Raw genomic sequence first — 45907 nt, 5'->3', positions numbered from 1 at the left:
TTAAAATAAAATAGCAACAAATTTGCTAAATCCTTACTGAAAGGGCGCTTGAGAGGATTTTGAAAAAAGGAGGTAATGAATTAGTAATGGTACTTACTGCGTTGTTTTACAATACACTTCCTTGTAACTCGTTATCAAAGATATAAAAATTTCAATACACTTACAACCGGCTCTATTCAAAAAAGGAACGCAGACCACTGTTTCTTTGTATTTCTATGGTATAATTCGGGTTAGAAAATGTCTTGTTTGTTGATTGGGCTTTAAATCGCGAGCTATTTATTGTTGGAAGCAATCGTAGTTATTATAATTACTGCTAATCTAACCGTACATATTTAAGGGCGTCTAATAGCACCAAGCATCCTAATATTGCCATTTCAATGTCGCAAAGCAGAACATTGAAAATTTTCCACCATGGCTTTTACCGCTTGGATTACCCCGATAAGCAGACTCTCTAATGCTGACGGACCGGGCTATCCGCTATATCGTTTGCGCCCAAAAGAACGCTCAAAAGGATGCCGCTTCTATTTGAGAAGGTAAATTCTGTTATGGGAGACTTAGTAAGCTTCATTGGTATAAGCAGATGATATTACGCCAATCTTTCCTCCCGGATAGCCTCTGTCTTATGTTGATGATTACGAATAGCTACCGAAAATTAACCTCCAAAAATAGGTAAGAAAATAAAAATTGCCACTGAATGGGGACATTGCTAAAATAAATTTCTACATCTTTAGAAAAAATAGCAAAAACTTACTATTTCTGATTTTACTAAACATTCCATTCAATATTTAACTTTGAAAGCATCCACGCTTCAGGCGTGGCTTAGCCCACTAACGCTATGCACACACATCTGATTACGCTGCTTAATAAAAGAATACAGGATGCTATGATCCGGTTTTCAAGACTGCCAGGAGAAAATTTCTACCTGCACGACAGCTTATGTAATCAATTATTATACAACTGCAAATTGTTTATTGAATACTACATCAGCTTGTTCAAAACTTTTAACTTCCTTCCCTCAGAGCCTAACCAATATATAAAAAGGCAGTTACTTATAAAAGATTATCTCAATGATCTGCCACAACTGACTAACAGTACCATTGATAAAAAAATACAGGAAATAATTCAAAGTTCCATACAGCACCTGGAAATTCCGTCGGTACTTATAAGCGACAATACCATAGTACCTGAATACCTGAATAAAATGCTTGAAGCAGTACTGCCGGAATGAAAAAATCCCACTTCGTAGTTTGGTTCTGAAGTTCAACAAGCCCTATCAACATTTTCAAAAGGATTGCCGGCAATATTTTGGATCAACCTTCTATAATTTCTATATAAAAATCAAAATGCTTGATGTGCTGGATGACTTATTGTTTACCGATTTGAACTTGAAAGAAATTGCCTACAATAACCGATTTTCAGATTACAAAAACATGCACAGGATCTTTAAAATGTATGATATTAATCTAAAGGCTATTCCAAGGTTTCTAAGACACCTTTAGCTGGCAGTTACTTTTAGCGATGTTTTCGCTACTATTTGCGATAAAAAAGATACTATTTAGGATGTTTTTGTTACTATTTGCCATCTTTTTTACAGCCAATAGCTAGAGCTTTACGATCAGATCAAACAAGCCCTGCGATGAAAAAAGCCTCCTTAATACCAACACTGATCAGTTACTTTTTTGTACTGCTGTTTTTTTACGCTTCCATCAGTAAATTAATGGAATTTGAAAACTTCCAGGTGCAGCTGGCACAATCTCCGCTATTGAGCGCCTATGCGGGATTTATTTCCTATACGGTCATTATTGTAGAATTGATAGTAGCCATTATGCTGTGTATATCCACGGCCCGCTTATCCGGCTTATACGCTTCATTAGGATTAATGGTAGGATTTACGATTTATATTTACCTTATCCTTAATTACAGTGATTTTGTTCCCTGTTCCTGCGGTGGGATTCTCGAAAAACTGGGATGGACGCAGCACCTGGTTTTTAATATAGCCTGCATTCTGCTGGCCCTTTGGGGAACCTTCCTGCTTGAAAAACAAAAACATGGTTACCGGATAAAACCTGTGCTGTATACTTCTTCTATTTCTATAATAAGCTGTTTGATCGTTATCGGACTATTTATCAGTTCAGAGCACACGATTAAAAAAGAGAACAATTTTACACGCCGTTTCCTTCAGCACCCGGTAATAGAAGATAAAAGGATCAATCTTGGTGTAAACTCTTTTTATTTTGCCGGAGCTTATAAAGACAAGATATATCTGGGTAATTATACCACCCCTTTATATATAACAGAAATCGACACTGCTTTGAACAGCAGGAAGATGATTCAAATTACCCTCGATAATAAAGATCATCCTTTCAAATCACTGCTCGCAAAAGTAAACTATCCCTTTGTCTACCTGTATGATGGTACTGTGCCCATTATTTACCAGGGAGACCTGCACACGCAACAGGCAAAGACGATCAGTTATAAGCAAGCGTACTTTTCTCAATTGGTGATGTTAGATGATCATCGCTACGGCTTTCGTGCCACCAGCAGCAAAACCAACTCGCAGGTGTTGGGCATTATTGATCCCCGGAGTAAGGTTAGTGTACAATTATTCGAGAACCGGTTAAGTAAGCAAAAAGATGGTGTATTTGATATGGACGGTAAGCTGCTTTTTGATGAAGTAATGCAAAAGCTTATTTACATCTATTATTATCGCAACCAGGTATTAGTAATGGATGATTCCCTACAACTAATAAGAAGTCTTCACACCATTGATACAACGACCCAGGCGCAGGTAAGCGTAAAAACAACATCTGACGGAACAACAAAAATGTTGGCACCTCCAAAAAGGGTAAACAAAAATATGGTTGCTTTCCGTAATTTATTATTTAATGAATCGGGCTTAATGGGTAAATATGAATCCCGTTCCAACTGGCAACGAGGCTCCATTATCGACATATACAAAACTGACCAGCAGGAGTACATTGGTAGCTTCTACATTAATAACAGGCAAAAAAACAGTTTATCACAAATACTCACAACAGATCAATATCTATACATTATTTCCGGAAATGAACTGGTTCGTTACCGTTTTGCGCAGACGGTTTTAAAACAGTTCAAAAACAGGGGAAGCCGAAAACCTTAAGAGTAGGCGTAAATTTTAAATAGTAAATTATGAAAAAAGTAATGATTCCCGCTGCACTATTTGTAGTAGCTGTAGTGTCAGCTTTCACCACTCAATCGGTTAAAACAGCAGCCGATCCAGAGCCGTACAGAATAGATATCCCTGGAGTTGATTGTTCCCCGGTGACGGAGACTTGTACAGAGACCCCAACTGCGACCTTCTGTCAACACAGTCTTTCCCCGGAGTAGATCTATTTGCAATGAATGAAGCCGGTACGGCTTGTGATGTTGTTTTATACAAACCCTAAAAAGTAAGGACGGCTTAACTGCCGTCCTTTTTTAATTTCTTTTCAATCCAGGGTTTGGTATGTCCTTTCAGGTAATGATCAAACCAATCTAAAATCCGCTGGGCTAAATCCAAACGATTTTCCTTTTTCACAAGTGCATGCCCCTCTTTAGGATAAAGCAACATGACGGCAGGCTTATTCAAAATTCTCAATGCGAGATATAAAGACATGCTCTGTTGCATGTTTACATTGGTGTCTTCTTTTCCGGCCCATATCAATAACGGCGTATTAATCTTATCGGCAGCAAGCAAAGGCGATTGCGATAAATATAGTTGTGGATTTCCAAAATACGGCATGGTCATTTTGGATTGCTGGTCTTCAAACCGCCAAAATGTAGGTATGTCAAAATACCAAATCGAAAAATACCAACTTGTCAGGTCTGACATGCCTGTACCGCTGATAGCAGCTTTAAAAAGGTTGGAATGAGACACGATATAATTAGTTTCATAACCACCAAAAGAAGCACCTATTAGTCCTATATTCCCTTCATCTATAACTTCCTTTTCCAAGACTTTTTTCACAGCATTTTCTACACATTTCAGAGCGGAAGCTCCGGGGCTGTTAGGCTCTGTTTCAATGTCAGGCAGAAATACAAAATAATTATGACGGGTAAGGAAACTTATATTAAAACCGCCTTGTGTTCTATCTGAAGGTAGCTCAAATACTTTAGCCTTTTCAGATTGCTTCTGGTAAATACGCACGATCATCGGATACCGCTTACCGGCGGTATAATCCACCGGGTAATATAAAAACCCGGTTAGGGTCTCTTTACCGGTAGCCGATAAATACTGTAGCCTTTCTCTTTTGCTCCATGTATAATGATGGTAATCGGGATTTGAAGTAATCAGGGTTTCTGAGCTGCCTTTTAGATCCAGGCTGACCAATTTCGGGGGCTCATTATAATTTTCTTCTCTAAAATAAATATTGTTACCCCTCATTAAAGGGTATTCATTAATGGCATTGGATGTACTGTAAAGCTTCTTTAATCTTGCACTACTCAAATGATAAATAATAATATGATCATCCGGTGTAGTTTCCTTAATAACGATGCTCTTAGGATTTATAATTTTCTCAAAATCAAGAATCGAATAGAATGATTTTAAATTTTCTTTCTTAAGCAGTTTATTTAGCTTTTTTGAAGATAAATCGACCTGCCAAACAGATTGCTTGTCTGTGATATAAGCCTTATTACCCGTACCCCATAACCACTTTTTAAAAGGTTCGTTAACAAAAAAATTATCCTCTGCAAATAATGCTGGCAAATGTTGGGTAAGATTAAATTGTTGTTGGTTTTTTAAATCTATTAGCCACCAGTTATTATCCTGAAAAAAGCGATTTGCGATTTATCCGGGGATATCGACCAACTGTCATCAATGAAATTTTTCAAAAGTGATGTTTCAATGCCTGTGTGTAAGTTTAGAAGGCTAATATCAATTTTGTGATTACGAAATCGATAATCTCGATGTTTCTCTTTATTAATTAACAGGAATTTGCCGTTATCAAGAAACTTATAATCCAGGAATCCAATTTTATACTTATTAATAATATTTCCTGAACTATACTTTAAGAGAATTAATTCTTTTTCTGAAAGACGAGCATCCCTCGATTTCTTAATAGGATATATATGATTATCACCTGTTCCCCAGACTTCAACATCTGTTGCAGCCAGCTTTTCATTCTTGTTTACAGAAGCGACTTCAAAGACTATTTCATCCCCAAAAGATTGAGCAATTTTAATTTTATCAGCGGTCAAACCAGGTAGTGATATAGGAACGGCAGGCTGCTGTTTTTTTATAGCTAACTGAACTCTTTTTAAATAGTACTGTGAGTTTTCAGTGTACAATACATCAATGTAATTATTATCTGTCCACCACAGATCAACAAAATGTTTTTCCGGTAAATCCAGCTTGTAATTCAATGAGTTTTTAAAATCAAAGAACTCAATACCTTCAGCAAAGAATAATGTTAACCGAAGTTTTTCATGATCCCATTTATACCTAGCTAGGCTTTTTGTAATTGATTTGGTTTTCCCACTTTTAAAATCCCATAAACTAAAACGGGAGTTTCCCGGTTCTTTACCAGCCTGCTCCAATAACATTCCTTTACCGGGTATTACATAAAAATTACCAAATCCATCAAGACTGGTCCTTTCAAGGGTTGGTAGATCGTAAATAGTTATTTTCCTTGCATCTGACATGGAAACAAAATAATCATTTCCATAAAACTCAAATTTGACATTATCCACTTCAAAGGAATTGCCATTCAACCTGCTTTTTAAAATCATCTGAGACTTTCCTTCTCCAAAATATTTAGAATACACAAACCAGCTTTTATTACTATTCGTAGTTACAAAATTCACGTCGTACCATCCGTCATATTTAAACGCGCTATCATTTTTAAGGGCAGCGTTTTGGCCATATCCGCAGATAAATAGCAAAAAGCTAAAGAGGCGCAAAAATTTAATATCCTTCATTTTGGGGTAATAGATTAGGGTTTAAGATGATTTCTTTTTCAGGTATCGGTAGTAACTCATGATAGGGTTTCCAGTTAGGTTTTTGGCTCATTAACTTGCTTAATGCTCCGGTTCTTTTCAAGTCAAAGAATCGGTTGCCAAATTCTGTAAATAACTCATGTACCCGTTCGGCTTTGATCTTCACCCGAAGATCAGCTACCGATGATCCTGAAAGGGCTGTTAAACCAGCGCGAACGCGCACTTTGTTTAAATCTGCTTCGGCAAGGTTGGGTTCATTCAGGTTAGTATAGGCTTCCGCCCTTATCAGGTACTGCTCTGAGAGCCTTAGTACGATACTATTTTCTACCGTTTGCGGTGCCGGATTGAGCACTTTGTATTTATAGGGCTGGTACCAGACACCCGCGCCACTGGTAACTGTTTTGATCCAACTGGTTTTGCGGTTATCACCACTCTCAAAACTGTTTACCATTAAAGGGGAAAAGCTTACAAATGCGGGAGGTGTTGTGTTGATGACAAAGGCGGTAGCTTCCAGTGAATTACCGGTTGCTGTATTGGGAGAAAACTGCCATAGCGAAGACGTGCTGGATTTGTTAAACTCATTAGCCGGATTATTTTCCAGTTGAGCACCGCTACTTAAAATAACATCGCTGGAATATTGCTGCGCTTTAAACCAGTCTTTGTTAGTAAGATAAAATCTTGCCATGAACGCTTTAAGGCTGTAAATATTGATCCTTGTCTTAGGATTGGAGATGCCAGAATTTACAAAGGCATCATGCGCACTTAGAAAATCCGCTTCAATCTTTGAAATGATCACCGGAATTTTATCTTTTGAAGGTCTTTGGTTTTGGCTGTAATCAGTTCCCGTAATATAGGGCACTTCTCCAAAAAGATTATAGAGGTAGTAGTAAATAATTCCTCTTAGGGTTAATGCTTCCGCCCTAACATTAGCTTTAAAGCTTGCTTCAAGAGCGGTAGATTTTTCAACCCCTTCAAGAAAAGAATTGATCTTATAGATCGTAGCATACGCAGTATTCCAAAGATCAAGAACGTTCTGATTCTGCGGGTTGACGGTATTTAAATAAAACTCCCGGTGAGAGGGCAGGTTATTGGCGTAAAAATTTAGCTCATCTGTATAAAGTCCCAATAGAATACTTAGTCCTGAATTACTCCCTGTTAAAAATCCGGTATCCCGTGTGCTTACATAAATATTCATGAGTGCGGCTTCACAGGTTTTCTTATCCTGAAAAACAGCATCTGCTGTTAATTGCGAATTTGGATCGCCAACATCCAAAAACTGATCACAGCTAACGAAAGCAAATACAAGAAAGCTGTAGATAATAAATTTAAACTTGTATATAGATATTTTAATTGTTTCCATGTCTTTAAAAATTTAATTGAAAGCCTAGAGTATAAGATTTTAACGGTGGCAGAAAGCTTGAAACTTTTGTTTCGGGATCGGCCCCGAAATAGTTTGTCCATGTCCATAAATTCTGCCCTGTAGTAAAAACCTTAAGATTCATTTTATCCGATAATTTAAGAGCGTATGAAAGCGTAATTTGTTTCAACCTTAAAAAAGAACCATCACTTACTGCCTGATCACTTTGTGTATAATTATTGAAGGCTGTTACCGCCGCACTATTATAGCCCGCTGAATACAATTGATATTGTCCACTGGAAGAGCCAGGCGAGTAGTGATCTAAAAATTCCACAGGTTGATTGCCCATTATTCCCGGTAAAAAACTCTGGCTTAAACTATTGGCACTACTTTGTTTCACAAACTGAAAAAGAAAATCTAAACTGAAATTTTTGTATTGAAGAGAATTATTAATCCCCCAAAATACTCAACCGATAAATCTTTTATAACAGCACGATCTTTAACATTAAGCGTTCCGTTTCCGTCAACATCCCTAAAAGTATACACTCCGGATGTTGGGTTGATACCTGTATATTCAAAAAGCTTTACAATAGAAGTCGATTGTCCAACTACATAAGTATTAGAATAGGTTGAGCCTTCCAAGCCAGGGAATGACAGCAGTGTATTTTTGGGAAACGTGACATTAAAATCTGCTCTCCATTTAAAGTTTGATTTATTGATTAAAGTTCCGCCAATTTGTAGTTCCAATCCTTTATTTTCTACCTCAGCAGGCAGGTTGGCAAGAATGGAAGGGAAACCTGTAGTACCAGGAAGTGGTACCCCCACCAGCTGATCTGCCGAACGGTTCCGGAACCATGCCACTGAAAAATCCAATCTCTGACGAAAGAAGCTGGCTTCCAGTGCCAGTTCCAGTTTCTTGTTAGATTCCCAACTGAAATCAGGATTGTAAAGCCTTGCGGGTGTTAGTCCTGATGTTTGGTTATACTGCGCGGAAGTGGTGATATAGTTATTCAGGTACTGGTAATCCCCGATAAGATCGCTACCGGTAATCCCATAACTGCCCCTGAGTTTTCCAAAGCTTAGCCATGATTGACTTTTCAGAAAGTTTTCTTTTGAAAATATCCATCCGGCTCCCACAGCACCAAAGTTGCCATAACGTTTATTTAAACCAAATCGGCTGGAGCCATCCCTTCTTAATGTAACGTTCAATAAATATTTTGAAAGATATTGGTAATTGAATCTGCCGTAAAAAGATTGGTAAGCATAATTGATAACAGGCTGACTTGTTATGGACTTAACATTAGCAGCGGACAGATCATCTAATAGCGCATTGCTGGGAAAATTAGATGCCTGTGTATAAATACTATTGGATGTCCGTTTTTGAAAAGTTGTTCCCAGCAAAAAAATCAGGCTATGATTATTTAGTTTTTTAGTCCATTCCAAACGGGGTTCTATAATATAATTTAATAGATTTTGATCGAAGCGATTAACAGAAGAGCGTTCACTACCATAATTAAAACTTGGGTTGAATGTGGTTGATGGGTTAATTCTATTTTCAATCGAGTTTTGAGTTGAAACGCCAGCGTTTAAAACAACTTTCAGGTCTTCTGTCAATGCATAATCAAGCATCATGCTGTGATTCATCATTACAGTTTTACTTTTATAAAAACTATTAAGCTGAGCAAGCGGGTTGGTAAAAGTGTTATTTTCCCAATTCAGGTTCCCGTCTTCCTTATAAAGTGAAGGCGCATTGGGAGATAGTGTTTTTGCCTTAGAAAACAAATCCTGAGCTGGCAGAAAGTTATCTGCCAGATTAAATATCCCAGTGTAAGCAAGGCGAAATTTCTTATCTTCCGATTGATGATTTAAATTAACCAGACCCGATAATTTCTTTAACCTAAAATCCCCGGGAAATACGGTCGATTCTTCATAATAGCCTAAGCTTACTAAAAATTGTGTCTGTTCACCACCGCCATTGAAACTAAATTGATGATTTACCGTTGTTGCAGTTTTACCGGTTAATACCTTTTGCCAGTCGGTATAACGGTTTTGATCCCAGGTTCCATTGACATCATAGGCATCCGCAGGATACTTACTGATCCCGTCATTAGCAAATGCCTCACGCCTCATAGCAAGGTACTGCTCTGTATTCATCAGCTTTAATTTTGACATGGTTGATCCCAGTGAAAAGCTGGATGTATACTGATAAGTGGTCTTACCCTTTTTACCTTTTTTGGTCGTAATCAGTACAACGCCATTGGAGCCACGCGAACCATATATTGCGGTAGCATCTGCATCTTTTAAAATTTCTATGCTCTCAATATCATTTGGATTAATGCTGTTCAGTGGGTTTAGACTTCTTCCAAGGAAGTATACTGACCCTGAATATAAAGATAGTTCATTTCACTGCCAAGTGATACACCGTCAATAACGTACAAAGGAACACTCCCGTTCACATCACTGTTGATGATAGTTCTTAAACTATTCTTACCTCTGATCTGGATATCATAGCCGCCACCTGGCACCCCAGTATTTTGTATGATACTTACACCTGACATTCTGCCCTGGATAGTAGATAGTACATTACTTACAGGCTGGTTCTCTATATCTTTGGCAATAACCTTTACAATGCTCCCGGTGCGTTCTTTATCCTTTACTTTATAGTACCCGGCATTTAAGTATGATCTCATCTATTTTTTGCATCGATAGGTTTGCCAATGGTATCATTCTGAATAGCCATATCCCCGTTAACCGTGCTTATAGCATTAATGGAAGCTGTGTTTTTAGAATCTGGTTTTTCCCTGATGATAACCACGTTCTGGTCAATGATCACTTCAAAGGGTAATCCTTTCAGTATTTTATTGAGACATGCGGGAACGGTCTCATTGATACATTTTGCATCCCGTATCCTATAATTTTTCAGAGGCTCTTTAGAGTAGGCAAATTGTAGTTTATAGGTCTTAAAAAATTCTCTAATGCCTGATCAGCAGGCATTCTGTCAACACTATAGTTGACCCTGATATCACTGGCTCGCTGTTGCGCAGTCACAGTTGCTACGCCGAAAAAAGAGATGCAACGGCATAGCAAAAAACATTTTTCATATTTTTGCATTATTAAAATTAGTAACTCGTCAATATTGTTATTAGTTTTTACCGGACCGGCACGGCACATGCCGGTCTTTGTTTTAGCTGTCATCTGTCTGGTATCATTGCCGGTGTAAGCTCACACCAGATCTTATCTTTCCAATTGATATAGTGTATCATTTTTATCTTTTATTGTTAGGTTTAATTGTAGCGCTATTGCTTGCAGTAGCTTTATGGCAGAAGCATTATAATGAGTGACGGATATTTTCTGCTCTTCATATTCCTTCGGATAGCTTACAGAAACTCCGTAAGACTGTTCTATTACTTTAACAGCATTTTTTACAGGGCATTCATTAAACGTAATCGTTACAGGATCTGCTGGTGTATTAGTTGGAGCTAAAGCTCCGTTTGCAGGCTTCTGAGGCGTTTTAAACACAGTTGCGGCTTCAGTTATCCCGAAGTTGGTAAAGGTCTGTTTTGGTCGTAAAACAAATGTCTGCTCTGGCTGGGTAGTTTTGCTGACCGATACTTTACCTTCGTACAAATCCACACTGAACGTTTTGCCGCTTTGCAAGACTTTAAAAACAGTTCCCAGCACCTTTGTCTCGTAGTCCTTACCATGTACTATAAAGGGATGCTCCTTTGATTTTGAAACTTTAAATACGGCGTCTCCTTCCAAATAAACATCACGGGTCGAGGAAGGAAAGGATTTTTTTACGGTCAGCCTGGCTCCTTTTAAAAGCTGTACCAGCGAGCCGTCTTTTAGCTTCAAATCCATAACACCGGATGCTGCATAGTAGATATCAGGCTTTATAAATGTGTTGTAACTGATAATGCCGGAAAAGCTCAAAAGGATCAGCGTAAGCGTTACTGCACCCATGCGTAGCTTTTGTTTTTTTCGCTCCCGGGCAATTATCCCTTTTTTGATATTTTCCCATACTCTTAACTCTTCTTCAGGGGTAAGAGGTGCTAAGCGCTTGCGGTTTCTATCCATAATAATTATAGTCTCTCTATTATAGAATAGAACGAAACGCCAAAAAAGGACAATGAATGTTTAAAAAATTAACGCTATTTAAGAAAGATTAACTCTTTTTAAGAATTGATATCAGGCTTTTTCAAAAATAGAATAGCCTTTGAAATATGGTATTTTACAGTACGGTGAGAAAGATTTAAAGCAACAGCAATTTGCTGCTGTGTTATCCCTTCCACCTTGTTCATTATAAATATTTGCTTTTCCAATGGAGCTAGTAGTTCAAGACTGATTTCCATCTGGGCAGCATAGTGCTCTTTCTGCTCTTCATATTCCAGTTCTTCAGTGGAAGTGTCTTCGATCTCAGGTTGAAGCCTTTCGTAAAACGGTTGTTTTTTAGTGGTCTTGTAAAAAGAAGCAATTTTCTGTTTACAGGTTTTAATAATTATCGCCTCACTATTTGCAGGGTTTAGTGATGTTCTGTAGTTCCAAACATGGATGAAAACTTCCTGCATCACATCCAATACGTCTTCCTTGTTTTCTATATGCGTTCCTAGAAATCTAAAGACATTGGGCTTGTAACGATGGTAAAGTTCTTCAAAGGAGCTTTGTTCTAAATCAATATGTTTTTTGAAGAAAAGCACGGTTTAGCATTAGTAAAACAAATTTATACAAATAATTTATAATACCACTAATCAAGCCTTTAGATTCTTAACAAGTCGTCTGTTTAATTATCGATTATTGTTGGATGATGGGTTTGTTTTAGCAACTTTTTAATTTCATTTGGCAAACACGGTTGATTTTAAATTTGGTTCAAAATATAACTCCCTTAAAAGTTACTTTTTTCAAATTGCTGCTTCTCTGGTTGGTCATCAATACCTCTGTAGCATTACATTTGTTATCGATAAAAAAATTAAGCTCTAAATCAGAACTCATTTTTTATACTATCGTGGTGTAAGATTTGATGTACTATCCGGACCATTTTATTTGCTAAGATGATCACTTTAATCATAAACATCATTAAAATGTTAGTAAGTGAAAATCTGCTCATGACTTATGGAGCTGAATATGAAAACTACCTAATAAATGAAGTAGTTTTTGAAGAAGGAAGTACGCCTAAGTATTACTTTCAGATAGTTAATGGAATTGTCGAGTTGAATAATTACCATGAAGACGGAAAAGAATTCATTCAGAATTATTTGACGGATGGTCAAAGCGTTGGAGAATCCCAATTATTTAATGAAAGACCTTATCCTATGAATGCCATAGCTAAAACAGATTGTGTAATATTAAAGTTATCTCGCCAATCTTTTTTGACATGCTTCAACAAAACGCTGAAGTTTCACAAAATATGGTTAAGTTTCTTTCAGACAGGTTGTATTTTAAATATATGATGCTTTTTCATATTTCTTCGTCTTCAACACAATCCAGACTGGAAGCTCTCTTTAGGTATCTCAAAGAATATGACCGTAGCCATAATTTAGATTCCTTTGAGATTCCCTTTACAAGGCAGCAATTGGCTAATCTTACCGGGCTACGTGTGGAAACAGTAATACGAACAGTTAAGAAAATGGAAAGGAAAAGATAGTGAAGATTAGAAAGGGAAAATATTTTACTGATCGTACCAGGGTGATTAGCAACGATTTTATAAAACCGTTACTATTGAATCTATATCCAGTGGTAAGGTTTATCCTTTCTGTTTAGGTAACAATACATTTCTTCTTTCTTTAATTCTGGAAAGTACTTCAATGCTTCGTCAATAGCGTAGTTAGGCAAAAAGTAAATCTCATCACGTAAGGCCTTAATCACTTTTTCGCGGCCATAGAAACGAACTATTTCATCAATTTCATTCTGACCACCACGTTCAACAATACGTCCGATGACTGCTTTATAGGCTTTCTGCCAATCCAGCATATCTACCTTCGTATCCCAAAAAAATTTAGGATGAAGATTGGGTATACTATTACCACGTGTTTTCATGTTTTATAGCTCATTTAGAATTATTTATTAATTCTACAAATTTTCCGCAGTGCATTGGAATCTATATCCAGTGATACGGTTTATCTTTCCTGTTTAGGTAACAATACATTTCTTCTTTCTTTAATTCAGGAAAGAATTTCAATGCATCTTCAATAGCGTAGTTGGGTAGAAAGTAAATTTCATCACGTATGGCCGTAATAACTTTTTCGCGGCCATAGAAACGAACTATTTCGTCAATTTCATTCTGACCGCCACGTTCAACAATACGAGCGATTACCATTTTGTATGCTCCCCAATCAATTTCATCAAACCTAAATTCCCAAAAGAATTTGGGATGTAAATTGGGTACACGTTTAACAGGCTTTTTCATGTCTTTATACAAAAATTGATTATTACTAATATACGAAATTTACGCCGTACTACCTACGAAAACCTCTCTTTTTCTTGCTGTTAATTGGTAAGATCTTTTTTTCGGATAAGAATTTTTGTAAAGGATTTTGAGTTGCCTTTTCCAATCTGTTTTTAATTTGTTTCCAATCCTGTTGTTTTTCTTTTAGCATGTCAACTCCATCAAAAGAACTAATCTTATCATAAGTATTCATACCTATGGCTGCCCAATATGGGTCTTTCTCATATTTTCTCTGATATGCATCTAAGTAAAATTTTAAGGGTTCCTGCTCCAATAAGAAATACATATCGATAAAATCTTTATAACGTTCTCCACTCTGATGTAACGCATGAAGTTTCATTGCTCCAATATCTTCATTAGAGATCATACGAATACCTTCTTTTTCTTCTACAGGATATAATAAAGGATATTTATGGGTAACAATATCAACTTTTACATCATTTATAAAAGTAAGTACAGTATTGATGTCCCGTCTACTTACTTCTTCATTTGCATTGTAGGTGCTTTTAAGATAATCCAACATCAATTTTGATTCAAAATCTTTAGTTGTAAATAAATCAATATCTATAGATAATCGATGTCCAATATTTAGGCTGAGTGCTGTGCCACCAACCAATGCAAAATCCTTTAGCTGTTCGTCCTTCATTAACTGCTGTAGCAGTCCCCACATTTCAGGGCTTACGGTTTCCTTAAAAAGCATGATTATAACGTTTGCAGGAAAAATTAGCTTGAAATTGAAGTGGATAGCAGTAAATATCCTATGCTGTGCTAATTTGGCTGTAAAAGGCCGCTCCCGTTATCGCTTTTATATTCTTATAGATCATCCATCTGCTTCCATTTCTTTTTAATAGAGCCGGTGTGCCGTTAGTTTCATTTCAGGAGCAAAGGTATTTCCGTGTTCTTAACGCAGCTGCAAGGTCAGGTCCTAAAGGATTTGAAAAAAATCTCCACCCCGCCCCCAGGCGGGGTAGTATTTTTTCCCAAAACCTTGCACCTGCTAAACACTACCTTTTAATGCTCCCGAAACAAAACAAGGCACACTCCGGCTCTTTAGACGAATAAAAAAAATGTCAGCAATGGAACTAAATATTATTAAAAATGGATTTAAGGAGAAACAAAACGGCGCCTCCTCTCATTACCGAATAAATCAGGATTTGACCGCCTGTTCACTAACCGCTAAAACCCAAACAAAATGACACGATCAATCGACATAACAGCGGCCAGCGTATACGTAGGCACATACCGCAAATACAATGAAGGCTCCATATTTGGCAAATGGCTAGATCTTTCCGATTACAGCAGCAAGAGCGAATTTTATGAAGCCTGCGCAGCACTGCACCAGGACGAAGAAGACCCGGAATATATGTTCCAGGATTATGAAAACATACCCGAAGGGCTAATCAATGAAAGCTGGATCAGCAGTAATATCTTTGAAGTCATTGACACACTCACCAATCTGGGTGAAGACGATCTGGAAGCTTTTTTGATCTGGTGTAATAACGGTCATTATGACCTGTCAACTGAAGACATCAGTGATCTGATCAGCTCTTTTGAAAGTGACTACATAGGAAAATATGATAGCGATGAAGATTTTGCAAGGGAGCTGATCGAATCAAGAGAAGATTTAAGCGATTTTTTATTAACATATTTTGACTATGAAGCCTACGCCAATGATATTTTCAGAAGCGATTACTGGAGTGATGACGGGCATGTGTTTTATAATTCTTAATTTTTTAAATCACCGGCAGAGGCTTTTAGTCTCTGCCGGTGAAATTTAATTGTCTCATCAGGCCCGGGTACTATAAACGTACCGGATTAAAAATGCGGGTGCGCGCAAAGGTACTTCCTTCTTTCATCCGGAAACACCTTTGCGCGGTTCAAAGCGGTGCAGCCCCCTTGATAAAATATCCTTCCGATACGCCCACGTTTTATTTTATCAAACAGGCTGCGGATTTTTTTGCGGGGTATTCATTATCCCGACATTCTATAAATTTTTAAAATAGCGGTTTATTATGTTTCCGGTAAATATTTAATATCTGTTGTTCAAACTCGTCAAAATGATGTTCGATGATATTGTCTATATAAGCATACATAGTGAGCTTGTCAATATTTAGAACATTAATAAGCCGTGAGATTTTTTGATGAAACTCCAGTCTTATATATACGGACTTACCCTGATGGGCAACCGAATCAGGAATCTTAAAAAATTGGGCGCTGTAATTTTCTTCGTCTATTTCTTTTGCTAAAAAGCTTTTTTGCTCTGGCCGTTTAGGTGTGATGGGAAGTTCTTCTTTTGAAGTCTTCTCTTTGAAAAGACGTTCGGAGGCTGATCCCACCATTATCTGCATCAACGCTTCTTCATCAATTTTTGGTCTTTTGTTTTCTTTGTTTTCCATATCTATCATATTAAATGTTTGACTGTTCATTGGCTGGCCAGCCGGCTATACAAACAACTGGCCGGCTGTACTAACATTTAGCCGGCTATATCTCTGGCCATATTGTAAGTAACACCACCTGCAATACTGTTGTATACCGGTTTGTATAGCCGTCTGTGTAACCGGCTATATATCCTGCCGGATGTACAGCTGTCTTTCCCTGTAGCTAATTATACTTCCGGCATTAAAGCCATACGGATGAGCAGATCTATAACCATACATCATTTTATATCGCTGTAGCTACGGCCATACAGCCAGCTATACAATTGTACATACAAATGACATATCAATTTACTTGCTTTTTATAATACGTGCTTATTGGGGCGTTATTTTGCTGTGGTTTGCCGCGCTTTACATATCAATCGTTCTAAAAAGCTGTTGTTACTTTGTAAAACCTGCACACATATTGGCTTTGATGGATATGCCTTAATCAATATAACCGGAAAAACCGTGGGTGAACACCAGACCGCCTACATCCCAACGCGGTATTTGACTAATAAAATAGATAATGAATACAATAGTTGTAATGGATATAATAAATACAATAATTAATCAACATCATAATGTTTTGAAAAAAGCAAGCGGGAGTTGGGCAGTGGCCCAACTCGCTTGCCCCAGACCTTTGTCTGGGGATATTCTGGTATGCTTTAGGTATACTTATGGTTGTTAAGGATTGGTAATGATTGATTTTACTTACAAAATGGTATACCGGGCGGTATACTGTTTTTTAATAGATGATAAAGTGATGAGTTTTAAAAACAGGATAAGATGAGAGCAAATGAAACCAACAGTATTCGCTATCCACAGGATACAGATGCTAAGATAGAAAAGCTGGCAAAGAGTTTTGGACGAAGTAAGAAAGAGCTGTTCTGCCAGATGGTGGATTATTTTTACCGGAGTAAAAAGATCCGGCAGATCCGGCAGATGAGTTGCTTAAAAAAGAATTATCTGCCGGGATCAACCGTATCCTGTCATTTATACGACAGCAGGAGAAAGATTTTTTACTGCCGGTGTTTAGTGATACAAAATTATTAACGTCAGCCATAGCCAGGTTGGGGGAAGTATTGGACCTTATAGCTAAGCACCTGGTTGCTGAAAGCACAAAGACCGGTTCTATTATGGAGCAGAATAAACTTCTTTTAAAAGAATTAAAGGTGATTGATTCCCGGCAGAAAGAAAAAGAGATACTCAAACAACAGTTCAGTGAGCTATTGGAATACTACATTACCCAACGTGAAGAAATGGGCTGGACAACCGCTTCTGTAAAAAAGAGGAGCTTATCAACCATATCCGCAGATCACTTAAAGACCTATAAGCTATGTTTATTAATATCACAGATTCAGAAACCGGCAATAATAAAGGCAGTAGCAGCGCACTGGTGCAGTACCTGGAAAAAGAAAATCTTGCCACATTAAAGCAAGGCAAAAACCCTGAATTATGGTTCAACGGGAGCCGCGCGAGTATTAGCCCGCAGGAGGTAAGGGTAAGTGTAGATAACAATATTGCTAAACTCTCGAAAACGGATGCTAAATTTTTTCTGATCAATATCAGTCCCAGCCAAAAAGAGATCACTTTTCTAAAGGAACAATATGGCGAGCAGGGAGCCGCAGAGAAGCTAAAAGAATTTGCGGCCGGGGTAATGGACGCTTATGCACAAAATTTTAAACGCATGGGCATTGAAAACAACAAGGACCTGCTTTGGTATGGAAAGTTGGAACAGCATCGTTATTACTCCGGTAGCGACCCGGAAGTGAAAGAAGGCATCAAAAAACAGGGGCAGCCAAAGGAAGGCGAGCAAATGCACATACAGATCATTGTCAGCCGCAAGGATATTACCAATACCATTAAACTTAGCCCGATGAATAACTCACGCGGAAAAAACCAGGCACATTCTGCTAAACTGGGGCAGTTTGACCGGACAGCTTTTAAGCAGTCCGGTGAACTGCTTTTTGACAGGATGTTCGGCTTTGAACGCCAAGCCAGCGAAACCATGAATTATGCCCTTACCATGAAAAACGGAAGTGCAGAAGAAAAGCGCCAGCTTTACACCTCAGAGCGTAGTCAAAACCTCACCACAAATGACAACAAAAGAGAAACTCCTTTTGACAGTTCAAATAATGCTCTTCAAAGTACTGCCGAACAGTTGGAGGCATTACTTATCGATGGAATATCTTTAATAGCCGGATTAGTGGAAATCCAGCCGGGCAGCTCAGCAGACCCGCAAGAAGATGAGTATTTTCATCCACGCAAGAAGAAAAAGAAAAAAGACGTGGACAATCTGGTTTATAAATAGCGGGCATATCCAACAGTACTTCCCCAAATAGTAGCTTTTATTCCCTCAGAGATCACTACGCTACTAAAGCACTGCTATTTTTTTAGCAAAGCGGCTATTTAAAAAAAATTATAATTTATTTTTTTGTTTAATACATTTAATCCATTTAGGTTTGCAATTGTAAAACTTATTTTAGCACCCTGCGCACCAATGTACTGTTAGAAAACACCAACTGTAATTTGGCCTGCGCCCTAAATTAATTCATGAGAAAAAGCATCAATGTTAAAAGCACAACTGCTATTGCCATTTGTCTTTTATTTCTGATCACTACTTTCCATTCCTGCAAAAGACAAGACGGCCTTATTAAATCTGATCCCATTAATCTGTCAGAGGCAAAAAGCTGGTTACACCAAAATGGGTCAGCTTACAAGAATGAAACTATTTCTGTACAGGCGTCTAATAGCCTAATGCTAACAGGTAAATTAAACTGGCAAAAGGCTAAACAATGCCATTGGGAAGGTAAAGACTATATCGATATCCCTTTTGAATTTGCAGGCTATGGTAAAATTATACCAGGAGATGACCAATCAGCACCCGCTCATTTTAATTTAGTTCTTCGGAAAAAAGGAGCTACGGATTTTGAAGGAGCCGTTAGAACAACAATGCACCTGGAGCAACAGGTAATGTTGGGCTCTGTTAAGAATTTTCAAAGTTATCAATTGTTGGACGGTCAGCCAGCCAATACCTGGATGGTAAAAGGGGACGAACGAAAACTATTACGCCACTCAACGACTGGACATTGATCCACTAGCTGCCACCAATATGCAATTGTTGCGTGCAGGTAAAGGCAAACGACAATCAGGAGCAACTGGCGCTGATCGTTTGATGACAGAAGCGCCGTTAGAATGTCCACCTATTGCTTTAACCAGTTATCAGAATGATCTGTTGGGATGACCCAAGCCACGGACAAATATAATGTTACATGTAAAAGTATTCCAGTGACAGAATATGTACCTGATCCCACATGCAGCAGTGCTAATAACCCACAACCACCAAGTGCAGGTGGAGGAGCAACTGGAGGGCCAGCAAATCCGCCTAATCCACCGACTTATCCTCCTGACGATGACGAAGATGATGATGATGACTTGCCAGTGCTAGATGACGATTGTGCTGAAGCCATGCGATTAGCAGCATTGATGAAGCTCGCGCTGGCTGATGTCGATGTAAATGCCAGGTTGCAGGAATTAAAGAATAAAAAGAATTCGATAAACGAGTATGGCTTTGCCATATTGAAAGTTGGAGACGGTTACGAGGTTACAGCATTACAAACAGATAATAGTAAAAGCTCGGTAAATATCGTAACTCCTGGAGGAGCTAGAGTTGTTGCTATTGTACACATGCATCCACCTGGGGGTCAGCAGTACACTCTTCTACCGATATTTTAGGGCTGAATAGTTACTTGAACAACCCCGATTATATAGGATCGATAGTACTAAATGGGGATGATATGCACATGCTTAGTGTAACCAATTCTACACAGTATAACAACTTTGTAACGGTAAGCACCGCAAAAGGGTTTTATGACAAAGATGATCCGACAGGTTGGAAAGAAGGAACAGAAATATATGAGGAGGTTTAACGAATTGTAAGAGATGATTTTATCAAACTACATATGGATGGAACGGATGGTAACATTACCTGCTCAATTATATTTCATGGAATCTTTTGATTTGGGGAGGGTTAGACAGGCAGATGGTAGTAAGAAAAATATGGGCACAGGTATGGGTACGACCTTCTTTAAATACAATGATGATACAAAAACCTTTACAAAACAGGAAACAAAGACAGAACGTAAAACTGACCCTGGTGGAGGGCAAACAATTTCGCTAGGAGGCACAAATATAACGACTCAATATTATAAATCAGTTGAAGTAGGAAATGGCTGTGAAAATTAAAAAAAGTAAATTTATAATATGAAAACAATAACACTCGCTATAGCAACCATATTTTTAGGTAAAGTGCTATCGGCACAAACTTTTACAACATATGCTGATACCGCAAACTATTTAACTTCTGAAGTTGGATTAAAACATGAATCTCTTTATTGGCCAACCTTTTTCGAGTTCTCTATGACAGCCTTAAAATTAAGCCTGTCCGAATTGTAAATGACAATACATTAAGGAGAATTTTGGTAATAGATTGACTTTTGATTTTAATTATAACACTGAATTTTCTAAACAACATTTCATTACAGTTACATTCCAAAATGTCCCTTCTTATGAAGTGCTTATATCCGATACTCTATCCGGGTATTGGCATTGAGAGGGATATAAATACAGTTATCAACACTTACAAACCACTTCTAGTTAAGAGACCTCACTGTAAAGGACTACAGTAAGGATGAAGATATTGATCCAGGTATTTTAATTATGAAGGCGCCAAAGAAAAAGAAATGAAAAAATAAGCAATTGGAAAACTTATAGCTCAAGGGCAATCAATTTTCATAGGTTAGCAACGGCTTGTCCTTTCCAGGACGGGCCTTTTTGTTAGTTGATTATTGACAGGGTTGTTGTTTCCACATAAAATAAAATTCCCATTCCTTTACAGAAATGGGACATGATATATGGGTTGGTAGTTTACTATAATTAGAAAGCGAAGCCCCCAGCTTTCAAAGCCGAAGCCTCGCCCTCCACCAATTAGAATATATGTAGAATTAAAAACAAACACAAGATAATATTTTTCTTTCAAAAACTGCCGCTTTACATCATTTCATTACTTCAATAAATATCATTATCCATATCCGACCGAAAAAAAATTTCAGCTATACTAATACTTTTTATTTACTCATGCGTCGTATATAGTTGGCGTTCTATATAACTGTAATTACAAAAGTAAAAACTGGTTCATGATTTTCCACCTGAATAAAAAAATAACCCTGGCTTTAAAATGCGTATTATGTATTTGTAGTAGTATAATAATTATGCAAAATGCTTTTGCTCAATCTACATCTCCTAAGCAAACCGCTATTAAAATTGGCGATTCGCTTCCCGAAACTTTTTGGAATACGCCCTTACGAACCTCTGCTTCTGGGGTACAAAGTACGTTTAACGACTACAAAAGCAAGCTTATCATTATCGATTTTTGGGCTACAACATGTGTTCCTTGTATTCAACATTTACCGGATATGCAGAGATTACAGAATCAATTTAAAGATCAGATAAAAATCGTCACGGTTACAAAAGAAAAAGAGCAGAGGGCTGAAGACTTTCTTTTACGATTTGCCAAGCAAAAAGGAATAAATCTTACTATTTCAAAGATTTCGGATGATTCGCTGTTAAGTTCAATGTTTCCTTACAGGTCGGTGCCCCATTATGTTTGGATTAGCAGTAATGGAACCTTGCTGTCTACTACCGATTACCAACAGATTACAGAGGACAATGTGCAGAAAGTTATTGACAATAAAAAAGTAAATTTTCATTTAAAAGAAGATTATATTGATTTTGATTATAGCAGCCCACTTTTTATTAATGGCAATGGGGGCTACAACTACACTTTAAAATATCGATCCCTGCTATCGGCGTCTATACCAGGTATGAATTTAGTGCAGCCAAGAATTAGTGATAAATTAGCTAAACCAATATCAAGGCTTGTCGGAATAAATTGTACTATACCCCAGCTTTTTGCAATTGCATATACTGATGTTACAAATTACCCTGAGAGCCGCATTATTTTTGATGTTGCCAATCCGTTGCAATTACGTTGGGATTCATCTTGCAGTGAAAGTAAAAAAGAGTGGCGCGAGAAAAATATATATTGTTATGAACTAATAACCAAACCTTGTACTGCAATTGAAATTAAACAACAAGCGGCTTCTGATCTGAAGCGTTACCTGGGTTTAACAGCAAAGTTTGAAATGAAAGAAGCAGATTGTTACGTACTTACTTCTAAAAAAGAAATAAAAAAGCATATACCAAAGGAGGAAATTCTTTCCTTGATTTATATGATCAATATAGTGATGAAAAGAAAATCCGTAATCTTCCTATAGCTGTTTTAACCGAGTATTTGAATAGAGAGCTTCCGTTATATGTTGTAGATGAATCCGGAGTAACACAAAATCTGGATATTAATCTTCCTCCCGGAAAAACAGAGTTTGCAACTCTTCAAAAATGGTTGGAAAAGCAGGGACTTAGGCTTATAAAACAAAAAAGAGAAATACAATTTTTTATTATCAGCGATAAAATAAATTAAAGCGATGTCCTCTTCAATTTATTTTTGTAAATTAAAGCAACAAGAGTTTCTGCAATTGAACCCAAGCACATTTATTTTTAATAAGGATATACTTTATAAGGTAGCGAAAGGCGACACTATCGCTTTTCAACAGCTCTATTATCAATATTATGGACGAATTTATAGCATTGCTTTGAAATACTTAAAAGTTGGTGATCTGGCAGAAGATATTGTACAACAATGCTTCCTAAAAGTGTGGGAAAAGCGTAGCAAATTGGCTGCAATAGAAAATTTTGAGGCATGGTTTTTCAGGGTGGCTAGAAACGAAATTATTAGTTTTATTCGCAAAAACCTTAGCCAGCAGCAGTACCAGCAACGACTGAAAGAATGCTTTATGGAGGAAGAAAATAATCCCGAAGAACAATTAATACTCCGTCAACAAAAACAGTTTTTAACGCTCGCTATTGAACAACTACCTTATAAGCAACGCCAGGCTTACCTGCTTAGCAGAGAAAGGGGGTTGAGCTATCAAGCCATCGCACAAGAAATGAATATAAGCGTAAACACAGTTCGCGTACATATCTCTACAGCACTTAAACAAATAAAGGAATGTATTAAGGTAAATAAGGTACAATTTATTTCTTTATTAATTTCCTTAGCATTACTAAAATAATCTTTCTTAGCTACTAATACTTTTTTGAGCTGTGCACGTCGTAATAGTTATACATGTTTTATAAGTGTTAGTGAGATGAAAAACAATACACATGGAAAATCAATCTCATCAAAGGTTTAGCCAGCTTCTAAAGAGGTATTTAGGGCAATCCTTAAGTCAGGAAGAACTGTCTGAATTTTTGAAATTGGTTCAGCAACCTGAACACCAGACATTATTACAAAACGAAATTGATGTTGACTTTAGCCGAAGGCTTCCCGATTTGACTAATAAAATGCAGGCTGTAGAATCATTTCTAAGATTAGAAAAAAATAGAACATAAAGAAAGGCCATTTGTAATTAAACCTATACTTAAATGGGCTGCTGCCGTAATACTGGTTATCGTACCTTCTTATTTATGGATGCTTAGTAAGCAGGGCAAAACTATATCCCAAGTCAATTTGGCCAACCAACCTATAACTGAGCGATTTAAAAATGACGTACCACCGGGAAGTAATGGAGCCATTCTGTTTTTAGAAGATAACACACAAATTAGTTTAGATAGCATGCAAGACGGAACAATTAATCTTCAAAACAATCTTAATGCACAAAAGTATTCAGGGCAGTTAAGTTACCAGCATGTAAAAGAAACATCTTATAATACATTGGTAACGCCTATGGGTAAACAGTTTAATGTAATACTTAATGATGGTACTACTGCCTGGCTTAACGCAGGTAGCAGCATCAAGTTTCCAACCGCGTTTACTGGAAATTCAAGGGCAGTACAAATAAATGGCGAAGTATATTTTGAGGTGGCAAAACATCTTGATAAGAATGGAAAAAAATGCCGTTTATTGTTTCCACCTCAACAGGTTTAAAAGTAGAGGTATTAGGCACTCATTTTAATGTTAATTCTTATAGTGATGATAACTATACAAACGTAACATTGTTAGAGGGAGCTGTAAAAATAGTAAAAAATACATCCGCTTATATTTTAAAGCCCGGACAGCAATCTGTAATTAATGCAAATGGAGAATCTACAATAAAAACCGGCGTTAATACAGAGCAGCAAATTGCCTGGAAAAATGGCTTATTCCAATTTAAAGGTGCTACTATACAGGATGTTTTACAACAGGCAACTCGTTGGTACAATGTAAATGTACAGTATCAAAATAAAGTGTCGCAACATTTTACAGGAAAAATACCCAGAAACGTAAGCCTTGCAGCCTTTTTGGAAATATTGGAGCAAACCGGCGGGGTAAGGTTTGGCATTGAGGGAAGAACTATTACCGTATTAAAATGATCTGCAAAAATACAAGAATATTTTTCAGCTTTTAGTATTAACAAAAAGCTGAAACAAGCAATATAGTAGAAGTCAACATCAGACTGCTTATTTTTTCATCCAAACCTCCCGGTGTGTAAACCGGGCATTATAGAGGTATGTATTTAAAACCACCTGAATTAGAGTTTTTATTTTCCGTTCATGGCAGAAACAGTTATTATTTGCTTTGTAAAGCAAATAAACTAATAGCAACACTTGTGTTATTAATTTTATTCTTTGTAAAACCCCAAAGCAGTTTTGGGCAGGGTATTACGTTACAGGAAAATAATGTTTCCCTCGAAAATATATTTAAGAAAATTGAATCGCAGACAACCTATTTGTTTTTTTATACCGAAGAACAGTTGAAAAAAGCAGGTAACATTACTATATCAGTTAAAAGTGCCCGTATTGAAGAGGTAATGAATAAGTGCCTTGAAGGGTTGCCACTTACCTATAATCTTAAAAATAAAGTAATCTATATAAAGAATAACCCACTTACTAATAGAAAGCAACAACCTTCTTCTGCAAAATTAATTGATGTAACGGGGCAGATAACTAATATACAGGGAGAGCCCATTGTTGGCGTAAGTGTTAGCTTAAAAAATAATAGGGCTATAGGTACTTACACTGATAATAAAGGATGGTTTACTTTAAATAACATTGAAATAGGCGCTATTCTCATTTTAAGTGGCGTAAATATTTATGACCGGGAAATTACTGTAACCGGAAATTTCTTAAAAATTGAAGTGGAGAACAAAATAGCAGAAATTGAAAACATCAACATTCCGGTTGCCACAGGTTACCAAACACTTTCAAAAGAAAGGGCTACCGGCTCTTTTGAAACAATAGGTGAGCCACTTATTAACAGACGTATAAGCTCGGATATTTTGAGCAGGTTGGAGGAGTAAGCAGTGTATATTTTGACAGAAGAACAGGCGGAGAGAAAATTTCTATTAGAGGCAGAAGTACAATTTTTGGAAATGCTGAACCTTTGATTGTGGTGGACAATTTTCCTTATGATGGAGATATTGATAATATTAACCCCAATGATATAGAAAATATAACCCTGCTTAAAGATGCTGCTGCCGCATCTATATGGGGTGTAAGGTCTGCCAACGGGGTAATTGTAATTACTACTAAAAAAGGCAGGTACGCTAATAAGCCTAGCTTACAAATAAATAGCAATGTTACCATAGGTTCTAAGCCAGATCTGTATTATTCCCCTGAAATGGCTTCTTCTGATTTTATAGAAGTTGAAAAATTTTTGTTTGGCAAAGGTTATTATAACAGTACTTTAAATAATACTACTAGACGGCCTTATGTATCGCCGGCAGTTGAAATACTTTCGCAGCAAAAAAGTGGTCTTATCTCCGAAGCAGAGGCTAATGAGCTGTTACAACAATTAACGGGGAATGATGTACGAAACGATCTCAAAAAATATTTCTACCAAAATAGCATTAATCAGCAATATGCTATTAACTATAAAGGCGGAACAGATAAGTATAATTATTACATGTCTGCCGGGTGGGATAAAATTAATTCCAGTCAAAAACATGATGAACGTTCAAGGCTCACTCTTACCTCTACCAATAATTTTAAGCCCGTTAAAAACCTTCAAATATTTTCAACAATTGCCTTTAGCCAAACCAAAGCTGAGGATAATAGCCTTACTACAGCCTTAAATCCCACATCTAAAAAGCTATATCCTTATGCAAGGCTGGCAGATGAAAATGGCAATGCTTTAGCTGTGCCTAAAGATTACAGGCTGGCATATTTAGATACTGTAGGGATGGGTAAGTTGTTAGACTGGCAGTGGAGACCACTGGATGAATTAGCATTGGCTGATAACTCCTCTTTGCAAACAGAATTACGTTTAAACACCGGTATTAATTACGAATTCTTATCGGGGTTTGGTATTGATGTAAAATATCAATACCAAACGCAAAGCGGGGTGCAAACAATTATTATTCTCAGGCAACTTATTATACAAGAAATCTTATCAATCAGTTTTCTCAAATTAATGGCAATGCCATTTCTTACGCGATTCCTTTAGGTGGTATATTGGATAAAAATAACGCTCAACTATTTTCTCATGCAGGCAGGGCGCAATTAAACTTTAACAGGACTTGGAACCATAAAAATGAAGTTACAGCAATTGCTGGCGCTGAAATAAGGCAATCGCACACCAAATCCAACATATATAGAACCTATGGTTATAATAATGATATACTCACTTACGGCAATGTAAATTATATTGACCTTTTGCCAACCTTTAGGAACATTAGGGGAAACGTTAAAATAGATAACCCCACTAATTTTTCTGATAATATGCTTAGGTACACATCTACTTTTGCAAATGCCGCATACACGTTCCTTAACCGGTATATTTTATCAGCAAGCCTGCGGCGGGATGCTTCCAACCTTTTTGGTGTAAACTCTAACCAAAAAGGTGTGCCCTTATGGTCTGCCGGGCTTAGCTGGCATATAAGTAAAGAGGCTTTTTACCATGTAGATTTTTTACCTTACCTAAAGGCAAGGTTTACTTATGGTTATAATGGCAATGTAGATAATACACTTTCTGCCTATACCACTTTAAGCTATTCTTCTATTCCCAATGCTGTTACAGGATTACAGGAGGCAACGGTACGAAGCTCCGGGAACCCAGAGCTAAGGTGGGAGAAATCCAGGATGATCAACCTGGGTATTGATTTTAGAACCGGCAACAATAGACTATCTGGCAGTATTGATTATTATACCAAAAAAGGTACGGACCTGATAGGTGAAGCGCCTATTGACCCCACAACAGGCGTTGTACTGCCTTCCTTAAAACCTGGCTATAGGGGAAATGTGGCTAACATGAAAGGTAGCGGATGGGATATTGAGCTGCACTTTGTTACTAAGGATAATACTACAGTAGGTTACGCTGCCGATCTTATTTTTGGGTATGCCAAAAACAAAATTACCCAATATGGTATACAGGCAACCGTGGCAAGCTCTTTTGTAGGTTTAGGTAACCTGGTAAGTCCTATAGTGGGTAAGCCTGTGTATGCTATTTTTAGCTATGCCTGGGCAGGGCTTAACCCGCAAACAGGCGATCCGCAGGGTTATTTAGATGGTGAGGTAAGCACCAACTATTCTAAAATTGTATCTGCTTCCCCACAAACATTGGTGTATAACGGTTCAGCGGTGCCGGTAGTATTTGGCTCTTTCAGAAATGCCATACGGTATAAAAACATAAGCCTCTCTGCCAATATTGTATACAAGCTGGGATATTATTTCCGCAGGAGCACTATAAGTTATTACAATCTCTTTAGTGTCTGGTACACACATTCAGACTATGCTTTGCGCTGGCAACAGCCCGGCGATGAACTAAAAACAACCGTGCCATCGATGGTATATCCAGCCAATAGCAATCGCGATGCTTTTTATGCAAACTCCGATGCTGTAGTGGAGAAAGGAGATCATATAAGATTACAGGATATTAACCTGTCATACCAGCTCAAACAGAAAACCCTTAAAGAAACAACTATAAAGCAAATTGAGCTGTACGGCTATATAAACAATATAGGGATTTTGTGGAGGGCCAACAAAAAGGGGATTGATCCTGATTATTATACTCAGGCTTTTTTTCCTTTACCCCGCACTTATGCAATGGGTATAAAAGCTAATTTTTAAATCACACAAAGCAAATTGTTTATGACCCGTATTTTTATAGCCGTATCTATTATATTTATAACAATAACTGTACCCGGTTGCAAAAAGTTTCTTGACGAAAAACCCGATAAAAAACAGGTAATACCCACTACTGTTCAGGATGTTCAAGCACTTTTAAACTATGGCCTATCAGCAACTCTTACTGATGGGGAAAGAGCCTCCGATGACTATTATCTACTAACTGAAGATTGGCTTGCCGCATCTTTAATAGATCATAATGAGTATATATGGGACAAAGATATTTTTAATGCCAGTGAAAGTAACGTTTGGTCAACAGCCTATAGAGCTGTGTATTATAAAAATATTGTTTTAGATGCAATAGCTGAAAATAATATTACTGATGGCACCCAACAACAGAAAGATGATATTAAAGGACAAGCATTATTTGGCAGAGCCCATTCTTTTTTGCCTATTACAGCTATTTTCAAAGCAATATGATGCAGCAACTGCCGGTACTGATTGGGGCATCGCATTACGTATGACTTCTGACTTTAATGAAAAAACAACCAGGAGCACCGTTCAGCAATGTTATGACCAGGTAATTACCGATTTAGAAACGGCAGTCACGCTGTTAAATGAAAGCTCTGCTTTTGCAACAAGGCCCAATAAACAAATAACTGTATCATTTATGGCTAGGGTGTACCTTACTATGCGCCAGTATGACAAAGCATTGCTTTATGCCAATAAAGCACTAACCGAATACACCCCTCAATTACTTAATTATAATGGTATAAACGCAAATGCATCCTACCCTTTTACCAGGCTAAACAAGGAAACTATTTTTTATACTATAAATGGTGCCCCCGCTATATTCTATGCGCCAACGTTTAAAACAGATACCCTATTATATAATTCTTATGAAGAAAATGATTTGAGAAAACTATTGTTTTTTAGCAGAAACCCAGATGGTAGCCATGCTTTTAGAGGTACCTACACAAATAGCGATCAATCTTTTTTTCAGGTATTACTACAGGAGAATTACTGCTTATAAGGGCGGAGTGTTATGCAAGAAGCAATAAAGTAGATTTAGCATTACAGGATTTAAATACGCTATTAACTAATCGATATAAAACTGGTACTTTTATACCGGTAGCCATAACAGATGTTAATGAGCTGCTGATAAAAATTTTAAAAGAGCGGAGAAAAGAATTAATTTTTAGAGGGCTTAGGTGGTTAGACCTGCGAAGGTTAAATAAAGAACCCAATTTTGCAGTTACCTTAAAAAGAAAAATAAATGGTAGGGAATATGAGTTGCTGCCTAATAGCGACAGGTATGTATACCAGATACCGGATAAGGTAATACAAATAACTGGAATGCCACAAAACCCATAAGTTTTCTACACAATAAGAAAGGATAGCATTTAAGCTATCCTTTCTTATTATTCAAACTTGTGGCTTAGTACAGTTGCCTGACTTAAATCTGGTAAGCCTGTACTTCCATCTTCCGGAGCTTCAATAGTACAAATTACTGAAGTGTTCATCACATCACAATCTGGCGTGCTTCCTGCGAGTTCGTAATTGGATTGATTACTCTCCCCAGCGGATGTATTAGGGATATAGCGCCAACGTAGTAGATCATCCTCTCCTTTGTTATTATTTTTATCTGTCATTGAAAATGACATAGCTGCAACACCAATAATTAAAGATACTGCAACCATTCCGATTTTTGTTTTAAGGTTTTTCATTTTGTTATCTATTTTATTATTAATAATTAGGCAATAAGATTATTGCCGTAAGTAAGATTGCAAAGGCACAGGTGTTTGATATAACCTATGGGTTACTTTTACAATCTGGAGAGGGTTATATAATTCTCATGAGGTACATCCCTTGCTGGGATTACATTTGCTCCAACTTATAAAGTTGTTAAGGGGCACAACCATAAATAATTATTATGAAAAATATTCAAACAGCCATACGGCGGGCAAAATCTCTCCTATTTGAGTTGGGGTTAAAAACCAGCTACCAATACTGATGATTGATGGCTGGTCATGAAAACTAACTAAGGAACAACCTTAACTTTTAAGAAAAACGTTATCATTTAGCTACTGTAAAGGTCTAAAAATAAAATAAAAAAAGTGCATAAATAGTGGCAATTATAGGGTAAATAGTGACAATTATAGGGTAAATAGTGGCAGCTAATGGGTAAATAGTATCGGACGAACGCTTTTAGCCTAACTTATGTTGTAATGAACAGTGTAGTGTTTATACCGGAGCTTGACTGAAAAAGACCTATTATTAACACTATCTATGCAGCAGAGTGCCTGAGGTTTTATTGTTCAAACAATCAATCTAAAAGTTGGATTATCCCTCTCGTAAATATTCTAAGATATTTTTGTATATACAATTTATTGCGACAAGTTTTGACGCTATGGCTTTGTAGCTTTGCTGTAGAAACGAAAAAGTAGTACTGCTTACATTTCTAAGAATTACACCGTAAAATACCCCTTTAAAATATGGGGTTTTTACCTATTGCGCCATTATAGATGATCATTCTATATTTGGCGCGTTAACCAACATACAAATGCCTATGAAAAAAACTTACTCAGGTGCACTTATCATGTGTACTATTTTTACAATGAATGCCCAGGAAGTACTTTGGCAGAAAGACATCAAATCCTCAACCCAGGATTTTTTAAACCAGGTTACTACAACTATAGACGGGCAATACTTAATCACTGGAAGCTCCATTCAATCCAGCCCTTCAACGCAATCAGTGACCTCAAAACAAAACAACGGATACGATTATCACTTGATAAAACTTGACCAGCAAGGGAAAGAGGTTTGGGAAAAATATTTCTCCGGGAATAACCACGATTATTTGTCAGCTTCTGTGGCTACCCAGGAAGGAGGGTTTTTGATTTCTGGCACCTCGTACTCTCGAAAAGGTTTGGATAAAAAGGAAGAATCAAAAGGAGGAAGCCAGATATGGCTTATCAGGTTGAATGAAAATGGTGATGAATTGTGGCAGAAATCTTTAGCGTCGAAATCTGATCAAGAAGCACGATCTGTTATCCAAAGTACAGATTTAGGATTTTTTGTTGCCGGAAATATCACCCTTCGACAGGCTCAGGGTTCATCCAAGGGTTACGGTTCCAAAGATGTTCTTATTGTAAAGCTTGATAAGGATGGAAAAGAACTATCTCAATCTGTTTTGGGCGGAAAAGGATTAGACGAAGTTGAAAAAATGATTCCCACTAAAGATGGCGGTGTATTGCTAGGGATATATTCAAGAAGTTCTATAGGAGGGTCAAAGAAAACCGAAAATTTTGGTGAAGGCGATTTTTGGGTAGTAAAAATCTCTAAGGATAACAAAGTAGAATGGGAAAAGGACTTTGGAGGAAAAGCCGATGATCATATAAGAACATTAGTTTTAACCTCTTCAGGTTATTTAATAGGTGGAGAATCCAGATCCGAAAGATCAGGAAACAAAACCGTAGGAATAGAAGAAGGAACGGATCTTTGGTTAATTTCCTTAAACGAAAGAGGAGAAGAGCTTTGGCAGAAATCCTACAATTTCGGAAACAGGGATATCCTGATGGGAACAAGCGTACTTCATTCAGCGGATGATAAATCTTCCAAAGGAATTCTTTTGGGTGGCTATACTCAGGCAGAAGGAAAGATACAGACTAATGATGAAACTTTCTGGATGCTTTACCTGGATCAGGATGGTAATGAAAAGTGGAGAAAGCATGTAAAAGGAGAATCCAGAAAAAGAGAAGAAAGATTATCTGATATAAAACTAAACAGAGACGGCTCAATCATTCTGGCCGGAACCAGCGCAGAAGAGCTTGGAAAAGAGAACTGGAAGATTGTAAAGCTGGGAGATAAACAGCTTGACCAGTTAATTGAAAAGCAGGATATTAAAATTTATCCTAACCCTGTTTCAGATTATGCTTATGTGGAAATAGGCTATGATTTTAAAGAAGCTGATATTATGCTTTATGATATGGCAGGAAGACAGCTTCAGAGTTTGAAAACTAAGAATAAAGTAACGAAGATTAATACCCAGAACTTGATTCAGGGGGCTTATCTGGTGACGATAAAAACGGATAATAATAAAACAGCAAGTGCTAAACTAATAAAGAAATAATAAACATCAAATGAGAAAAATATTAATACCGGCTGCTTTGCTGCTGATCAAGTTTTATGCAGGCACAGCAGTCCACAACCAATGCAACCCTGCCCAATATCATTCCACCTTCTCCTACAGCATATGCACTGGGAAATTATGGGAATGTGCCTGTAGGACTTTTTACAGGATCACCCAATATATCAGTTCCTTTATTTACCTATAAAACAGGAAATATTGATCTGCCTTTAAGTCTTTCCTACTCATCCAACGGGATCAAAGTAGATGAACTTTCTACCAATGTCGGTTTAGGATGGAATCTTAATTTTGGAGGAGTTATTACCAGAATGGTAAGAGACCGGGCAGATGAAGCATCAACCCATATCACAACACCTGAAACGGTTAGTGGAGCTTACACTAACCCTGTAACCAATCAATTTTTGTATACGGTAGGAAATGCCACCGATGCTGTAGATACAGAAGCTGACCTGTATTCTTTTAACTTTAATGGTTACTCCGGCAAGTTTTTCTATGATCAGGCTGGGCAGCCTCATATCGTAGATCAGCAAGCTATAAAGATCGAAAAAACAGGCCATGGGTGGTTTACACTAACTGTAGCCGATGGTGAAAAATATTATTTTACCGAAACTGAATCGTACTGTTTATACAAGTACAGGAGACGGACATTCCACACCATCCGGTGCTATTACCGCATGGTACCTTACCAAGATCGTCAAATCCAAACGGAGATGAAATTTATTTCAATTACGAAGCCAGCACACTTGCTGAATATACTTCCTCCCAATCCCAGACTTTAAGAATGTCAGTGGGGTTCCCTGGAACGCAACCTTTGTGCCAGGGTTCAGGATATTCCATGGCACCTTCTATCGGACCAATAGTCAGTAGTACCATGCAGGTCTCCGGAAAAAGAATTACTTCTATCAGTAGTAATAATACAGCTGACGGGTCTGTTACATTTGAATATGAAGCCAATAGTTCTGTCCTTGATGTGGATGGAAATGTAAAAGTAAAAACAATCCGTCTTCTTAGGCAGAAACGGGGAAATTATTGAAAGTACTGGGTTTGATTATCTCAATACCGTTAATAAAAGAAACTTTCTTACCGGGATCACCTTTAAAGATCCCCAGAAAAAATACAGCTTTGAATATGATAACCCGCAGGATTTTCCAGAAAGACTTTCCAAGTCACAGGATCATTGGGGCTATTATAACAAGGCGTTTAATGGCAATCTTGTTCCAAGGAATATTCCTGATTACGGGCTGTCAAAATATGGCCTATGGAGGGGCAGATAAAGAGCCTAATCCTCTTTATTCAAAGCTTGGAATGCTGAAGAAAGTAACGTATCCCACTAAGGGTTATACCGAGCTAGAGTACGAAGGAAATACTTATTGGGGAGAGAAAACAATTATGCCAGAGCTTTATACCCAATACCTCGATGTAGACACAGACAGCATAATACATAGATGACAGAACTGTTGAATATACTATTGTATCGCGTAATGGATCAGACCCATTACGATTAGGGCTGTATTATCAGCCAATTCAATCCCTGAATGCAACAGTTTTGCCGGCTCCGGCCATTATTCAGGATCATGTACAGGTTAATCGATGGTACTATTTATCATCTGACAAGAGATAGCAGGACCAAAAACATTTCCTTCAATGCAGTTGCAGGTAGTAATCTATACCAGTATAAGTACATGCTGATTTTATGTGCAGTAATATAATGCTACCAATATATCTTATTTCCAGACAGCTCCACAGACCTTTTTCACCAACCTTGATACCGGAGGAGTAAGGGTGAAATCTACAAAAGATGTAGATCCTGTTTCAAATGTGCCTGTCTATAAGAGATATTATTATGCCCATAAGGATGATATTAACCATTCTTCCGGCCTTAAGGGCAACAAAACCTATTATGCTGATATGGTTAAATGGCAGAACTGATTGTTATGGATCACCAGGTAGTGGTTCAAATGGCACGCTTGTAACGGTTTAGTAGAAAACTCAGATATTGTCCTTTCTTCAAGCAGCCTGATACCGCTGTATGATACTGGCACCATGAGCTGCCTTTATCCTGTTGTAACCATCAGTGAAGGTGGAGACCAACTTTGAGAACGGAGGTGAAATGAAAGAATTCATGGTTCACAGGGATGATCCAGGTTCCAATATATGGGGTCCCGGTGGAATAACCAGTGGTCCCGTGGACCAATAAAGGCTGGGATAATGGTACCGAGCTAAAATCTTTAATCTTCAGAAAAAATTCCGGTTCTTCCACTCTGGATATTATTCAGGAGAAAGAAAACATTTATGAAAAAAATGATGCAGCCACGTTTGAGCTTAAAAATTTTACTGGTAAAAAATTATTTGACCATCCGAACTGTGCAGACTCTCTTTCGCATCCATACATCGTGTACCGCAGTCAGATGTAGGTACTGCCTAATAACAAATGTACCGGATTAGCAGTAAGGACACTTCGGTTAATCTTGCCAGATCTTGGACAATCTCAATATCAATGAATATAGGACTGTTTCTTACTGGCATTATTTAAAATCTCAAAAGACGACAGATTATTTAGAAGGTATTCCGGTAAAGACTGAAACAGAATATTTCTATACTAACCCTGCCCATTATCAGCTAGGCCGCCAGAAGACTACCTTTTCTGATGGAAGAATTAATGAAACCGCCTACAGCTATGCTCATGAAAAAGGTAACCAGCTGATGATAGGACAAAATATGATCGGGATTCCTCTGGAAACTGTCACAAGCCAGACTATAGGCACTGCCACAAAAACATTATCAAAAGCAGAAACGGTTTATCCGGGTATCATTACCTACTTCCGAAACAGGAAACCTGATCCTGCCACAATTGGTAAAAGCATATGATATTCCTAACGGAACAGTCACCTCTGAGCTGAAATATGATAAATATGATACCAATGGAAATATCCTTCAGTACACAGAAAAGACAGGAACCCCTATTGCATTTGTATGGGGTTATAGTAGCACTCAGCCTATTGCCCAGATTGAAGGTATATCCTATGATCAGCTTGCAGGTTTAGGACTGATCGCATCCATTGTTACTGCTTCTGATAATGATGCTTCTGATCCAAATACGGAACCAGACCTGATCAATGCTCTTGATACCTTCAGAAATAACAGTGCCCTTAAAGGATACAGGATTACCACCTTTACTTATGACCTTCTGAAAGGAGTAACCAGTATTACCCCTCCATCCGGGATAAGAGAAGTTTATCTGTATGATACCTACGGAAGACTGAAAGAAGTAAGGGAAAATGATAAAACCGGAAATATCCTTAAAGAATTCAAATACAACTACAAACCATAAAAACACGTCTTATGAAAAAATACTTAATAACAAAAATACTACTGTATTGGCTTTGTAGCTCGTTAGGGATGTCTTATGCCCAGACAACAGATACAGAGAACTATGTACAGTCCATAAACTATCTTGACTCTACAAAAGTATCTGACCCATCTAAAAAGAAATCACAAACCGTACAGTATTTTGACGGGCTGGGCAGACTTAAGCAGACGGTTAATGTCAAAGCATCTCCGTTAGGAAGAGATTTGGTTACTCCTTTTATTTATGACAATATAGGAAGACAGGCAAGAGAATATTTTCCTGTTCCACAGAATTCATCTACAGGCGGAGCCATGTACCAACAAGCTTCTGGTGCAGTTTCTTATCCTGTAGCTGATCCCGGGAACATTTATGCAGGAGAAAAAATCTTCTCTGAAAAACAGTTTGAGAACTCCCCGCTAGACAGAATCCAGCAGTTGACCCAGCCAGGAACCGCATGGAGTACAAAACCTGTTCAGTATGGCTGAAGGGACCAACAGGCAGAATGACAACGTAAAGAAATACGAGACGGTTACTTCGTGGGATGCAACCAATAAAATATACATTTCTTCCGTGTCCCAATCTTCTTTTTTTACAGAAGGACAATTGTATAAAAATACAACAACAGATGAGGATGGAAATAAAACCATAGAATTTAAAAACGGCAGAGGGCAGACCATATTATCAAGGAAGGTTCTTGAGTCCATCTGAAAATGCAGATACCTACTATGTTTATAATGAATATGAACAGCTGGCATACATTATACCTCCCGCTGCTGCTATTGCCACACCGGGACACTACAGTGCTGGACAACCTTTGCTACCAGTACAGATATGACAGCCGTTACCGATCTGGCAGAAAAAAACTTCCGGGAAAAGGCTGGGATTTGATGGTTTATGATAAGCAGGACAGACTGATACTTACCCAGGATGCGGTATTAAGAACAACTATAAACAGTTTTGGAGCAAGAGGCTGGCTATTCACGAAGTACGATCAGTTCGACAGGATTGTTTATACAGGATTTTTTAGCAATACAGCCACAAGAATAGCGATCCAGACTGCTGTTAATAATATGACTGCCAATGCAGGGAATAATGAAACAAGAACTGAGACTTCTTTCACGCTGAACAACCTGGTTATCTATTATACCAAAAATGCATTTCCTACCGGAAGTATGACTATTCTTACGGTTAATTATTATGATAGCTATCCAACGAATATACAGGTTGAAATTCCAACGACAATATTGGGACAGAAGGTATTAGCCCAGCCGGGTCAGGGTAAATCGAAAAATACCTCCGGACTTCCTGTGGCATCCTACTTGAAAAATATAGAAGATGGTGCTTGGACCATGAATTTCAATTGGTACGATACTAAGGGCCGAATAATAGGAACTAATTCTATCAATCACCTGGCCGGATATACCAATACTAAAATAGAGTATGATTTTGCCGGTATGGTAAAGCAGAAGGTTACCGCTCATAAAAAATCGAGATATGACCAAGGTGAAGTCATAGTAAAGGAAAGATTCGTGTATGATGACCAGAACAGACTGAAGCAGCATTACCATCAGGTAGATGATAAACCTGAACAGCTTTTGGCTGAAAATACCTATGATGAGCTTTCGCAGCTTATCAACAAGAAAGTTGGCAGATAATTTACAGAGTATAGATTACGATTACAATATCAGGGGTGGCTTACTGCCATTAACAGAAACCAGATGGGTCTGCCTGATTTGGGAGGAAAATTGTTTGCTTTTAAAGCAAAATACAACAGCAAAGATGGTATAGAAAATCCTGACCCCGTTTTATTTTCAGGAAAAAATGTAATTCCAAGATACAATGGGAATATAGCTGAAATAGATTGGAGAAGTATAGAAACATTGGGAGCTTATCCTTCCCTTAATCCAAAGAGATACGGTTATGCTTATGACAAATTAGACAGGTTAACCGCAGGATATTATCAAAACCCCATTAACCCGAACAGCATAGAAAATACGGAATCATTATCCTATGATTTGAATGGAAATATCACTAGTCTGTACAGGACATCCGTAATGGAATACGGAAATACTACGCCGACGGTTATAGATGATCTTGTGTATACCAATGTTGGTAATCAGGCTATAAAAATTAAGGATAACAAGGCAAATAGTACAGGGTATGAAGGTGCAGCCGGCGGACCAATAGTTTATGACGCCAACGGGAATATTAAAATTATGCTGGATAAGCAAATTACGAATATCAGCTATAACCACCTGAATCTTCCAGATGTGGTGAACATTGGTTCTGACCAGATCACTACGCAGATCAGTACAAAATACCGTGCAGATGGCGTAAAGCTCAGAAAAGAATTTGTTAAAACTACAATAGGTTTTTCGGGAACCGAAACCACCACACAGGTGACAGATTATTTAGATGGATTTCAGTATTTTAAATCTACTTCCAGCAGTACAGGAGGGAATGGTGATCCGGGATCATCAGAATCCTTTTCAAGAGCAATGGAGCCACAAGCTTATTCACTGGATTTGTTTGACGCCATGGATTCATTTGCCAAAATACCCGACCTGCAATTTTTTCCTACGGCTGAGGGCTTTTATGATTATACAAAAAATCAATATATTTACAATTACTCAGATCATTTAGGAAATGTGAGGGTAAGTTTCGCCAGAAACAGCGCAGGTGCTCTGGAAATTGTTGACAGCAATGATTATTATCCTTTCGGGATGAATCACCTGAAAACAGGTAATGCTTATTTCGGGCCGGGCAGTTATAAAAATTACAAGTTCGGGAAAAAGGAATTACAGGAAACAGGTTTCTATGATTTTGGAAGCCGTATGTATATGAATGACGGGGTACGATGGATGAGCCCTGACCCGTTGAGTGAAGAATTTTCTGATTGGTCGCCTTACAGTTATACATTAAACAATCCTATACGATTTACAGATCCTGACGGAAATGCTGCTGTAGATGCTGTGGATGGCGAATGTTGCCAACATTTGAAAGGATTTGCCCTTACAATGATTGACAATGTAGCGGGGTCTAATTTGAGGAATAAGTACGGCTCCAATTCTCAATCCTATAGAAACGGGGTGAGTAACGGACATGGAGCCTCTTTAGTGTTGGGAGCCCTAATGGCGACGGATGGTATAGGAAGTATTGGAGGAGGAACAGGAGGATTGGCTTTATCTACTGCGGCTTCTTCTACTGGTGTAGGAGCTGTGGCAGGAGGACCAGGTGCAGCTGTTAGTAGTGGCTTAATTTTGAAGGGGACTATTGAAGTAGCGGGTGCTGCTGCTATTTTTAAGAACACTCATGATAATATGAAGAGTGATTCTGGAAATGAAAAGAAAACACCTAGTTTAAATAGTCAACGTCAGGGTGCTGTTAGGAAAGCTTGGAAAGATGAGAAAAAATTAGTTGAAAGTGGTAAAGATGGTACAAGAAGATGGACTTCAGCACAGTTAAAAGAGTTGAAAGAAAATGGTAAAGTAAAAGGAATGAAGGGACATCACATTAACAATGTTAAACATCATCCAGACAAAGCGGGAGACCCTAATAATATTGAATTTGTTACTCAAAAAGAGCATTTAGACAGACATAAAGGAAATTTTAAAAATGAAACTACGGGGCCATTAAAAAATCGTAAAATTGAATAAAAATGTACAAAGAAATAAATACACTTATTTATAAGTTTGAAAATTTAGGTATTGGAAACTCAAGCGATGGAGCTATGTTAATTGGTCACGTACCTTTTAAAGGCCCAGAGGCATGGCTAAACATTATATATCCAAAACTAAATAGTGAAGAAGTAACTTTATTGGAAAAAGAATTGGAAACTACAATTCCCGAAAGTTACAAGGAGTTTTTGATGAATTATAGTAATGGAGGAAATTTTTTATCATCTACCTTAAGTCTTGACGGATATCGAAGGCAGTTGAATCGTGATCCAAAAGCAAATTCAAGACAGCCATTTTCGATTCTCACACCAAACAAATATGAGAGACCAGAAAATGCTAAAGATAGTTATTTTTTTATTGGAGGATATCAGTGGGATGGTTCACTCTTATATATAGACAAGGATACTAATATAGTACATTGTGGTTCACCAGACGATGCTACTTCAAAGGTTCAATGGAATTCTTTTCAAGAAATGTTAGTCTCTGAATTAAGACGTTTATATCAGCTATTTGATAACAAAGGAAAAGAGATTAATGAGGATGTTTCAACACTTCCATATTAAAACAAACAGAATTAGCGTAACCCGTTTGCGCTAATTCCCATTTCTTTCAAATGAATAATATTTATAGATGTACAATAAAGAAATCAATGGGCTCATTTATAATTTCCAAAATTTAGGAATAGCAAATTCTAGTGATGGCGCTATCTTAATTGGCAAGGCACCTCACCTTGGTACTGAAGCTTGGATCAATGAAATTTTCCCAAAGCTGGAGAATATTGAAATCGGAAACCTTGAAGAACAACTAAAAACAGAAATACCTCAAGAATATAAGAAGTTTTTGAAAGAATTTAGTAATGGTCTGATGATTCTAACCGCAACTTTAAGTTTATACGGGCTAAGAAGACAACTAACTAGAAATCCTAAGGCAAATTCAAGACAGCCTTTTTCTCCAATTTCTGCCAATTTATATGAACGGCCCGATAATTCGAAAGATAGTTATTTTTTTATCGGCAGCTATCAATGGGACGGATCACGTCTGTACATCGATAAAGACACTAATATAGTGCACTGTTGTGAAAGGTATGATGCAACATCAAAAGTTCAATGGGCATCTTTTGAAGAAATGTTAGTTTCCGAATTAAAGCGTTTGTATACTTTCTTTGATGATGAAGGAAGAGAGATAGATGAGGATGCTTCTACACTGCCATATTAAATAGGACACATAATTAGCGGATTAATAACAATCCGCTAATTATACAATTTGAAAATTAATGAAAAATTTATCAGCTATAACAACAAGATTTGTTTTAGAAAATGACTCACCTATTGTATCCGTTTTCAAGGATGAAGAAGGAGATTGGCAATTTTTTAGCAAAGAAGAGAATATTACGGAAGAAGATGCAAGAGTTATCAGTCTCGAAGAAGTTTTGAAGATTGATCCAAGTCTTAAAGATATTTTGTTAATAAGTAATGGAAGTCATGCATGGCGAGAAACAGCAGGTGATGAGTGGAAAATTGAAAAATATGAAGAATAACATACATAAATAATCTATAATCAGCGTGTCGTTTGATGCGCTGATTATTTTTCAAAAAAACAAATGGACAATAAAAAAGATTTTTTCAAAAAAATTAAGAATAATATTGAAACACGGAAGGCTACAGAGGCGGTACAGGTATATTTATCATGATAAGAAGGTTTATTCTATTCCTTTTGTTGGAATGGAAGAAAATGATGCCGTTTTACTAGCCAATTCGTTTTCAGAATTTATATACAAATTTGAAAACGATGATATGGCAATAATTTAGAATATATAATTGATAATGAATAGAGCGCTGAATTTCGGCGCTTTATTTTTCTATCAAACAGTGAGTAGTAATTTCAGATATCAAAGAGTGATTAGCATGGAAAATATAATTGATAAAACTTAGGCGGAATTCACAAATATAGCCAGAGTGGAAACTCCGGCTGTTAAATAACCTATGAAAAACACCAAGATCAAAATTAAACATATATATAAATTTTGAAAAATATTTTTTATTTTCTTTTGTAGTTGCTTTTCAGCAGTTTCAGGATATCTGATTCTTTAAATAGTATTTTGCCTTCTATTTGAATATAAGGCAATAGCCGATCATCCCTGTACTGTTGAAGTGTGCGCTTGCTGATATGCAGTCGCGAGCAAACCTCTGGACCTGATAAAAAGATTTCACCATTGAATACCGGGCGGTAGTGTTCCCTGATAAATAAGAGTTCTTTTTTTATTTGGTTTAGCGTATCTAAGTATGCCTGCCCTTCATCGTTATTTTCTTTTAATTCTTTCATGCATTTTGGGTTTGGATTGGAGAAGTACTGCAACATCTTCGTATTTAAAATAATTCTTCCTGTTGATACAACTGGCAGCAAGTAAGCCACGGTCTTTATAAGATTGGAGGCTACGTTTACTTATATTAAGCAGGATACAGACTTCCTGCGCATCCAGCCATTTTACAGGTCTTCCAAGGTATTCATAAGGCCGAACCAGTTCTTTGGTTAATACTGATACCTCTGCCAGCGCTGTGGTGAAGGCAATAAATTGGACCTTTTCAAAAAACACTATTTCCATTGTTCACGGGTTTTGATAATCGTAAACTTATACTGGATTACAAGCCCTGGGTGGATAATTGCCAACAGTTGTATAATTTGGCTTAAATAAGCCTAAGAGTATATATAAAAAAGCTGTCTCATACACAGCATGAGCTGGCTATGGACAGCAGCCTGTGTGATCAGGCCTTACTTTGTTATGAACAGTCGCTGATCGTGCTGTTAATAGGGGTTGTCTGTATGGACAACCTTTATCGCGCTTTCAGCATTTTAGTTTAAATTTCAGATAGCAGCTGAATAACTTTTTTGCATCCTACAATTGGGCCGTTCTACTTGCAAGCCTTACAGGAGACAGAGATAGCACTCAATAGAAAATCAACATAAATGTTTTAATTTTTCTTAAGTGGCAGTTTCCAGAAATAAGCGGGATCGTGTGTAATTGTGTTGCCCTTCAAGTAATGGTTTTGCGTTTCATCAAATCCCGACGGCACAAGGGAGACGAATTGCAACTCTTTGTCCAGCGGCCGGTACCTGCTTTCGTTATTGAACCGGCTCTGGTTGGTACATTGTATCCAATAAAGGTTTTTGGCCATATAGTAGTCGAGGTACCAGTCTTTGGTTACTTGTGTTTCTTTGTTCAACTTCAGTGGACTGTTGTTTTTCAGGCGGTCTCTCACCTCTTCTATACTCAGGATACTGTCATGTTCGTCCATCACATAAATACCGTGGGACGCATCCATCCAAAGCCATTTATTCAGTGTTTCGGAATAAACACAATTGATAACATGACAGTCAGTATCCTTGTCATCTTTGGGCATACAAGTCACGTAGCGCGATTTAAAACCCAACGCCAGGTACATTTCATTAAGAGTCATAGCCTTATGGCGGCAATTAATACCCCTTCCGGTTGTCTTATGGTAGTTGTAAAAATCTATGGCATCAAACTCACATAGTGCCCAATTGGTGCCGTCGTAGGCGATTTCTCGGGTTACAAAGAGCATCACATTAATGAGTCTTGATACTTCGTCGCCATTACCTGAAATGGAATCAAGGTTGAAGTACCGTCGTATTTCTTTGAGGTTGGATTGATCTGCGGACTGGTAGTAAAATGCAGGCAATGAGTCTTTGTACTCGGTATGGTAGCTGCCTGACTGCTGAAGCAATAGCAGCTTGTCGTATTGTTTTAATTGCCCGAACAGTAATATGAATTTTTTCTCTTTGCGGATGTTGTCGAGATCAGTATCCTTTTTGACATGCTGGTATTCGGTATAACCAAAATTGATCGCGTTTTCAAAACTAGCAATTGCCAGCTTTTTCTGCCCCAGTAATGATTGTACACAGGCGAGGTTATAAAAAGAATTTGCTTTTATCATTCTGATATTGGACTCGACTTTCTTCTGTTCCGTCGGCGATAGTTGTAATTTATCCAAATTCGAAATTACTTCTTTCAGCACCCATTCAGCTTTTTGGTATTCTTTAGCCGTGTAATGGGTATTATACTGCGTTGAGAGATCGGAAAGTTTTGCCAGGAACGTATTCCAGTTGGCTGAATTGGTTTGTGCAAGTGAGCAGAGTGCAAAGAGAAGTGCCGCAACAAAAGTGATCAAGGATTTCATGTTCAATTTAGTTTTAGTAGAAAAAGGAGTTGGTTACAGCACTCTATGCTCTTCAGGTCACAAGGTTTTATGTATGCGTAGTTATACTGTTCCGTAATTATGATTATGTAAAGATAGAGAGGGCGGCTCAAAAGGACACCTCTTTTTTGTGGTTGTTCACAGATATAGATAAAAATAAACTGCTGAGTCTTGTAGTTGTTGTTGCGTTGTCGTTTAATAATGCATGGGTAAATCAGACGTCATCTTTAAAATATACAATCAGCAGCAGACCATGCTACCGCCTGCGGACCTGAAAGAGTTGGTAGAAAAGACACACGCGGTATGGATCATCAATATTATAATCGATCATTTGAATATTGATGGTATTTAGCAGCCAGTATAAAGGTCGCGGTACCACCAGTTACAATAATCCGCGTATGCTGCTCAGGGCGCTGGTATATGTCTATATCTGTAACGAGTACAGTAGCCTTAGAATAGAACATTATTGAGGCGGGGAATTGTCCAGCCGATATAGAAGCTGTTTTTGATACTAGCAAACACAACAAAGGCGTTAGAGCGTTATGATCAGAGGAATGGAAAAAGTATTGACAGAAACAGGGCTCCAACTAGCAACATAAAAACCTGAAAACGACCGACTCGCTCCTGCGAAAATGAAAAAACCGCCTCAAATACTTTGAGACGGCCTCTTGTTGGGCAGTGAGGTTTGTTAAGCGCTTTGGTAAAATTGCGTCATGCCCTTTATTTTATCAGCCGCCTTCTCCATGTCTTTACCTATTTTTTCATTGATGATTTTAGCATAGATCTGAGTAGTGGAAAGTATTTTATGTCCCATCATTTTGCCTAAAGTTTCCAGTGGAACACCTTCGGTAAGTAAGAGGGTAGCAAATGTATGACGGGCGCTGTGAAAAGTAAAATACCGGTTCTTTAAGGATTCTATTTCACCGAATAACTTTCTCAGGTTCTTGTTGCATGACGTATTACAGGACATAGGAAAGATCCGGTCATCTTTTGAGACGCCCTCATATTTTTCAATGATCAGTTTGGGTATATCGAGCAAGGGTACATTGGAAGTAGTCACCGTTTTTTTCCTACGGGTGATTATCCAGCTTTTACCATCAAAGAAATCCTGGATGTTACTTTTGGTCAGCCGTTTAATATCTATATAGCATAACCCTGTAAAACAACTGAAAAGAAAAAGGTCTTTTACCAGTTCCAGCCTTTCATTGGATGGCTGGTGAGCTATTAGTTGTTCTACCTCCTTTTTAAGTAGGTATCCCCGGTTTGTTTCTTTACAGCTGTTTTCATATTCATCGAAAGGATTATGATTGAGCAGCTTGCGTTTGATCGCCAGCTTGGTGACTGTAGTCAGCCCTATCATATACACCCAAATGCTGTTGTGTTTTAAACCAACATCACCCCTGAGGTAGAAATCAAAGTCCTGGATGAACTCTGGTGTCATATCACTAAATGGAATATCTTCTTTTTTGTGTTTAGTGGCAATATAGTCTTGCAAATGTTTAAGCAGCGTGCCATATTTATCATAAGTAGAAGCCGACCGGGTTCCATTGTCCACCATTTTTTTAAAGTTCTTGTTGAACTGTGTAAAAAATGCAACGATAGAGGGGTCGTTGATGTTATTGCCCAGCACTATATTTTTTAGCTCTTCAGCTTTTACCCTGCCTTGCTTACCAAGTAAAGCAGTATAACATTCTTCAGTACGCAGCCGTACTTGTCCGAGCTTCTGATTAAGGGTCAGTGCTTCTTTACTTTTACCGCTTACCCTTCCATACTTTAAGTCCCAGTTTTCGGGGCTTATGTCAAGCTTCGTACTAAATTGAGCGATTTCTCCATTGATGGTAATTCTGGCCATAACAGTTACCATCCCGTTTTTCTTAGGAGCATTTTTTTGAGATAAAATAGCAGCTTAAAAGTGCTTCTTTTTGTTGTTTCCATAACTCTAGGATTTTAATGTTTTAAGTTATAATCTGTTGAGTTACAGTTGTGTATGAAAGGTAGCGCAGATGAGTGCTGTATTACTAAAGCGGTTTTAGCTTAAATTCAAAACAGGTAATGATTTAGTAACCTATCTTTTGCACAGTAGCTTCATTCTAATGCATTGTCCTGCATGAAAGCTTAAAGAACAATTTTAATAAAACCCAGCTACCGTAGCCACTTTGCTCCATTTTTCCTCCTTTTTCTTTTTTG

The 45907-nt window shown here is 37.7% G+C and carries 56 protein-coding genes and 2 pseudogenes; 40 read left to right on the top strand and 18 right to left on the bottom strand.

Annotated elements, in window-relative coordinates:
• Positions 1 to 835 precede the first annotated feature (835 nt).
• From N4G44_RS05915 to N4G44_RS05900, 4 genes are all read left to right on the top strand, one after another.
• Positions 836 to 1228, top strand: a complete 393-nt coding sequence (locus N4G44_RS05915) for a hypothetical protein (RefSeq protein WP_474925179.1) — start codon at positions 836 to 838, stop codon at positions 1226 to 1228.
• Positions 1206 to 1499: a helix-turn-helix domain-containing protein gene (locus N4G44_RS05910; protein WP_474924051.1), complete on the top strand. Its 294-nt coding sequence runs from the start codon at positions 1206 to 1208 to the stop codon at positions 1497 to 1499. Before N4G44_RS05915 ends, N4G44_RS05910 begins: the two co-directional genes overlap by 23 nt.
• 137 nt (positions 1500 to 1636) lie before the next feature.
• A complete protein-coding gene (locus N4G44_RS05905; protein ID WP_474924049.1) occupies positions 1637 to 3139 on the top strand; it encodes a DoxX family protein in 1503 nt (500 codons plus the stop codon).
• A gap of 29 nt (positions 3140 to 3168) precedes the next feature.
• Positions 3169 to 3366 (top strand): DUF6520 family protein, encoded by a 198-nt coding sequence (locus tag N4G44_RS05900; protein WP_474925176.1) that lies wholly within the window; start codon positions 3169 to 3171, stop codon positions 3364 to 3366.
• 73 nt (positions 3367 to 3439) lie between these two features.
• On the opposite strand, the gene N4G44_RS05895 is transcribed toward N4G44_RS05900, so the two are convergent.
• From N4G44_RS05895 to N4G44_RS05855, 9 genes are all read right to left on the bottom strand, one after another.
• Positions 3440 to 4726 carry an alpha/beta hydrolase family protein gene (locus N4G44_RS05895; protein WP_474925175.1) on the bottom strand — a complete coding sequence of 429 codons (1287 nt, stop codon included), beginning with the start codon at positions 4724 to 4726 and terminating at the stop codon, positions 3440 to 3442.
• Positions 4727 to 4767: 41 nt separating this feature from the next.
• Positions 4768 to 5937, bottom strand: a complete 1170-nt coding sequence (locus N4G44_RS05890; protein WP_474925173.1) for a hypothetical protein — start codon at positions 5935 to 5937, stop codon at positions 4768 to 4770.
• A complete protein-coding gene (locus N4G44_RS05885) occupies positions 5924 to 7315 on the bottom strand; it encodes a RagB/SusD family nutrient uptake outer membrane protein (protein ID WP_474924045.1) in 1392 nt (463 codons plus the stop codon). The genes N4G44_RS05890 and N4G44_RS05885 overlap by 14 nt, the downstream gene beginning before the upstream one ends.
• Before the next feature lie 4 nt (positions 7316 to 7319).
• On the bottom strand, positions 7320 to 7712 hold the full coding sequence (locus N4G44_RS05880) for a hypothetical protein (RefSeq protein WP_474924043.1): 393 nt from the start codon (positions 7710 to 7712) through the stop codon (positions 7320 to 7322).
• A gap of 17 nt (positions 7713 to 7729) precedes the next feature.
• The gene (locus N4G44_RS05875) at positions 7730 to 9625 is read right to left on the bottom strand and encodes a SusC/RagA family TonB-linked outer membrane protein (RefSeq protein ID WP_474925184.1); all 1896 of its coding nucleotides are present in this window, start codon (positions 9623 to 9625) and stop codon (positions 7730 to 7732) included.
• Between the two features lie 38 nt (positions 9626 to 9663).
• Positions 9664 to 10002 carry a TonB-dependent receptor plug domain-containing protein gene (locus tag N4G44_RS05870; RefSeq protein ID WP_474925172.1) on the bottom strand — a complete coding sequence of 113 codons (339 nt, stop codon included), beginning with the start codon at positions 10000 to 10002 and terminating at the stop codon, positions 9664 to 9666.
• Entirely contained in the window at positions 9999 to 10145 is a 147-nt protein-coding gene (locus N4G44_RS05865) for a hypothetical protein (protein ID WP_474925171.1), read from the bottom strand. The genes N4G44_RS05870 and N4G44_RS05865 overlap by 4 nt, the downstream gene beginning before the upstream one ends.
• 401 nt (positions 10146 to 10546) lie before the next feature.
• Positions 10547 to 11389, bottom strand: coding sequence for a FecR family protein (locus N4G44_RS05860; protein WP_474925170.1), 843 nt, complete (start codon positions 11387 to 11389; stop codon positions 10547 to 10549).
• Between the two features lie 98 nt (positions 11390 to 11487).
• Positions 11488 to 12009 carry an RNA polymerase sigma factor gene (locus N4G44_RS05855; protein ID WP_474925169.1) on the bottom strand — a complete coding sequence of 174 codons (522 nt, stop codon included), beginning with the start codon at positions 12007 to 12009 and terminating at the stop codon, positions 11488 to 11490.
• A gap of 381 nt (positions 12010 to 12390) precedes the next feature.
• Between N4G44_RS05855 and N4G44_RS05850 the strand changes: the two genes are divergently transcribed.
• Both N4G44_RS05850 and N4G44_RS05845 read left to right on the top strand, forming a co-directional pair.
• The gene (locus tag N4G44_RS05850; protein WP_474925167.1) at positions 12391 to 12759 is read left to right on the top strand and encodes a cyclic nucleotide-binding domain-containing protein; all 369 of its coding nucleotides are present in this window, start codon (positions 12391 to 12393) and stop codon (positions 12757 to 12759) included.
• Complete coding sequence (locus N4G44_RS05845) at positions 12684 to 12953, top strand: helix-turn-helix domain-containing protein (RefSeq protein ID WP_474925164.1); 270 nt, start codon at positions 12684 to 12686, stop codon at positions 12951 to 12953. Before N4G44_RS05850 ends, N4G44_RS05845 begins: the two co-directional genes overlap by 76 nt.
• Positions 12954 to 13033: 80 nt before the next feature.
• Here the strand turns inward: N4G44_RS05845 and N4G44_RS05840 are convergent, their stop codons facing one another.
• The 3 genes from N4G44_RS05840 to N4G44_RS05830 form a co-directional block, all read right to left on the bottom strand.
• The gene (locus N4G44_RS05840; RefSeq protein ID WP_474925163.1) at positions 13034 to 13345 is read right to left on the bottom strand and encodes a DUF6922 domain-containing protein; all 312 of its coding nucleotides are present in this window, start codon (positions 13343 to 13345) and stop codon (positions 13034 to 13036) included.
• A gap of 61 nt (positions 13346 to 13406) precedes the next feature.
• Positions 13407 to 13715 carry a DUF6922 domain-containing protein gene (locus N4G44_RS05835; RefSeq protein ID WP_474925161.1) on the bottom strand — a complete coding sequence of 103 codons (309 nt, stop codon included), beginning with the start codon at positions 13713 to 13715 and terminating at the stop codon, positions 13407 to 13409.
• A 49-nt stretch (positions 13716 to 13764) separates the two neighbouring features.
• Positions 13765 to 14454 carry a nucleotidyl transferase AbiEii/AbiGii toxin family protein gene (locus tag N4G44_RS05830; RefSeq protein ID WP_474925160.1) on the bottom strand — a complete coding sequence of 230 codons (690 nt, stop codon included), beginning with the start codon at positions 14452 to 14454 and terminating at the stop codon, positions 13765 to 13767.
• A gap of 492 nt (positions 14455 to 14946) precedes the next feature.
• On the opposite strand from N4G44_RS05830, the gene N4G44_RS05825 reads away from it, so the two are divergent.
• Positions 14947 to 15483, top strand: a complete 537-nt coding sequence (locus N4G44_RS05825; RefSeq protein ID WP_474925158.1) for an antirestriction protein ArdA — start codon at positions 14947 to 14949, stop codon at positions 15481 to 15483.
• Between the two features lie 265 nt (positions 15484 to 15748).
• Here the strand turns inward: N4G44_RS05825 and N4G44_RS05820 are convergent, their stop codons facing one another.
• Positions 15749 to 16150, bottom strand: coding sequence for a DUF3408 domain-containing protein (locus N4G44_RS05820; RefSeq protein WP_474925157.1), 402 nt, complete (start codon positions 16148 to 16150; stop codon positions 15749 to 15751).
• A 968-nt stretch (positions 16151 to 17118) separates the two neighbouring features.
• On the opposite strand from N4G44_RS05820, the gene N4G44_RS05815 reads away from it, so the two are divergent.
• The 17 genes and pseudogenes from N4G44_RS05815 (at position 17119) to N4G44_RS05735 (ending at position 29704) form a co-directional block, all read left to right on the top strand.
• Entirely contained in the window at positions 17119 to 17604 is a 486-nt protein-coding gene (locus N4G44_RS05815; RefSeq protein ID WP_474925154.1) for a hypothetical protein, read from the top strand.
• The gene (locus N4G44_RS05810; protein WP_474925153.1) at positions 17508 to 18482 is read left to right on the top strand and encodes a DUF5712 family protein; all 975 of its coding nucleotides are present in this window, start codon (positions 17508 to 17510) and stop codon (positions 18480 to 18482) included. Before N4G44_RS05815 ends, N4G44_RS05810 begins: the two co-directional genes overlap by 97 nt.
• A gap of 242 nt (positions 18483 to 18724) precedes the next feature.
• A complete protein-coding gene (locus N4G44_RS05805) occupies positions 18725 to 19264 on the top strand; it encodes a hypothetical protein (protein ID WP_474925151.1) in 540 nt (179 codons plus the stop codon).
• Between the two features lie 147 nt (positions 19265 to 19411).
• Positions 19412 to 19906 carry a hypothetical protein gene (locus tag N4G44_RS05800; protein WP_474925150.1) on the top strand — a complete coding sequence of 165 codons (495 nt, stop codon included), beginning with the start codon at positions 19412 to 19414 and terminating at the stop codon, positions 19904 to 19906.
• Positions 19907 to 19968: 62 nt separating this feature from the next.
• The gene (locus N4G44_RS05795; protein WP_474925147.1) at positions 19969 to 20100 is read left to right on the top strand and encodes a hypothetical protein; all 132 of its coding nucleotides are present in this window, start codon (positions 19969 to 19971) and stop codon (positions 20098 to 20100) included.
• A gap of 37 nt (positions 20101 to 20137) precedes the next feature.
• Complete coding sequence (locus N4G44_RS05790; protein ID WP_474925144.1) at positions 20138 to 20416, top strand: hypothetical protein; 279 nt, start codon at positions 20138 to 20140, stop codon at positions 20414 to 20416.
• A gap of 18 nt (positions 20417 to 20434) precedes the next feature.
• Positions 20435 to 20626 carry a hypothetical protein gene (locus tag N4G44_RS05785; RefSeq protein WP_474925142.1) on the top strand — a complete coding sequence of 64 codons (192 nt, stop codon included), beginning with the start codon at positions 20435 to 20437 and terminating at the stop codon, positions 20624 to 20626.
• A gap of 740 nt (positions 20627 to 21366) precedes the next feature.
• Complete coding sequence (locus N4G44_RS05780) at positions 21367 to 22506, top strand: TlpA family protein disulfide reductase (protein WP_474925138.1); 1140 nt, start codon at positions 21367 to 21369, stop codon at positions 22504 to 22506.
• A gap of 207 nt (positions 22507 to 22713) precedes the next feature.
• Entirely contained in the window at positions 22714 to 23361 is a 648-nt protein-coding gene (locus tag N4G44_RS05775; RefSeq protein ID WP_474925137.1) for an RNA polymerase sigma factor, read from the top strand.
• A 91-nt stretch (positions 23362 to 23452) separates the two neighbouring features.
• Positions 23453 to 23680: a hypothetical protein gene (locus tag N4G44_RS05770; protein ID WP_474925136.1), complete on the top strand. Its 228-nt coding sequence runs from the start codon at positions 23453 to 23455 to the stop codon at positions 23678 to 23680.
• 79 nt (positions 23681 to 23759) lie between these two features.
• Complete coding sequence (locus N4G44_RS05765; RefSeq protein ID WP_474925135.1) at positions 23760 to 24215, top strand: FecR domain-containing protein; 456 nt, start codon at positions 23760 to 23762, stop codon at positions 24213 to 24215.
• Positions 24182 to 24640 carry a FecR family protein gene (locus N4G44_RS05760; RefSeq protein ID WP_474925133.1) on the top strand — a complete coding sequence of 153 codons (459 nt, stop codon included), beginning with the start codon at positions 24182 to 24184 and terminating at the stop codon, positions 24638 to 24640. Before N4G44_RS05765 ends, N4G44_RS05760 begins: the two co-directional genes overlap by 34 nt.
• A gap of 137 nt (positions 24641 to 24777) precedes the next feature.
• Positions 24778 to 25566, top strand: a complete 789-nt coding sequence (locus N4G44_RS05755; protein WP_474925132.1) for an STN domain-containing protein — start codon at positions 24778 to 24780, stop codon at positions 25564 to 25566.
• A 38-nt stretch (positions 25567 to 25604) separates the two neighbouring features.
• Positions 25605 to 26711, top strand: coding sequence for a TonB-dependent receptor plug domain-containing protein (locus tag N4G44_RS05750; protein WP_474925183.1), 1107 nt, complete (start codon positions 25605 to 25607; stop codon positions 26709 to 26711).
• A 275-nt stretch (positions 26712 to 26986) separates the two neighbouring features.
• Positions 26987 to 28333 (top strand): SusC/RagA family TonB-linked outer membrane protein, encoded by a 1347-nt coding sequence (locus N4G44_RS05745; RefSeq protein ID WP_474925131.1) that lies wholly within the window; start codon positions 26987 to 26989, stop codon positions 28331 to 28333.
• A 21-nt stretch (positions 28334 to 28354) separates the two neighbouring features.
• Positions 28355 to 29363, top strand: a pseudogene (locus N4G44_RS05740) (RagB/SusD family nutrient uptake outer membrane protein).
• On the top strand, positions 29321 to 29704 hold the full coding sequence (locus N4G44_RS05735; protein ID WP_474925181.1) for a RagB/SusD family nutrient uptake outer membrane protein: 384 nt from the start codon (positions 29321 to 29323) through the stop codon (positions 29702 to 29704). Before N4G44_RS05740 ends, N4G44_RS05735 begins: the two are co-directional and overlap by 43 nt.
• Positions 29705 to 29751: 47 nt before the next feature.
• On the opposite strand, the gene N4G44_RS05730 is transcribed toward N4G44_RS05735, so the two are convergent.
• Positions 29752 to 30057, bottom strand: coding sequence for a hypothetical protein (locus tag N4G44_RS05730; RefSeq protein WP_474925130.1), 306 nt, complete (start codon positions 30055 to 30057; stop codon positions 29752 to 29754).
• 842 nt (positions 30058 to 30899) lie between these two features.
• On the opposite strand from N4G44_RS05730, the gene N4G44_RS05725 reads away from it, so the two are divergent.
• The 15 genes from N4G44_RS05725 to N4G44_RS05655 all read left to right on the top strand — a co-directional run bounded on the left by N4G44_RS05725 (position 30900) and on the right by N4G44_RS05655 (position 41043).
• Positions 30900 to 32462: a T9SS type A sorting domain-containing protein gene (locus N4G44_RS05725; RefSeq protein WP_474925129.1), complete on the top strand. Its 1563-nt coding sequence runs from the start codon at positions 30900 to 30902 to the stop codon at positions 32460 to 32462.
• Between the two features lie 56 nt (positions 32463 to 32518).
• A complete protein-coding gene (locus tag N4G44_RS05720) occupies positions 32519 to 33259 on the top strand; it encodes a hypothetical protein (RefSeq protein ID WP_474925127.1) in 741 nt (246 codons plus the stop codon).
• A 2-nt stretch (positions 33260 to 33261) separates the two neighbouring features.
• Positions 33262 to 33513 carry a hypothetical protein gene (locus tag N4G44_RS05715; protein WP_474925125.1) on the top strand — a complete coding sequence of 84 codons (252 nt, stop codon included), beginning with the start codon at positions 33262 to 33264 and terminating at the stop codon, positions 33511 to 33513.
• A complete protein-coding gene (locus N4G44_RS05710; RefSeq protein ID WP_474925123.1) occupies positions 33510 to 33929 on the top strand; it encodes a hypothetical protein in 420 nt (139 codons plus the stop codon). Before N4G44_RS05715 ends, N4G44_RS05710 begins: the two co-directional genes overlap by 4 nt.
• A 333-nt stretch (positions 33930 to 34262) precedes the next feature.
• Positions 34263 to 34409, top strand: a complete 147-nt coding sequence (locus N4G44_RS05705; protein WP_474925122.1) for a hypothetical protein — start codon at positions 34263 to 34265, stop codon at positions 34407 to 34409.
• A 248-nt stretch (positions 34410 to 34657) separates the two neighbouring features.
• Positions 34658 to 34894 (top strand): hypothetical protein, encoded by a 237-nt coding sequence (locus N4G44_RS05700; protein WP_474925121.1) that lies wholly within the window; start codon positions 34658 to 34660, stop codon positions 34892 to 34894.
• Positions 34895 to 34958: 64 nt separating this feature from the next.
• Positions 34959 to 35348, top strand: a complete 390-nt coding sequence (locus N4G44_RS05695; protein WP_474925119.1) for a hypothetical protein — start codon at positions 34959 to 34961, stop codon at positions 35346 to 35348.
• A complete protein-coding gene (locus N4G44_RS05690; protein WP_474925117.1) occupies positions 35332 to 35811 on the top strand; it encodes a hypothetical protein in 480 nt (159 codons plus the stop codon). The genes N4G44_RS05695 and N4G44_RS05690 overlap by 17 nt, the downstream gene beginning before the upstream one ends.
• 11 nt (positions 35812 to 35822) lie before the next feature.
• Positions 35823 to 36314: a DUF6443 domain-containing protein gene (locus tag N4G44_RS05685; protein ID WP_474925115.1), complete on the top strand. Its 492-nt coding sequence runs from the start codon at positions 35823 to 35825 to the stop codon at positions 36312 to 36314.
• Entirely contained in the window at positions 36307 to 36537 is a 231-nt protein-coding gene (locus N4G44_RS05680) for a hypothetical protein (RefSeq protein WP_474925114.1), read from the top strand. The genes N4G44_RS05685 and N4G44_RS05680 overlap by 8 nt, the downstream gene beginning before the upstream one ends.
• A 2-nt stretch (positions 36538 to 36539) precedes the next feature.
• The gene (locus N4G44_RS05675; protein WP_474925110.1) at positions 36540 to 37484 is read left to right on the top strand and encodes a hypothetical protein; all 945 of its coding nucleotides are present in this window, start codon (positions 36540 to 36542) and stop codon (positions 37482 to 37484) included.
• 63 nt (positions 37485 to 37547) lie between these two features.
• The gene (locus N4G44_RS05670; RefSeq protein WP_474925109.1) at positions 37548 to 39485 is read left to right on the top strand and encodes an RHS repeat-associated core domain-containing protein; all 1938 of its coding nucleotides are present in this window, start codon (positions 37548 to 37550) and stop codon (positions 39483 to 39485) included.
• Positions 39486 to 39487: 2 nt separating this feature from the next.
• Positions 39488 to 40069 (top strand): SMI1/KNR4 family protein, encoded by a 582-nt coding sequence (locus N4G44_RS05665; RefSeq protein WP_474925108.1) that lies wholly within the window; start codon positions 39488 to 39490, stop codon positions 40067 to 40069.
• 67 nt (positions 40070 to 40136) lie between these two features.
• Positions 40137 to 40721: an SMI1/KNR4 family protein gene (locus N4G44_RS05660; RefSeq protein ID WP_474925103.1), complete on the top strand. Its 585-nt coding sequence runs from the start codon at positions 40137 to 40139 to the stop codon at positions 40719 to 40721.
• A gap of 58 nt (positions 40722 to 40779) precedes the next feature.
• Positions 40780 to 41043 (top strand): hypothetical protein, encoded by a 264-nt coding sequence (locus tag N4G44_RS05655; RefSeq protein ID WP_474925102.1) that lies wholly within the window; start codon positions 40780 to 40782, stop codon positions 41041 to 41043.
• Positions 41044 to 41543: 500 nt separating this feature from the next.
• Here N4G44_RS05655 and N4G44_RS05650 read toward each other — a convergent pair whose 3' ends face one another.
• The 3 genes from N4G44_RS05650 to N4G44_RS05640 form a co-directional block, all read right to left on the bottom strand.
• Positions 41544 to 41828, bottom strand: a complete 285-nt coding sequence (locus N4G44_RS05650; protein ID WP_474925099.1) for a helix-turn-helix domain-containing protein — start codon at positions 41826 to 41828, stop codon at positions 41544 to 41546.
• A complete protein-coding gene (locus N4G44_RS05645) occupies positions 41806 to 42108 on the bottom strand; it encodes a helix-turn-helix domain-containing protein (RefSeq protein ID WP_474925097.1) in 303 nt (100 codons plus the stop codon). Before N4G44_RS05645 ends, N4G44_RS05650 begins: the two co-directional genes overlap by 23 nt.
• 367 nt (positions 42109 to 42475) lie before the next feature.
• A complete protein-coding gene (locus tag N4G44_RS05640; protein WP_474925094.1) occupies positions 42476 to 43702 on the bottom strand; it encodes a TPR end-of-group domain-containing protein in 1227 nt (408 codons plus the stop codon).
• A gap of 223 nt (positions 43703 to 43925) precedes the next feature.
• On the opposite strand from N4G44_RS05640, the gene N4G44_RS05635 reads away from it, so the two are divergent.
• Complete coding sequence (locus N4G44_RS05635; RefSeq protein WP_474925091.1) at positions 43926 to 44072, top strand: hypothetical protein; 147 nt, start codon at positions 43926 to 43928, stop codon at positions 44070 to 44072.
• A gap of 336 nt (positions 44073 to 44408) precedes the next feature.
• Here the strand turns inward: N4G44_RS05635 and N4G44_RS05630 are convergent.
• Positions 44409 to 45655, bottom strand: a pseudogene (locus tag N4G44_RS05630) (site-specific integrase).
• Positions 45656 to 45907: the final 252 nt, after the last annotated feature.

The organism is Chryseobacterium sp. GTID13 (assembly GCF_056172655.1).
The sequence above is the reverse complement of the archived record's forward strand: the minus strand, read 5'-3'. Positions and strand labels throughout refer to the sequence as shown.

Bases quoted from the DNA above. Each gene is read 5' to 3' on its own strand.
- N4G44_RS05645 (WP_474925097.1), bottom strand. From the start codon at position 42,108: ATGGAAATAGTGTTTTTTGAAAAGGTCCAATTTATTGCCTTCACCACA.
- N4G44_RS05760 (WP_474925133.1), top strand. From the start codon at position 24,182: ATGCCGTTTATTGTTTCCACCTCAACAGGTTTAAAAGTAGAGGTATTA.
- N4G44_RS05900 (WP_474925176.1), top strand. From the start codon at position 3,169: ATGAAAAAAGTAATGATTCCCGCTGCACTATTTGTAGTAGCTGTAGTG.
- N4G44_RS05720 (WP_474925127.1), top strand. From the start codon at position 32,519: ATGCAGGCACAGCAGTCCACAACCAATGCAACCCTGCCCAATATCATT.
- N4G44_RS05870 (WP_474925172.1), bottom strand. From the start codon at position 10,002: ATGAGATCATACTTAAATGCCGGGTACTATAAAGTAAAGGATAAAGAA.
- N4G44_RS05680 (WP_474925114.1), top strand. From the start codon at position 36,307: ATGGCTGAAGGGACCAACAGGCAGAATGACAACGTAAAGAAATACGAG.
- N4G44_RS05665 (WP_474925108.1), top strand. From the start codon at position 39,488: ATGTACAAAGAAATAAATACACTTATTTATAAGTTTGAAAATTTAGGT.
- N4G44_RS05635 (WP_474925091.1), top strand. From the start codon at position 43,926: ATGGGTAAATCAGACGTCATCTTTAAAATATACAATCAGCAGCAGACC.
- N4G44_RS05670 (WP_474925109.1), top strand. From the start codon at position 37,548: ATGGGTCTGCCTGATTTGGGAGGAAAATTGTTTGCTTTTAAAGCAAAA.
- N4G44_RS05800 (WP_474925150.1), top strand. From the start codon at position 19,412: ATGACCCAAGCCACGGACAAATATAATGTTACATGTAAAAGTATTCCA.
- N4G44_RS05805 (WP_474925151.1), top strand. From the start codon at position 18,725: ATGAGAAAAAGCATCAATGTTAAAAGCACAACTGCTATTGCCATTTGT.
- N4G44_RS05785 (WP_474925142.1), top strand. From the start codon at position 20,435: ATGAAAACAATAACACTCGCTATAGCAACCATATTTTTAGGTAAAGTG.
- N4G44_RS05890 (WP_474925173.1), bottom strand. From the start codon at position 5,937: ATGAAGGATATTAAATTTTTGCGCCTCTTTAGCTTTTTGCTATTTATC.
- N4G44_RS05660 (WP_474925103.1), top strand. From the start codon at position 40,137: ATGTACAATAAAGAAATCAATGGGCTCATTTATAATTTCCAAAATTTA.
- N4G44_RS05765 (WP_474925135.1), top strand. From the start codon at position 23,760: ATGCTTAGTAAGCAGGGCAAAACTATATCCCAAGTCAATTTGGCCAAC.
- N4G44_RS05650 (WP_474925099.1), bottom strand. From the start codon at position 41,828: ATGAAAGAATTAAAAGAAAATAACGATGAAGGGCAGGCATACTTAGAT.
- N4G44_RS05775 (WP_474925137.1), top strand. From the start codon at position 22,714: ATGTCCTCTTCAATTTATTTTTGTAAATTAAAGCAACAAGAGTTTCTG.
- N4G44_RS05715 (WP_474925125.1), top strand. From the start codon at position 33,262: ATGTCAGTGGGGTTCCCTGGAACGCAACCTTTGTGCCAGGGTTCAGGA.
- N4G44_RS05830 (WP_474925160.1), bottom strand. From the start codon at position 14,454: ATGCTTTTTAAGGAAACCGTAAGCCCTGAAATGTGGGGACTGCTACAG.
- N4G44_RS05655 (WP_474925102.1), top strand. From the start codon at position 40,780: ATGAAAAATTTATCAGCTATAACAACAAGATTTGTTTTAGAAAATGAC.
- N4G44_RS05755 (WP_474925132.1), top strand. From the start codon at position 24,778: ATGTATTTAAAACCACCTGAATTAGAGTTTTTATTTTCCGTTCATGGC.
- N4G44_RS05825 (WP_474925158.1), top strand. From the start codon at position 14,947: ATGACACGATCAATCGACATAACAGCGGCCAGCGTATACGTAGGCACA.
- N4G44_RS05810 (WP_474925153.1), top strand. From the start codon at position 17,508: ATGTTTATTAATATCACAGATTCAGAAACCGGCAATAATAAAGGCAGT.
- N4G44_RS05725 (WP_474925129.1), top strand. From the start codon at position 30,900: ATGAAAAAAACTTACTCAGGTGCACTTATCATGTGTACTATTTTTACA.
- N4G44_RS05845 (WP_474925164.1), top strand. From the start codon at position 12,684: ATGCTTCAACAAAACGCTGAAGTTTCACAAAATATGGTTAAGTTTCTT.
- N4G44_RS05640 (WP_474925094.1), bottom strand. From the start codon at position 43,702: ATGAAATCCTTGATCACTTTTGTTGCGGCACTTCTCTTTGCACTCTGC.
- N4G44_RS05850 (WP_474925167.1), top strand. From the start codon at position 12,391: ATGTTAGTAAGTGAAAATCTGCTCATGACTTATGGAGCTGAATATGAA.
- N4G44_RS05770 (WP_474925136.1), top strand. From the start codon at position 23,453: ATGGAAAATCAATCTCATCAAAGGTTTAGCCAGCTTCTAAAGAGGTAT.
- N4G44_RS05745 (WP_474925131.1), top strand. From the start codon at position 26,987: ATGCTTAGGTACACATCTACTTTTGCAAATGCCGCATACACGTTCCTT.
- N4G44_RS05835 (WP_474925161.1), bottom strand. From the start codon at position 13,715: ATGAAAAAGCCTGTTAAACGTGTACCCAATTTACATCCCAAATTCTTT.
- N4G44_RS05795 (WP_474925147.1), top strand. From the start codon at position 19,969: ATGCACATGCTTAGTGTAACCAATTCTACACAGTATAACAACTTTGTA.
- N4G44_RS05790 (WP_474925144.1), top strand. From the start codon at position 20,138: ATGGAACGGATGGTAACATTACCTGCTCAATTATATTTCATGGAATCT.
- N4G44_RS05885 (WP_474924045.1), bottom strand. From the start codon at position 7,315: ATGGAAACAATTAAAATATCTATATACAAGTTTAAATTTATTATCTAC.
- N4G44_RS05675 (WP_474925110.1), top strand. From the start codon at position 36,540: ATGCAGATACCTACTATGTTTATAATGAATATGAACAGCTGGCATACA.
- N4G44_RS05685 (WP_474925115.1), top strand. From the start codon at position 35,823: ATGAAAAAATACTTAATAACAAAAATACTACTGTATTGGCTTTGTAGC.
- N4G44_RS05860 (WP_474925170.1), bottom strand. From the start codon at position 11,389: ATGGATAGAAACCGCAAGCGCTTAGCACCTCTTACCCCTGAAGAAGAG.
- N4G44_RS05780 (WP_474925138.1), top strand. From the start codon at position 21,367: ATGATTTTCCACCTGAATAAAAAAATAACCCTGGCTTTAAAATGCGTA.
- N4G44_RS05915 (WP_474925179.1), top strand. From the start codon at position 836: ATGCACACACATCTGATTACGCTGCTTAATAAAAGAATACAGGATGCT.
- N4G44_RS05730 (WP_474925130.1), bottom strand. From the start codon at position 30,057: ATGAAAAACCTTAAAACAAAAATCGGAATGGTTGCAGTATCTTTAATT.
- N4G44_RS05840 (WP_474925163.1), bottom strand. From the start codon at position 13,345: ATGAAAACACGTGGTAATAGTATACCCAATCTTCATCCTAAATTTTTT.
- N4G44_RS05905 (WP_474924049.1), top strand. From the start codon at position 1,637: ATGAAAAAAGCCTCCTTAATACCAACACTGATCAGTTACTTTTTTGTA.
- N4G44_RS05820 (WP_474925157.1), bottom strand. From the start codon at position 16,150: ATGGAAAACAAAGAAAACAAAAGACCAAAAATTGATGAAGAAGCGTTG.